General features: G+C 63.6%; 32 protein-coding genes and 1 pseudogene. 22 read left to right on the top strand and 11 right to left on the bottom strand.

From position 1 onward, the window contains the following. Positions 1 to 328 precede the first annotated feature (328 nt). The 12 genes and pseudogenes from BMX92_RS28460 to BMX92_RS22515 form a co-directional block, all read left to right on the top strand. Positions 329 to 1,765, top strand: a pseudogene (locus BMX92_RS28460) (calcium-binding protein); the annotation flags it as partial. 78 nt (positions 1,766 to 1,843) lie between these two features. After that, positions 1,844 to 5,101 (top strand): calcium-binding protein, encoded by a 3,258-nt coding sequence (locus BMX92_RS28135; RefSeq protein WP_305728193.1) that lies wholly within the window; start codon positions 1,844 to 1,846, stop codon positions 5,099 to 5,101. A 173-nt stretch (positions 5,102 to 5,274) separates the two neighbouring features. Further along, positions 5,275 to 8,163 carry a matrixin family metalloprotease gene (locus tag BMX92_RS22470; protein WP_093020705.1) on the top strand — a complete coding sequence of 963 codons (2,889 nt, stop codon included), beginning with the start codon at positions 5,275 to 5,277 and terminating at the stop codon, positions 8,161 to 8,163. Between the two features lie 117 nt (positions 8,164 to 8,280). Then, positions 8,281 to 9,921, top strand: coding sequence for a hypothetical protein (locus tag BMX92_RS28325; protein WP_143066848.1), 1,641 nt, complete (start codon positions 8,281 to 8,283; stop codon positions 9,919 to 9,921). Between the two features lie 77 nt (positions 9,922 to 9,998). Then, positions 9,999 to 10,814 carry a phosphotransferase family protein gene (locus tag BMX92_RS22480; RefSeq protein ID WP_093020709.1) on the top strand — a complete coding sequence of 272 codons (816 nt, stop codon included), beginning with the start codon at positions 9,999 to 10,001 and terminating at the stop codon, positions 10,812 to 10,814. Between the two features lie 691 nt (positions 10,815 to 11,505). Further along, complete coding sequence (locus BMX92_RS22485) at positions 11,506 to 11,856, top strand: UrcA family protein (protein WP_093020711.1); 351 nt, start codon at positions 11,506 to 11,508, stop codon at positions 11,854 to 11,856. A gap of 127 nt (positions 11,857 to 11,983) precedes the next feature. Next, entirely contained in the window at positions 11,984 to 12,490 is a 507-nt protein-coding gene (locus tag BMX92_RS22490; RefSeq protein WP_093020713.1) for an RNA polymerase sigma factor, read from the top strand. Positions 12,491 to 12,583: 93 nt separating this feature from the next. After that, on the top strand, positions 12,584 to 13,543 hold the full coding sequence (locus BMX92_RS22495) for a FecR family protein (protein WP_093020715.1): 960 nt from the start codon (positions 12,584 to 12,586) through the stop codon (positions 13,541 to 13,543). 333 nt (positions 13,544 to 13,876) lie between these two features. Beyond that, positions 13,877 to 16,411 carry a TonB-dependent receptor gene (locus tag BMX92_RS22500; protein ID WP_218145829.1) on the top strand — a complete coding sequence of 845 codons (2,535 nt, stop codon included), beginning with the start codon at positions 13,877 to 13,879 and terminating at the stop codon, positions 16,409 to 16,411. 62 nt (positions 16,412 to 16,473) lie between these two features. Continuing rightward, a complete protein-coding gene (locus BMX92_RS22505) occupies positions 16,474 to 17,073 on the top strand; it encodes a biliverdin-producing heme oxygenase (protein ID WP_093020719.1) in 600 nt (199 codons plus the stop codon). 16 nt (positions 17,074 to 17,089) lie between these two features. Beyond that, positions 17,090 to 18,100, top strand: coding sequence for a DUF6607 family protein (locus tag BMX92_RS22510; protein WP_093020750.1), 1,011 nt, complete (start codon positions 17,090 to 17,092; stop codon positions 18,098 to 18,100). A 114-nt stretch (positions 18,101 to 18,214) separates the two neighbouring features. Further along, on the top strand, positions 18,215 to 18,904 hold the full coding sequence (locus BMX92_RS22515; protein WP_093020721.1) for a pentapeptide repeat-containing protein: 690 nt from the start codon (positions 18,215 to 18,217) through the stop codon (positions 18,902 to 18,904). Here BMX92_RS22515 and BMX92_RS22520 read toward each other — a convergent pair whose 3' ends face one another. The 7 genes from BMX92_RS22520 to BMX92_RS22550 form a co-directional block, all read right to left on the bottom strand. Continuing rightward, the gene (locus BMX92_RS22520) at positions 18,905 to 20,161 is read right to left on the bottom strand and encodes an MFS transporter (RefSeq protein WP_093020723.1); all 1,257 of its coding nucleotides are present in this window, start codon (positions 20,159 to 20,161) and stop codon (positions 18,905 to 18,907) included. 131 nt (positions 20,162 to 20,292) lie between these two features. Continuing rightward, positions 20,293 to 21,936 (bottom strand): sulfatase family protein, encoded by a 1,644-nt coding sequence (locus BMX92_RS22525; RefSeq protein WP_093020725.1) that lies wholly within the window; start codon positions 21,934 to 21,936, stop codon positions 20,293 to 20,295. Further along, positions 21,933 to 22,865 carry a formylglycine-generating enzyme family protein gene (locus BMX92_RS22530; protein ID WP_093020752.1) on the bottom strand — a complete coding sequence of 311 codons (933 nt, stop codon included), beginning with the start codon at positions 22,863 to 22,865 and terminating at the stop codon, positions 21,933 to 21,935. Before BMX92_RS22530 ends, BMX92_RS22525 begins: the two co-directional genes overlap by 4 nt. An 8-nt stretch (positions 22,866 to 22,873) precedes the next feature. Next, a complete protein-coding gene (locus BMX92_RS22535; protein WP_093020727.1) occupies positions 22,874 to 24,799 on the bottom strand; it encodes a glycoside hydrolase family 3 protein in 1,926 nt (641 codons plus the stop codon). Then, positions 24,793 to 26,502, bottom strand: a complete 1,710-nt coding sequence (locus tag BMX92_RS22540) for a glycoside hydrolase family 3 protein (RefSeq protein WP_093020730.1) — start codon at positions 26,500 to 26,502, stop codon at positions 24,793 to 24,795. Before BMX92_RS22540 ends, BMX92_RS22535 begins: the two co-directional genes overlap by 7 nt. Then, positions 26,499 to 28,205 (bottom strand): arylsulfatase, encoded by a 1,707-nt coding sequence (locus BMX92_RS22545; protein ID WP_256213556.1) that lies wholly within the window; start codon positions 28,203 to 28,205, stop codon positions 26,499 to 26,501. The genes BMX92_RS22540 and BMX92_RS22545 overlap by 4 nt, the downstream gene beginning before the upstream one ends. A 63-nt stretch (positions 28,206 to 28,268) precedes the next feature. Beyond that, positions 28,269 to 30,650: a TonB-dependent receptor gene (locus BMX92_RS22550; protein WP_093020732.1), complete on the bottom strand. Its 2,382-nt coding sequence runs from the start codon at positions 30,648 to 30,650 to the stop codon at positions 28,269 to 28,271. Positions 30,651 to 30,958: 308 nt separating this feature from the next. On the opposite strand from BMX92_RS22550, the gene BMX92_RS22555 reads away from it, so the two are divergent. From BMX92_RS22555 to BMX92_RS22565, 3 genes are all read left to right on the top strand, one after another. Beyond that, complete coding sequence (locus tag BMX92_RS22555; RefSeq protein WP_093020734.1) at positions 30,959 to 32,023, top strand: LacI family DNA-binding transcriptional regulator; 1,065 nt, start codon at positions 30,959 to 30,961, stop codon at positions 32,021 to 32,023. Between the two features lie 400 nt (positions 32,024 to 32,423). Further along, entirely contained in the window at positions 32,424 to 34,838 is a 2,415-nt protein-coding gene (locus BMX92_RS22560) for a glucose/quinate/shikimate family membrane-bound PQQ-dependent dehydrogenase (protein ID WP_093020756.1), read from the top strand. A gap of 92 nt (positions 34,839 to 34,930) precedes the next feature. After that, positions 34,931 to 36,235, top strand: a complete 1,305-nt coding sequence (locus BMX92_RS22565; protein ID WP_093020736.1) for a carbohydrate porin — start codon at positions 34,931 to 34,933, stop codon at positions 36,233 to 36,235. A 26-nt stretch (positions 36,236 to 36,261) separates the two neighbouring features. On the opposite strand, the gene BMX92_RS22570 is transcribed toward BMX92_RS22565, so the two are convergent. Next, positions 36,262 to 36,882, bottom strand: coding sequence for a TetR/AcrR family transcriptional regulator (locus tag BMX92_RS22570; protein ID WP_093020738.1), 621 nt, complete (start codon positions 36,880 to 36,882; stop codon positions 36,262 to 36,264). A gap of 86 nt (positions 36,883 to 36,968) precedes the next feature. On the opposite strand from BMX92_RS22570, the gene BMX92_RS22575 reads away from it, so the two are divergent. The 5 genes from BMX92_RS22575 (at position 36,969) to BMX92_RS22595 (ending at position 44,080) form a co-directional block, all read left to right on the top strand. Next, positions 36,969 to 38,294: an NAD(P)/FAD-dependent oxidoreductase gene (locus tag BMX92_RS22575; protein ID WP_093020740.1), complete on the top strand. Its 1,326-nt coding sequence runs from the start codon at positions 36,969 to 36,971 to the stop codon at positions 38,292 to 38,294. Between the two features lie 204 nt (positions 38,295 to 38,498). Next, positions 38,499 to 39,029, top strand: a complete 531-nt coding sequence (locus tag BMX92_RS22580; RefSeq protein ID WP_256213558.1) for an RNA polymerase sigma factor — start codon at positions 38,499 to 38,501, stop codon at positions 39,027 to 39,029. A gap of 8 nt (positions 39,030 to 39,037) precedes the next feature. Further along, positions 39,038 to 39,961, top strand: a complete 924-nt coding sequence (locus BMX92_RS22585; protein ID WP_093020760.1) for a FecR family protein — start codon at positions 39,038 to 39,040, stop codon at positions 39,959 to 39,961. An 88-nt stretch (positions 39,962 to 40,049) separates the two neighbouring features. Then, entirely contained in the window at positions 40,050 to 42,935 is a 2,886-nt protein-coding gene (locus BMX92_RS22590) for a TonB-dependent receptor (protein WP_256213559.1), read from the top strand. A gap of 14 nt (positions 42,936 to 42,949) precedes the next feature. Further along, positions 42,950 to 44,080 (top strand): alkaline phosphatase, encoded by a 1,131-nt coding sequence (locus BMX92_RS22595; protein ID WP_093020744.1) that lies wholly within the window; start codon positions 42,950 to 42,952, stop codon positions 44,078 to 44,080. Positions 44,081 to 44,211: 131 nt separating this feature from the next. On the opposite strand, the gene BMX92_RS22600 is transcribed toward BMX92_RS22595, so the two are convergent. Both BMX92_RS22600 and BMX92_RS22605 read right to left on the bottom strand, forming a co-directional pair. Beyond that, complete coding sequence (locus tag BMX92_RS22600) at positions 44,212 to 44,937, bottom strand: anti-sigma factor family protein (protein WP_093020746.1); 726 nt, start codon at positions 44,935 to 44,937, stop codon at positions 44,212 to 44,214. Further along, entirely contained in the window at positions 44,934 to 45,398 is a 465-nt protein-coding gene (locus BMX92_RS22605) for a sigma-70 family RNA polymerase sigma factor (RefSeq protein ID WP_093020762.1), read from the bottom strand. The genes BMX92_RS22600 and BMX92_RS22605 overlap by 4 nt, the downstream gene beginning before the upstream one ends. 115 nt (positions 45,399 to 45,513) lie before the next feature. Between BMX92_RS22605 and BMX92_RS22610 the strand changes: the two genes are divergently transcribed. Both BMX92_RS22610 and BMX92_RS22615 read left to right on the top strand, forming a co-directional pair. Further along, the gene (locus BMX92_RS22610; protein WP_371262511.1) at positions 45,514 to 46,755 is read left to right on the top strand and encodes a S8 family serine peptidase; all 1,242 of its coding nucleotides are present in this window, start codon (positions 45,514 to 45,516) and stop codon (positions 46,753 to 46,755) included. 94 nt (positions 46,756 to 46,849) lie between these two features. Then, on the top strand, positions 46,850 to 47,719 hold the full coding sequence (locus BMX92_RS22615; protein ID WP_143066849.1) for a hypothetical protein: 870 nt from the start codon (positions 46,850 to 46,852) through the stop codon (positions 47,717 to 47,719). 93 nt (positions 47,720 to 47,812) lie between these two features. On the opposite strand, the gene BMX92_RS22620 is transcribed toward BMX92_RS22615, so the two are convergent. Continuing rightward, positions 47,813 to 48,037 (bottom strand): electron transfer flavoprotein subunit alpha/FixB family protein (locus BMX92_RS22620; RefSeq protein ID WP_218145830.1); only part of this gene is annotated, 225 nt, incomplete at its 5' end.

A 48,037-nucleotide genomic window follows, 5' to 3' on the forward strand; every position in this document is an offset into this window, starting at 1 on the left:
TCATACCGGCGACGTGCCATCCAACCCTCCAATGCTGGAGAGCCGTGAATCATCTCACTCGCCAAACCGCAATCTATTTATGAGTTTACGGCCTAGGCTGCCGGAAGATGTGTGTGCAAGTGATGGTGAAGCCCATCTCTTCGGCCGCCTCCGATATTTTAAGTGCGTGGGGCGGCTTCTGACACCAAATCTCGCCTAATATGCAATGCGACCAATTGCCTGTTGCTACGCTATTTTTTTCTTGCCGAATCCCCGCCGATATTTAGCATTCGGCATCGGATGGCCTGTGGGAGGCCTTTATTGGGCAGGGCGTGGTCTTTTGCCGCGCATGGGGGAAAGTGTGGCGATTTTTGACGGTGGTTTGGAAGACGATATTTATCTGGGTACAAAATCTTCCGATATAATTAGCGGCAACGGTGGAAATGATGCTCTGGTTGGGGATGAAGGAAGCGACCAGATCGATGGCGGTGATGGCAATGATTTCCTCTATGCCCAGACACTTTCCTTCGATTGGAAAGGGTATAATTTTAGGTGGTTGCCGCCAGTAACCGACGTCGATGCGGTAAAGGACACCCTAAACGGCGGAGATGGAAACGACCATATATCTGCGGGCTATGGCGATGATATCGACGGAGGCGAGGGGTCGGACTATCTGGTCATCAGCTTTCGAGGAGCGTCTTCCGGGATCATTGCTGATTTCAGCACGTTAGAAACCGGTGGCAGTGTCACCGTCGAAGGCGGCACCATCAAAAACGTCGAAATGCTTGAATGGGTGGATGGTAGCGAATTTTCTGACGTAATTACAGGGCAGATCGCGGCCAGCGATGCGCCGATTTACGGGCTGGGTGGAGATGATCACTTGATTGCCGGGGGAACTGGCACGGGCAGGCTATATGGAGGCGATGGAGATGACACGCTCGAATCCGCGTGGAGCATGTTATACGGCGGAAGCGGCAACGATCTGCTGATCGGAGGATATCCTTTCGCCTATGGGGAGGATGGAGACGACGTCATATGGGCGCTTAATGAAGCGTCTGGCGGTGCAGGCGACGATATTATCGGTTTTCTTCGCGATCTGGACGGTTCGGGAAGGCCAGGCATTCTATACGGCGACGATGGCAATGATCGATTAGAAGGTTCGGGCCACATCGATAAGCTTTCCGGCGGAAGCGGATCGGATATTCTCTATGGCAATGGCGGGGACGATATCCTTTACGCCGGTGCAAGTGGCAGCGGTACGGGCGCTTTCGATCCTTCCGATAGTTTGGCTGAGCACGACCAGCTTTTCGGCGGAGATGGCGATGACGTCATGATCATCGGCTATGGCGACGATGCAGACGGTGGTGATGGTACGGATTCCGTTACCGTATATGCGCTAGGGGCAAGTTCCGGCGTATTTATTGATATAGGTGATCCATCTAACGGTCGTATTGGGACCGGAATTATCAGGAATGTCGAAATCATAATCGGTGTTTATGCGAGTGATTTCGATGATGTGATCAAAGTGGACAACGTCGGATCGGATGCTTCCATAAATGGAAAGAAAGGTAACGATATAATCTCTGGACTGTCCCATAGCGTCACTTTTAACGGGAATGAAGGTAACGATATACTAATCGGCAGTGCGCAGGGTGACATGCTGGACGGTGGATCAGGGAATGACATCATATATGGAGGCGGAGGTATCGACCGCATCTCTGGTGGAGATGGTGACGATGTCATCGAAGGTGGATCCGGAACAAATTATATCGGTGGTGGGGCTGGAATAGACACGATATCCTATCGACACTCTACAGGAGCCGTTGTTGTCGATCTTACGCCGCCTGATGGTGCAACGGTAAAGGTGCAGACGCCAGACAGCATAGACTACTTCAGTACGATCGAAAATGTAGTCGGATCACAATATGGCGATAGCATAAAAGGTGATTCCGGAATTAACGTTATATCCGGCGAGGATGGGGATGACACGATCCTGGGCCAGGACGGCGCGGACATACTCTATGGCGACGCGGGTAACGACGTGCTGGGGGGTGGCGTCGGCATCGACACGCTCTATGGCGGGACCGGCAACGACCGTTTGGATGGCGGTGCGGGCGCGGACCGGCTGGTCGGGGGTGTCGGCGACGATATCTATATCGTCGACACGGCGGGCGACGTCATCGTCGAACTGGCGGGCGAAGGAGACGATCATGTCTATAGTTCCGTCAGCTATATATTGTCTTCCCATATCGAGCGGCTGTCCATGACCGGGACGGCGGCAGTCGACGGAACCGGCAATGAACTCGACAATGTCATTGTTGGCAATGCTGCTGCCAATAAACTGACTGGAGGTACTGGTAACGATTATCTGGACGGCCTGGATGGCGACGACCTGCTGGAAGGCGGCGCGGGTAATGACATTCTCATCGGTGGTCGTGGCGGAGACCAGATGATCGGCGGCGCGGGTGATGACCTGTATGTTGTCGATGATATCCGCGACACGGTGAGCGAAGATGCCGATGCGGGGATCGATACTGTGCAGTCGAGCGTCAGCTTCGTGCTGGGCGACAATGTCGAGAATCTGGCGCTGGGCGGCACGGCGGCACTGACCGGCACGGGCAATGCGCTGAACAATGTGATGACCGGCAATTCGGGCGTCAGCACCTTGCTGGGCGGAGATGGCGATGATCATCTGTCGTCGGGTGTCAATGGCAGGGGCATATTGGTCGGTGGTGCCGGATCGGACGTGTTGATCGGCAGCGCGGGTAATGATTCCCTGAACTCCGGACTATCAGGCGTCCGGGATATGGGCACGGAAAAGGATGTGCTGATCGCTGGCGCAGGGGATGACGGCGCTAGTGCGGGTTATGGGGACGATGTCGATGGCGGAGAAGGTTATGACAGCCTTTCCTATAGTTTCGGCGGCGCCAGCGCAGGCATCGATATCCGTAGCAGCGATCTGTTGGGAGCGGGGCCGCACGTCATTGGTGGCGGCACTGTCCAGAATTTCGAAAGGCTTTCGGGCCTGCGCGGCAGTGAATTTGATGATTATATCAATTATGACACCTTCTATATATCGCAACTGGTGATCGAAGCCGGAGCCGGGAACGACACCGTCATCATTACCGGCGATGCGCCCGTCAAGATGCTGGGCGGCGATGGCGATGACAGGCTGGTTGTCGGCTATCAACCGGGCAACCAGTTTGATGGCGGTGCCGGGTCCGACACGATCGATTTCAGACTTTATGGAGAGAAGGTGACTGTCGCCTTGGGCCTGAATGGCGCGAACGGGAATGGCGGCCCTTATCTGACCCAGCTGCTGAACGTGGAGAATGTGATCGGCTCGTCCTATGCGGACGGGATCGTGGGCAATGAACTGGCCAATGACCTGCGGGGCGGGGACGGGGATGACACGATCCTGGGCCAGGATGGCGCCGACAAACTTTATGGCGACGCGGGCAATGATGTGCTGGGCGGTGGCGCTGGCATCGATACGCTCTATGGCGGGACCGGCAACGACCGTCTGGATGGCGGCGCGGGCGCGGACCGGCTGGTCGGGGGTGTGGGCGACGATATCTATATCGTCGACACGGCCGGCGACGTGATCGTCGAACTGGCGGGTGAGGGGAATGACACGGTCGTCGCCAGCGGCAGCTATACGCTGTCGGACCATGTCGAGACGCTGAAGCTGAACGGCACGGTCGGCGCGGCGGACATGCGCGGCAACGGGCAGGACAATCTGATCACGGCGGAAGGGGCGAGCGGATCGTCGGCGCTGGGGATCCGGCTGTTCGGCCTGGGCGGCAATGACATGCTGCTGGGATCGGTTGCGGGCGATGTGCTGGATGGCGGTACGGGCAATGACGTGATGAAGGGCGGCCTGGGCAGCGACCTTTATTATGTCGACAGCGTGGGCGACCAGATCGTCGAAGGGCTGAATGCCGGTGTCGATCATGTGGCGTCGAGCATCAGCTATACGCTGGGCGCCAATGTGGAAGGGCTGACGCTGACCGGGAGCGCGAACCTGAACGGCATCGGCAACGCGCTGAGCAATGCGATCTTCGGCAATGACGGCAATAACTATCTGTCCGGCATGGGCGGGCGGGATACGCTGTACGGCTATGGCGGCAATGACGTGCTGGTGCCGGGCGACGGCAATAATGTGGTCGATGGTGGCGTGGGCTATGACCTGTTGCTGCTGACCGGGGCGAAGGGCAGCTACAGCTATTTGTCGGCGAACGGTTCCATCTATCTGGTGGGCGAAGAAGGCGCCACGAAGATGACCGGCGTGGAATCCGTGCGCTTTGCCGATGGGACGGTGGCGACGGGCGACCTGGCCAGCAGCCTGACGGCGTTCGACGGTCTGCGCTATATTGCGGGCTATAGCGACCTGATGGCGGTGTTCGGCACCAATGCGGCGGCGGGCGTCAGCCATTATGTGAGCAGCGGCTTTGCCGAGGGGCGCGATGCCAAGAGCTTCGATCCGCTCGATTATATTGCAGGCTATAGCGATCTGGCGAGCGCGTTCGGCACCGATGCGCAGGCGGCGACGCGCCATTATATCACGACAGGCGCGAAGGAAGGGCGCAATGACGACCGGTTCGATGCGCTCGACTATCTGGCCTCCTATGCGGACCTGTCAGCGACGCTGGGCGCCGACGAGGAAGCGGGTGCGCGGCATTATCTGACCATCGGCAAGGCGCAGGGACGCAGTGACGATGGCTTTGACGGGCTGCAATATGCGGCGGGCTATGCCGATCTGGCGGCATTGTTCGGCAGCAATGACGATGCGGCGGCACGGCATTATATCCAATATGGCCGGGCCGAAGGGCGCGTGGCGGACAAGTTCGACGGGCTGCGCTATATCGCTTCCAACGCGGACCTGATCGTGTCGATCGGCGACAATGACGACGCGGCGGCGAAACATTATCTGGATCATGGCTTTGCCGAGCACCGGTCGACGACCAGCTTCGACGCGCTGAAATATGCGGCGGCCAATCCGGACCTTGCCGCGGCGTTCGGCAGCGATGTCGAGGCGCTGACCGAACATTATATCGACTTTGGCTATTATGAGCATCGCGCGATCGCACCGGCCGCCGCGATGGTGGAAGTCATCGGGTGATGACAAGCGGGGTGGAAGCAACAGGTTTCCACCCCGTTTCGCTTGTGAAAGTGAATCGGCCTATTTGTTGCCGCTTTATGAAAAGCAATCTGATGCCGGTAAGATGTCAATCCATGAATTGACCGAAATATGAATGGCTTATAGTTTGCTTTCCGGGTCAGTCTGGGGGGTATATGGCGACGGTTTCCGATTATACGGCTATATTGTCCGGTTCATCGATCAACGGCACGACGGGCGTTGGCGCCTTTGTCAGCTATTCCTTTCCCGATGTGGTGCCGGATTATCTCTATACTCTCTATTCGGCTGAGGGACTGGCCACCTATCAGGTCTTCTCCGAGGCGGAAAAGGCGGCCGCACGGGCGGCGCTGGACCTGTGGGCCAAGGTTTCCGGCCTGACCTTTTTCGAGGTTGCGCCGGGCGAAGGCGACATCAAGTTCATGAATTACGACCTGTCGGCGCTGGACAGCAATGCGGCCGGTTTCGCTTATTATCCGATGAGCGGTTATGATGGGTTCGAAGCCGCCAGCGATGTCTTCATCCACAAGGGTGGGGCCAGCAACATGCATCTGTTGCTGCATGAAATCGGCCATGCGCTGGGCCTGAAACATTCGTTCGACGGCGATCCGGCGCTGGCGACGGCAGTAGATAATTATGCAAATACAGTAATGAGTTATACCAGTGGCGGCACCGCTGGTGACGTACTGGGCACGCTGGACATACCTGCGATCCGCTATCTCTATGGCAATGAAAGCAAGGATGGGTCGCAGGTTGCCAGCTGGAACTGGAATGCGGCGACGCGGACCCTGACGCAGACCGGTGCGGCCGGAGCGGATGCCATTTACGGTATTGGCGGCGCGGACATCATCAATGGTGGCGATGGCGACGACGAGATACTCGGTCGCGACGGCGCGGACCAGTTGAATGGCGGGGCGGGCAACGACACGCTGAGCGGCGGTCGTGGGACCGACATGCTTTATGGCGGCGCTGGCAACGACCAGATGTTCGACGGCACGGGCGATGACAGGCTGGACGGTGGCGACGGCGATGACCAGCTCTATCTGTCGGAGAGCAATCGCGGGAGCCTGTTGGGCGGAGCGGGCAATGACAGCCTGCATTTCGGCCTGTCCGGCACAATCGGGCTGGCGACCATCGATGGGGGTGAGGGCAGCGATTCGCTCGTCTACGACATCGGCGATATCAAGGTCGATCTGGCCGTTTCGGCGCTGAAGACAAGCGGGATCGAGACGCTGTATCTTTCCGCAGGCAGTGGCAATGACGTGTTGCGGAACGACAGCCAGATGGACTTCGTCAGTCTGCAGGGGATGGGCGGGGACGATATCCTCCATGCCGGATCGTCCAGAGGCAATCTGATGGGCGGAGACGGCAATGACTGGCTGATCGCGGGCAGCGGTTTCAGCTTCCTCTATGGCGGGGCGGGTGCCGACCGGTTCATTTTCAACAGCGCGGCGGATTCCGGTTCGACCTTCGACCAGATCGAGGATTTCCAGACGGGTGTCGACCTGATCGACATTGGCGCGATGGCGCCGACCAATGTGCGCATCGTCAATTATAGTTTCGGCAATTATATCTATGCCGACACCAGCGCGGGGCAGTTCACGCTGTTCGTGCGGGCGGCGGTATCCCTGTCCGATATCGATGCCGTGCAAAAGGATTTCGGCGGCACCAATGGCAATGACGTGCTGACGGGGAACAGCGCGAACAACAGCATGTACGGTTATGCCGGGAACGACCAGATGGCCGGGCTGGGCGGCAATGATTATCTGGATGGCGGTGCCGGGGCGGACTATATGGCCGGGGGGCTGGGCGACGATATCTATATCGTCGACAATGTCGGTGACCGGGTGGTGGAACTGGCCGGTGGCGGCACGGACCATGTGCAGGCCAGCCTGTCCTATGCGCTGGGCGCCAATGTCGAACGGCTGACCTTGCTGGGCACGGACAATATCGCGGGCACGGGCAACAGATTGTCGAACGTGATCACCGGCAATGGCGGCAACAATGTTCTGGCCGGGCAACTGGGCCATGACATACTGAACGGCATGGCCGGTAATGACGTGCTGATCCCGGATGCTGGCAACAATAGCGTCGATGGCGGTGCGGGGAACGACCTGCTGCTGCTGACGGGCGTGAAGAGCAGCTATAATGTTCTGGAAGCGAACGGCTTCCTCTATCTGGTGGGTGAGGAAGGCGCGACCCGGATGACCGGGGTGGAGACGGTGCGCTTTGCCGACGGGACGCTGACGACGGCGCAGTTGAAGACCAGCCTGGCCGGGTTTGACGGGCTGCGCTATGCGGCAAGCTATAGCGATCTGGCGGCGGCGTTCGGGACGAATGCGCAGGCCGCGACCAATCATTATATCAGCACCGGCTTTGCCGAGGGACGCGACGCCAAGGCGTTCGATCCTTATGACTATATTGCCGGATATACGGACCTGATGGCGGCCTTTGGCGCCAACGGCGCCGCGGCGACCCGCCATTATCTGACCACCGGACGGTTCGAGGGGCGGACCGACGAGCGGTTCAGCGGGCTGGATTATGCCGCGTCCTACAAGGATCTGGCTATATTCTACGGATCGGATGAGGAAGCGGCGGCGAAACATTATATTCGCACGGGTCGCTATGAAGGGCGGAATGACGACGGGTTCAATGCCCTGCAATATGCGGCGTCCTACAAGGATCTGGCCGGGTTGTTCGGGACGGACGTGGACGCGGCGACGCGCCATTATCTCCAGTTCGGGCGCGCCGAAGGGCGGGTGGCGGACAAGTTCGACAGTCTGCGCTATATCGCGTCCAACAGCGACCTGATCGTGGCGATCGGCAGCAATGATGATGGTGGGGCAGCGCATTATCTGCGGACGGGCTTTGCCGAAAATCGGCCGATGACCAGTTTCGATGCGCTGAAATATGCGGCGGCCAACCGGGATCTGGCGGCGGCCTTCGGTACGAATGTCGAGGCGCTGACCGAACATTATATCGACTATGGCTATTATGAGCATCGCCAGATCGCGCCGGCAGCGGCGATGATGGAGGTGATCGGCTAGGGCGCTTTTCTCCTTCTTTCCGTCCCTGACGGTCGCATGAACGATCTGGCCAAGGATCGTTCATGCCCGCTGGTGCATTGTGCCGGGGTGTTGGGGGATTGGTGAAGGAGACATGCCATGACCCGAATCCTTTTGCGCCGAACCTTTTTGCCCCGAACCTTTTCGCACGGTGCGCCCGGCATGGGCCTGTTGTCGCTGGCCCTGTTGCTGAGCGCGTGCGGCGAGGAGAAGCCGGACAAAAGCTTTTCCCTGACCGATCAGGCCTGGACCGATGCGCTGTCCAATCAGGGCGCGTTGCCGCCGCTGCCAGAGGCGCAGCCGATGGATGTCGCGGACGCAGGCGCACCGGCGGTTGCCCCTGCGGCGGACCGGCTGCCGGCGGCAGCGCCGATCCGCTATGCGCAGGCGCAGGGCGACGATTATGCCTGGATCGACCGGGCGGACCAGTTTTCCGACATGTTGGGCGATGCGCCGCCGGATTATGGCTTTGCCTATGATCAGGGGGTGACGCCCTGGGCCTGGGAAAGCGGCGATGACTATGTGCGCTATGCCGAGCCGGTCGATGGCGGATATCGCTATTATTATTATGAGCCGGGCGGGAGCAGCCCCTATCTGGTCCGTGATCCGTGGAACAGTTACGGCTATCGCGACGACCGTCTGGTGGCGGTCTATGATCGGGGCGGGCGGATAATCTCTGGCGCGGAGGCGCGTCGGCGGGATGCCTATGCGGCGCGCTATTATGCCAGGGCGACGGACATGCGCCGGGCGGCGCGGGCGCATGAGCGGCAGCGGATCGAGGCGCGACAATGGGCTGACCGGCGCGCGGCGATCCGGCAGGATCGGGAACGCTGGGCGCAGGCGCGGCAGGATCAGGCGCAATGGCGCGCCTATCGCGCGCGGCAGGATGATCGGGCGCGGTCGCATTGGGCCGCCGAGCGTAGGGCGCGCGAAGGGGCGGCGACACGCTTTGCCAGTTGGCAGCGGGATGATTTTCGGGGTGCGCCGCCGCGTTTCTATGAAGCGCAGCGCCAGGCGGCGGTCGCGCGCCAGCAGCGGGCGGAGCGAGCGCAACGCGCGGCATTGGTCCAGCGGGAGGCGGCGCAGCGGGCCGACATCCGGCGGGCGCAGGCGCAGCAGCAGCGGATCGCCGATCGCCGGATGGACGCGGTGGAGCGGCGGCAGGCGCAGGTCGAGCGGGCGCAGGCCGATCGGGTCCGGGCGGATCGCATGCGGGCAGAGCAGGCGCGTGCGTCGCAGCGTCGCGAACAGGTGCAGCAGCAGGCGCAACGCCAGCAGCAGGTGAGGGACCGTCGCGCGCAACAGCAGGCGGAACGGCAGCAACAGGCGCAACAGGTTCGCGCCCAGCGCGCGTCGGCGGAGCGGCAGCGTCAGGCGCAGGCGTCCCGACGTCAGGCGGCCGCGCAGCGAAACCAGCACCAAGCGCAGCGTCAACAACAGGCGCAGCGTCAACGGGAGGCCCGGCAACAACAGGCCGTCCGTCAGCAACAGGCACAGGCGCAACAGCAACAGCGGGCGCAGCAGCAGGCACAGGCACAAGCCGAACGCGCTCGCGCCCAGCAGGTCCAGCGCCAGCAACAGGCGCAACAGCAGCAGGTGCAACGTCAACAGCAGGCGCAGCAGCGGTCAGCGGAACGTCAGGCGCAGGCCCAGCAGCGCGCTGTGGCGCGACAGGCGGAGCGGGCGCAGCGCATGGCGCGGGCCGATGGCCCCGGTCGCCCACGGCGCGACGAAAATTGACCGCAACCGCGCTGTCCCGATGGGATCGGACGCAAAGAGGCTGGTCAATCGATCACGGGTCGGGCAGAGGCGCGGAGATGACGCTGCCCGATCCCGCCCATTTTGTTGCCGCCGGGCAGAGCGCCGAAGTCTTTCGCCTGGGACAGGGCCAGGTGCTCAAACTGTTCCATGAGGGCGTGGACGCGGGGATCGTGGAGCGCGAATATCGGCTGGTGCAGACCGTGCAGGCGACGGGCCTGCCGGTGGCCCATGCGCTGGAACTGCGCACGGTCGGCGGGCGGCGCGGGATCGTCTATACCGAAATGGAGGGGCCGGACCTGCTGGCCTATCTGAAGCGGCGACCCTATCGCTGGCGCTGGGCGCTGGCTGAAATGGCGCGCTTGCAGGAGGAGATACAGGCGCAGCATCTGCCCCTGTTGCGCAGTCGCAAGGCGTTGCTGGTCGAGGATATCGAAGGCGCGCCGATCGGCGAGACGCTGCGCATGGCGGCGATCGAACGGCTGGACCAGCTGGTGGAGGGCGATCGCCTTTCGCATGGCGACCTGCATCCCGCCAATCTGATCGTGACGCGGCAGGGGCTGGCGGTGATCGACTGGTCGCGGGCGGCGCGGGGGGCGACGCCGACCGATGTGGTGCGCAGCGAGATGCTGATGCGCTTCGGACCGGGACAGGCGGGCAGATGGTGGGAAGAGCGGGTGCGCGACGGCGCGGCGACCCGCTATGTCGATGCCTATTGCCAGCGGACCGACATGGCGCCGGAAGCGCTGGCGGCATGGCGGCCGCTGGTGGCGCTCGCGTGGATGCGGCACCGGGGTTCGGCGCGGGATGCGGCGTTCGAAACCTATGTGGAAGCGGCGCTGGGCGCTGCGGGATTACCGTCGCTGCGGGATTAGGGGCGGCTCCGTCTTCAATCTGTGCCATTCGGCTTCGCCTGCGGCTCTGCCGGGCCCTTCGACTTCGCTCAGGGCGAACGGGTGGAGAGGTGATCCCATCCCAATGTCGTTGGTGGATGGGGGAGCGCGGTTCGTCCCCCGGGGATGCCGCCCGGCGGAAGCGGGCGGTTGATCATCGAAGCGGTGCAGTGCTGGTCGGTCGTCGCGCTATGGTGAGGCCATGGAAGCGGAAGGCCAGGGGCCATCCGTTAAGGGACGGTTCACCGCCAATGGCGTCGTTTCTATCCTGACAGTTTATCCAGATCCGGAGTGCCCGACAGCGCCTGGATACGCCCCCGGCCTTCCCTTGCGCCGGGGGCGTTTTCGTTTTCTTGCCCCTCTGCACGATTCGATGCTTTCCGTTACGGAATATTGTGTTTGGTGCGCGCCGCATGTCGTTCGTGATGTCGTTCGTCGCGCTGTTCGTCCGTCCGGATTTGCGCTTCGTCGTCCGGTCGGTCGTTGGCCGAGCGGGATTGCCATCGGTCGAACCGGGCGGGCGCCGGGTGGGCGAGGGGCCTAAACAAAATGGGCGAACGGGACAGGCGCCGCTCCCTTGATGACCCAGGCTCCGCCCGTTCGCACCCGGCGCTTCGTGCAGCCCCCCTTTTGACGGGACGCCGGACCCCACAGGTTTTGAGGAGATAGGCCCATGTTCACATCCACCAAATTCGCCGCCGTCCTGATGTCCGCCACCCTGCTGGCCAGCGCCGGCGCGGCATCCGCTCAGGAATTCCAGTCCAATGGCCGCACCAGTGCCGTCTATCATGGCGATCTGGACCTGAGCCAGACGGACCAGCAGGCGCAACTGCGCAAGCGGATCGTCCGCGCCGCCAATCGGGTTTGCGCGTCCAATGATCTGTCGGCGCAGATGGCCTGCCGCGCCAAGGCGATCGCCCATGTCGAACCGCGCATGAGCGCCGCCATCGCGCGTGCCGACAGCAAGGAACGCTATGCCGATGCCGGCGCGACCAAGGAGGTCCGCCCGGTCGTGGGCAACTGACCGGCGGCGATGATGCAGAAAGTGCGACAAAGGCCCGGCGATCTGCCGGGCCTTTGCCGTGCGTGGGTTGGCGCGTAAATCTGAAAGCTGATATTGCGAATGGATCGCAATCTGCTAAGGGCGGATCATGTCGTCCAACGCTGCCGACCTGTCAGATATGCTGATCGTCGAACGGGCGTCGATCATCCGGCGCCTTGCGCGGATCGTGGGTAGCGAGCCGGCGGCCGAGGATGTGGCGCAGAGCCTGTATCTGCGCGTGCAGCGGATAGACGATAGCGTCGCGATCGCGAACAAGCGGTCTTTCCTGTTCAGGCTGGCGTCCAATCTGGCGATCGACCATGTTCGCACCGAAGGCACGCGGGCCAGAATACAGGCGGAGGCCGAAGCCTTTCTATGGGCCGATTTCGAGCAGCCCAGCCCCGAGGAGATCGTGGCGGCTGAGGCGGAGTTGCAGCAGGTACTGGCCGCCGCGCGTACGCTACCCGAACCCATGCGCAGCATCTTTCGTATGCACCGTTTCGATGGCTTGCGGCAAAGCGACGTTGCGGCACGGCTGGGCGTGTCGGTGACGACGGTCGAAAAACATGTCCGCCGCGCGCTCGACATATTGCGGGCGGCACGGGACAGGACATAGTTGCGATTTTTTGCGGAGGCGGGTTAGGGCGCGCCGGTCGACAAACGTCTCAAAGGCGATAGCGCCGTGGGACCGGGCCGAGGGGAAGCGCCGATGAACAGCAATCATGTCGATGCGTCGATCGACGAAGCGGCCGCCCTGTGGGTGGTCCGGCTGGCGTCCGGCGAGATGGACGCGGCGGAGATGGCGCGGTTCAGGGACTGGCATGGCCTGTCCGACGCGCATCGTGGCGTCTTCGATCGGGAACGGCGGTTGTGGCAGAGTCTGGACGGCCAGCGGGCGGCTTTTGTCAGCGCCACGCCTGCGCCACGGCGCAGGGGACGGCGCTGGACTATGGTGGCGCGGCCCCGTGTGTGGCTGGCGGCCGGGGCGGTGGCGGCGACTTTGGCCTTTCTGGCGCCGGGCATGATGATCCGCCTGCGGGCCGATGAAATGGCGGGCAGGGGCGAGGTGCGCACGGTCGCGTTGACGGATGGTTCGACGGCGATGCTGGATAGCGATGCGGCCATCGCCATCCATTATGACGGGCAGGAACGGCGCATCGACCTGTTGCAGGGGAAGGCCTGGTTCGATGTGAAACATGGCGACCAGCGGCCGTTCCGGGTGGCGGCATCGGGCGGCGTGACGCAGGATATCGGCACCGCCTTCGAGGTCGATCGGGGCGCGGCGGGCGTCAATGTGAATGTGACGCAGGGGGCGGTGCGCGTGCGGGGGACCGCTTCGGGACCGGGCATGTTGTTGGGCATGGCGGAGCGGGCGCGTTATGGCGATGACGGTAGGCTTGTCCGGCTGAAGCCCGGCATGGTGAGCAGCATGGCGGCCTGGCGTCGGGGGCTGATCGTGCTGGATGGCCGGTCGGTGGAGGAGGCGATAGAAGAGATCGGGCGCTATCGCCCCGGTTATACGCTGACCTTTGCCGACCTGTCGGCTGCGCCGCGGATCAGCGGTATCTTTCGCATCGACGCGCCGGATGAGGCGCTGCGCAGCGTAGCGCAGATGGCCGGATTGCAGGTCATGACGCTGCCGGGCGACATGATGGTGCTGCGGCGTTGAGCGTGAGTTGCGAACCTTAAGTGAAACCCGTTCGGGCTGAGCCTGTCGAAGCCCCTTGCTTGTCTCAAGAAAAGAACGGCGCCCTTCGACTGCCCGCCTGCGGCAGGCGCTCAGGACAGGCTTCGACAGGCTCAGGGCGAACGTAAACGGGACTGACTCCGATTTTTGCGCATGAATGCGCTTAAATGAGGGGCGCGCGCAAAAAAATTCGCGACAGGGGTTAGGGCAAGCCGATCCGCATCCGTCTTAAGACGACTTTTTGCTAATGCGAGCATTGTGCAACAAGCGTCGGGCGTGGCATGGTGCAGCGCCTTGGAGCGAATGGGGTTTGGCATGGCCAGCGCGGCACGACGTGGAATTTTGACCGGAGCAGCGCTGCGCGCGCTCCTTATGGCCGGCAGCGCCGGGCTATCGATCGCGGCGGTCGCGACGCCTGCTTTGGCGCAGGCGACACCGGCCGCGCGCAGCTTTCAGGTCGAGGCGCAGCCGCTGTTGAACGCGATGCTGCAATTTACCGAACAGTCGGGCATTCAGGTCGGCTATTCGGCATCGATCGGGGCGGGCATCCAGTCGCCGGGCGTGTCAGGCAAGCTGGCGCCGACGCAGGCGCTGTCGCGGCTGCTGTCCGGCACGGGCCTGACCTATCGCTTTACCGGACCCAATACGGTCACGCTGGAGCAGGGCGGCAATAGCGGCGGCACCGACACGCAGGGCGTCGGTGCTGCGGCCACGACCGGGCAGGGCAGCGGTGAGACGGCATCACGGGCGGTGCCGCTGGGGTCCGTGCGGGTCGAGGCGGATGCGATCGAGGTGCCCACCAATCTGGATCGCAACGCGGCCGGCAAGTCGCCGCTGCTGTCGACCAGCACCGGCGCGGCGACGCTGCGTGGGCGGATGGTCGACAGCATCGCCGACTATGCCCGCCGGGTCGACGCCGGGGTCAATTTCAACAGCAATAATTTCAGCATCAATATTCGCGGTCTGGATTCCAACCGGGTGCTGACGACGCTGGACGGCATTCGCCTGCCCTGGCTGTCCGATGGCGCGCGCGGTGTGCAGGGGGGCGTGGCGTCCTTCGACTTTAACTCCCTGTCGGTCATCGATGTGGTGAAGAGCAGCGACGCCAGCTATTTCGGGCAAGGTGCGCTGGGCGGGGTGTTCGCCGCGCGCACGCTGGACCCCGAAGACCTGCTGGTCGATGGCAAGACGCAGGCGGCGCTGGGCAAGGCGACCTATGACAGCGCGAGCGACAGCATCTACCTCAATCAGGCGGCGGCTTTCCGCACCGGCAATATGATGGTCCTGATTCAGGGCGGATATCAGAACGGCCATGAAACCGAAAATCAGGGCAAGACCTATGGCAGCGGTTCGACCCGCACCGCGCAGAACCCGGCCGATTATGATCAGGAAAATCTGCTGGTCAAAGTGCACCAATATCTGGGCGGCGGGCATCGCATCGGCCTGACCGGTGAAGTCTTCAAGCGCAGCTATGACGAGAATACGCTGACCAGCGTGACGTCGACCTATCCGAGCTATGGCACGCTGGAGCAGAATAAGCGCAAGCGGGTGGCCGGCACCTATGACTATATGTCCGAAGGCGACGGGTTCATCCGGGAGGCGCATCTGGTCGGTTACTGGCAGCGGCTGAACCTGCGCACCTATACGCAGGCGACCCGTACCACGGCGCCGATCGGTCAATATGACCGCGACAGCGATTTGCAGGATGAATCCTACGGCCTGAACGGGTCGATCGTCGCGGCCGCCACGACTGGCGCGCTGGAGCATGCGATCAGCCTGGGCGGCGAAGTCTATGCCACCAAGACCAGCCAATATGCATCCGGTGTCGATAACTGCACGGCCGCCATCTATAGTTGCAGCTTCCTGCATGTGAACCAGTCCGACATGCCCGATGTCGACGGCACGGACATCGGCCTGTTCGTGCAGGACCGGATCAGCTTTGGCGCGTTCCACCTGACGCCGGGCCTGCGGTTCGATTCCTACCGCCGCACGCCGCAGGAAACCGCGACCTATACCGTCAATGCCGCCTATGAAGGCCTGCCGGACAAGTCGCGCGATTCCAAATTCTCGCCCAAGCTGATGGCCGAATGGGATGTGCTGCCGAACCTGACGCTGTACGGCCAATGGTCGCAGGCTTTCCGGGCGCCATCGGCCACGGAACTCTATCTGACCTATGGTGGCCCCTCCAGCTATGTCAGCATCGGCAATCCCGATCTGAAGCCGGAAACCAGCAATGGCTATGAAGTCGGGCTGAAATTCGGCGACAAGGACAATGGCGCGAAGATCGCCGTCTACGACAATTATTATCGCAACTTCATCGACTCGATCACGACCACGGCGGCGGCGGTGGGCCTGACGGGTGCCTATCCGTTCGGCGTATTCCGTTATGTGAACCGCGCGCATGTCCGCATCTATGGGGCGGAAGCGAGCGCCCAATGGTCGCTGACGCCCAACTGGCGGATGTGGGGATCGGTCGCCTATGCCCATGGCAAGGATACGGACGAGGATACATATCTCAATTCCGTCCCGCCGCTGCGCGGCATAGTGGGCGTGGGCTATCGGCAGGAGCGCTTCGGCGCCGATCTGTCCGCCACCGTTGCCGCCAAGCGCGACAAGGTGGAGACTATGAGTTCCTCGCTCAACAAGACGCCGGGCTATGGCATTGTCGACTTTACCGGCTGGGTGAAGCCGGGCCTGTTCGAGGGGCTGCGGCTTCAGGGCGGCGTCTATAATATCCTCGACAAGACCTATTATAACGCGCTCGACATCCCCGACAGCGGCAGCATCTCGCAGCTTTATTACAGCCAGCCGGGCCGCACCTACAAGGCGTCGGTCATCCTGTCCTTCTGACAATTTTCCAAAGGGAGAAGGGCGGTCCGAGCCGCCCTCTTCCGCCATCTAGGGTATAGAGTATGAATCCAGTGCAGCCAGAACAGGGTGAACCGGGCCGGGCCAAAAGGCTGAAGGCGGCGACCCATGGGACGCATGACCGGCTCGACCGGTCGATCATGGAAGCGGCATCCTTCGCCACGATCGAGGGCTATCGGCGCTTTGCCGAGATCCAATATCATCTGCATCATGCGGTCGCGCCGCTCTATGCCGACGCGCGGTTGCAGGCGCTGTTGCCGGGGCTTGAAGGCCGGCAGCGGCTGGTGCTGATTTCGGCTGACCTTGCCGATGTGGGGATCGCCATTCCGGCAGTTGATGATGCGTCCGGGCCGGACGGGGATGTCGCGACGGGGCTTGGCTGGCTCTATGTCGTGGAAGGATCGAATATGGGGGCGGCGTTGCTGCGCAAGGAAGCGGCAAAGATCGGCCTGTCGGACGATTATGGCGCCCGCCACCTTGCTCCGGCCGAGGCCGGGCCGGCCCCGCACTGGCGCGCCTTTACCGCTGCGTTGGATGCCATCGTGCTGGACCCGGAGGAGGAGGCGCGCGTCGTGGCCGGCGCCAACGCTGCCTTCGCCCATGTTCAGGCGCTGGTCGATGCCCGCCTGTCTGCTGCTCTTTAAACGAATGGAATTTGCGATGAAGTCCCTGATCAAATCCATCCTGCTGGCCACCGCGATCAGTGCGGCCGTGCCTGTGCTGGCCGATGGCCCTGTTGCAGCCCCCTCCGCCGCAGCGAAGGCGCAGGCTTTCGACGCCGACCGGGCGTCGATCCTGGCGATGGCGGGCAATTTCAAGGTGAAGTTCGACATGCGCGAAACCACGCCATGGCGCGCCGACTATACGCCGATCCCGGACAAGGTTTCGGGCGGGCATGAAGCGGTGCGGGTGGTCGAGGACAGCGGTCGCCGCATCATCCTGCAACATCTGCTGGTCGTCGATGACGGCAGCGGCAAGCCGATGGTGATCAAGCATTGGCGGCAGGACTGGATCTATGAGCCCGAAACCGTGCTGGTCTATGCCGGCAAGGGACGCTGGAAGCTGGACCCGGTGCCCGCTGGCCTGCGCGCTGGCCGCTGGTCGCAGACGGTGTACCAGACCGACGATTCCCCGCGCTATGGCGGATGGGGCCAGTGGACCGAAGAGGGCGGCGTGCGCCGGTGGCGCAGCAACTGGACCTTGCGCCCGCTCGCCCGCCGGGATGCGGTGCGCCATCCGGCCTATGATCGCTATCTGTCGATCAACCGCCATTCGCCTTCGCCAGCGGGCTGGATCCACTGGCAGGATAATATCAAGATGGGACCGGAACCCGGTGCTGAACCGGGCAGCAGCGGCAAGGGTGAGAAGATCGTGCCGTTCGTGCAGGAATCGGTGCTGAACAGCTATAGCCGCGACACCGCATTCGATGCGGCGCCGGCCGATGCCTATTGGTCTGCGACGAAGGACTATTGGGCGGCGATCCGTGCGGGATGGGACGATGTCATCGCGCGTAACGGCGGCGTGGCCGTGACCGAGGTCGCCGAAACCGGATCGGCGGCGGCCGAGCGGCTGATGGGGCTGGCCGACGACATACAGGCGAAGAAGCTGAGCATCACGGACGCGAAGAAGCGCGGGTTGGCGGTGATCGCCGAGGTTGCCGGGAAGCCATGAAAAAGCTGTGGCGGGCGGCCTTTCATATGGGCCGCCCGCTGCGTGGATTAAGCCGAATCGGCGTGCCCTGATATTCATCATGGCCTTTCACCCCGATTGAGATAAGGCATTCCAATGGACGAAGTATCGGCAGGACATGCACTGACCGGGCAGAGCGTGACGCGGCAGATGGCGCAGGATCATCTGGCGCTGGGACCGGCGCTGTTTGTCGAATGCGATTTCGAGCAGGCAGACATGTCGCATCTCGATTTTTCAGGGGCGCGGTTCGAGCGGTGCAATTTGCGGCAGGCGGATTTTGCCTCCGCAAACCTGACCGGGGCGTCCTGGCATGGCTGTCGTGGTGCGTTCGCATCGTTCCGGGGCGCGGCGTTGCAGGAAAGCATGCTGGTCAGTTGCGATTTCAACAACGCCAATTTGCGGCAGGCGAAGATGACGTCGGCGCGCTTTACGGGTTGCAAGCTGACGGGCGCGGACTTTTCCGGCGCGAGCGCGATCGAATTTCATCTGGAAGAAACGCTGCTGATCAACAGCAAGATGCCCGGCCTGTCGTTTCGAAAGGCGACGCTGCGTAAGGTCGATCTGGCGTCGGCCGATTTGCGCAATTGCGATTTCCGGATGGCAGTATTCGAGGAGTCCAGCCTGCGGGACGCCTATCTTCAGGGTGCGCGTTTTGATGGCGCGGACCTGCGTGGGGCCGATCTGGGCGGCATAAGGCTGGAGGATGCCCGGCCGTTTCGCGGCGCGACGATCTCGCGCGAGCAGGCCGGGCAGTTGCTGAGCGGGTTGGGCCTGAAGGTCCGGTGACTATCTGGACCGGCGTACCGGGCAGATAGCGATCGCGCCGAGCAGGGCGAACAGGCAGCCGACGAAATAGATGGCGGCATAATCATTGCCCTGCGCGCTGCCGATGGCGAGGATGATCGGTGCGATCGCGGGGGCGAGCGACTGGGGCAGGCTGTTGGCGATCTGGAACACGCCCATATCCTTGGCGCTGTCCTCCGGCCGGGGCAGGATGGCGGCGAGCAGGGCGAGATCGACCGCGAAATAAAGGCCCTTGCCGATCCCCGCCATGGCCACGCCGACCAGGAATTGCGGCACGGACGGGGCCAGCGCGATCGTCAGGAAACCGGCCCCCTCCAGCGCGGCGGCGAGGAAGACGAGCGGCTTGCGCCGGCCGGTCCAGTCGGTGATGAAGCCGCCGACCAGCGATATGGCGATGGTGGCGGTGGCGATGATCGCCATCGATTTCACCATCACCTGCGTTGCGTCGGACTTGGGCAAGGCCAACTGATCGGTCAGGAAGAAGAGCTGGTAAGTCAGCAGGAACGACCAGGCCATCATGATGAGGAAGCGGCTGCCGAAAGCCCAGCTAAAGTCCCAGTCGCGGAAGGGGGCGCCGATCGCGCGCAGCATCGCGATGGGGCCGAGGCGGCGGTCATCGCTGCTGTCGGCCGGGCGATCGGGCAGGATCAGGCAGAGGATGGTGATGCTGACCACGGTGATCGCGAAGGGGGCGAGGAACATCAGCAGCGACGACCCCTGCGTATATTGGGTGATCCAGCTGCCCGCGAAGGTGCCCATGGTCGATGTCATGCCCAGCATGCCGGCAACACGCCCCTGCCAGCGGACGGGGATGATGTCGGGCAGGATCGGCAGGCAACCGGCCTGCATGGCATTGAAGCCGGCCTGACAGATGATCCAGCCCACACCCAGCAGCGGCAGGTTGGGGGCCAGGCCGAGCAGCAGCAGGCCCGCGCCCGCGACGACCAATCCGCCCAGTAGCCAGGGCCGGCGGCGGCCGAAGCGGCTGCGCGTCCGATCCGACAGGGCGCCGCAGACCGGCGTCGCGACCAGCGCGACGAAACCGCCGATCGCCAGGATGACGCCCAGCCATCGTCCCTTTTCCGCCTCGCTCGCAATCTCGCCGACGCGCAGCGCCAGCGTCATCACCACCGGCGTCAGCAGCGCGACCCAGATGCCGAACTGCGCCAGCACATAGATGGCGACGAAGCCCAGCGACACGGCGGGGCGAGTGGTTTCCGGCGAAGGAGATGCGGTCATCGACGCGAACTTTCAAAGCGGGACGAGAAAGAGGGTATCAGCCCTTTTTCCGTCATTGCGAGCGTAGCGAAGCAATCCATGTTGCGCTGCGTGGATTGCCGCGCTTCGCTCGCAATGACGTGGGAGGCATATTACGGGTGGTAGGTCTTGCCTTCGGCGTCGGCCTTCGCCTTGGCCGGGCTGTCGGCGAACAGGTCGTTCATCTTGGTCGGCAGATTGGGCTGGACATACCAGTCGGCCGGGAAGTCGGCGGCATGCGGGCCGTCGATATTGCGGTGGACGAGGCCGGAGCTGGTCTTGCGCGTATAGGGAACGACATGCGCGCCCTTATTGTTGGCCAGTTGCTCGAACAGCGCCTTGCGCAGGGTGATCTTGGTATCCAGCCATTTGGGATCCTCGATCAGATTGTGCATCTCGTCCGGATCGCTCTTGAGGTCGTACAGTTCCTCCAGATCCCAGACGCCATGATATTGGATATATTTTACCCGATCGCGCTCGATCGCGAAGGTGGTGGGCGTCTGCGGGAAGCTCCATTCCCAATAATATTCATAGACGAAATCGCCGGGGTTCCAGGTCTTTTCGTCGATCTTGCCCTCGGCCACGGGCAGGAAGCTCTTGCCCTCCATCTGCGCGGGCTTTGCGACATGGGCGATGTCGAGGAAGGTCGGCGCGAGGTCGAGATTGCGCACGACGGCGGGGTTGGTCACGCCCTTGGGCACCATGCCGGGCGCCCAGACGATCATCGGCACCCGGACGGAGGGCTCATAGGCGTTGCGTTTGTCGATCAGCCCATGTTCCCCGATCAGGAAGCCGTTGTCGGAATAGAAGACGACCATCGTATTTTTATCGAGATGGTTCTTCTTGAGGTAAGCCAGGATGCGACCCAGGCTCTCATCCACGGGGGACAGGGTGCGATAATAGTCGCGGACCTGCTCCGTCATGGGGTTGTTGGTGTGATAGGGGAAGTCAGCGCCGTGCCAGCTATTGCGCTGATTGCGGACCCAGAGCGGCTTGCCGGCATTATTTTCCGGCGTGTCCGCCATGCTGGCGGGCAGGTTGATCTTGAGGTCGCTATATTGCGCCTTGTACCGGTCGGGCGGCAGCGGGTCGCTATGGACCGCCTTGTGGCTGAGATAGAGGAAGAAGGGCTTGGACGGATCGCGGCCCTTTTCCAGCCAGTTCATGGCATAATCGGTCAGCTCGTCGGTGATATAGCCGGTGCGCTTCACATGCGCGCCATCGACGTTCAGCATCTGCCGATCGCCCGCCGCGATCTTGTCGGGGCTGAGCTGTTCGGTCGGGAAATAGGTGCCCTGGCCCTTGAAGCTGACCCATTTGTCGAAGCCGGGGCGGGGGGCGTCGGTGTCGAAGCCCATATGCCATTTGCCGAAGAAGCCGGTCTGATAGCCCGCTGCCTGAAGATATTTGGGGAAGAAGGTCAGCCCTTCCTCCGAACTATTATTATTGTCCACCACGCCATGGTTGCGCGCGGTCTGGCCGGTCAGGATGGTCGCGCGGCTGGGCGAGCAGAGCGAGGAGGTGACGACGGCATTGGGGAAATAGACGCCGTCCCTGGCCAGCCGGTCGATATTGGGGGTCTGAAGGCCCGGCGTCAGGAAGCCCATCGCATCATAGCGCAGATCGTCCACCAGCACGAAGATCATGTTGGTCGGCTTGGGCTGCGGCGCGTTCACCGGCTTGGCGAAGGCGCCCGGCCCCAGCAGGGTGCAGGCGGCGATCGCGGCGGCGCGCAGCGCGCGACGGGCGTGGGTCATGGACGGGTTTCCTTCTTGTCCCGGATGATGCAGCGAAAGCCGATATGGCTGGTCGCGCTGTCCACCGCCTGCGGATGGCGGGCGGCGGGGCGATAGCGCTGGCAATAATTGGCGGCGCACAGATGCGATCCGCCCTTCAGCACCTTGCGCGGAATGGCGATGTCGGGCGTGGCGGGATCGAAACTCTCCCGCTTCGTGCCGCCGCGCGGGTTGGCGGGGATGCAGCAGCTACCCTTCGTCTTGCGTTCGATCCGGGGTTGGGCGAACCAGTCGGTCGTCCATTCCCAGACATTGCCGATCATGTCGTACAGGCCATGGCCGTTGGGGGTGTAGGTGCGCACCGGGGATGTGCGCTCATAGCCATCCTCCAGCGTGTTGCCGTATGGGAAGGCGCCCTGCCAGTAATTGGCCATCATCGCGCCGTCCGGCGCCAGTGCGTCGCCCCAGGCATAGTCCGCGCCGTCCAGGCCGCCGCGCGCTGCATATTCCCATTCCGCCTCGGTCGGCAGCGCCTTGCCCGCCCATTTGGCATAGGCTTCCGCATCGGCATAGGCGACATGGACGACGGGGTGATCCTCCAGCCCCTCGATCCGGCTGTCCGGGCCATGGGGATGGCGCCAGTCGGTGCCGAAGCTGAACTGCCACCACTGGCTATAGTCTTCCAGCGATACCGGGCCACCCGTGCGCTGGAACAGCAGCGATCCCGCCCGCGCCATCGCCGGGTCCATGCCGGGATAGTCCTTGGGGTCGGGCGCGATTTCCGCCAGCGTGACATGGCCGGTGGCTTCCACGAAGCGGGCAAAGTCACGGTTGGTGACGGGCGTTTCGTCGATGCGAAAGCCATCCACCTGCACCCGGCGCACCGGCGCTTCTTCCGGGTAGAAACGGTCCGACCCCATCAGGAAGGGGCCGCCGGGCAGGTGGATCATGCCGTCCGTCACCGGGCAGCCCTCAGGACGATCCCGGCGCCGCGCGAATAAGCGGGGGCGGGGCCATCATCGGGCAGATCAGGGCTTTGCGCCTCGACATCGGCCATGGAGCGGGGGAGCGAGAAGGGCATATGGCCCTTTGCCACGGCGCGGCCGGTGACGACATCCAGTATGGCGGCATCGCTGGCGCCGAAGGTGACGAGCATGGCCTTGGCCATCGGCTCGATCGCGGTCAGGATGGCGGGGCGATCCATCTCCACCGCGACGATGGTGGGAACATGGGCGGATGCGCGCGCGATCGCCTGCACATCCTTGTCATCGGCGCGGAAATCCAGCCGCCCCTCATGCTGGCGCGCGCCGAAGAAATGATGCGGGTGCAGCGTTTCGAACGGGGTGGCGGTGCGGACCAGCGCGACGTCGGCCTGCGCCGGGTCTTCGACCACGGTGAAGCCAGCGGCGCGGGCGGCGGCGGCATCGACATTGTGGAGCCAGATGCGCTTGCCCGGCGCGACCGGCAGGGTGGCGCCGTCGTTGCGCAGCAGCACCTGACTGGCGCGCTGGACGGCGTCCGCTTCGGCCTGGGCCTGCGGGTTGCCGACGATGCGGGCGGCGGCGGCTTCATCGACATAGGGATTGTCGAACAGCCCCTGTTCGAACTTCAGGCGCAGCACGCGGCGGACGGATTCATCGATGCGCTTTTCGCTGACGAGACCCTTGGCGACCGCGTCCAGAATGGGGGCGGGATCGTTCGCGCCGCCGAACTGGTCGATGCCGGCATTCAGCCCCTTGGCGAAGCGGGTCGTCTTGTCGGCCGCCTCCATGCCCCAGGGCGTGCCGATCGACGCGGGCGTCTGCGGGTTCTGCGCGTTTGGGGCCATGCAGGCCTGCGGGCAATCATTGGTGATCGACCAGTCGGAGACGATCAGGCCGCGATATCCCTTTTCCCCTCGCAGCAGGCCGGTCAGCATCTGCTTGTTGAAGCCGGCGGCGACCGGTTCGATCGGCTCGCCCGCGATCTTCGGGCCATGGACGATGACATAGGTGGGCATGACGCCCGCGCTATGGGCGGCCAGGCTATCGTCGAAGGCGCGGATATGCTGGGCGAAGGCGGCGTCGGTCAGCGGCGCGTTGCGGCCATAATAGTTATGGCCGTCGAAACCTTCGGGTTCGGCGCCATAGCCGACCCAATGTTTGACCACGGTGGCGACGCCATCGGGGCGGATGCCGGTGCGGCCATGCTGGAAGCCGTCGACATAGGCGCCGGCGAGCCGGGACACTTCGACCGGATCGGAGCCGAAGGTTGCGGCGAAGCGCGGCCAGCGTGGTTCGGTGGCGAGGTCGGCCTGCGGCGAGAGCGCCATATGGATGCCGACGGCGCGATATTCCTGCCGCGCGATGTCGCCGAAGCGGCGCACGGTTTCGGTGTCGCCCAGCGCGGCGAAGCCCAGCGTGTCGGGCCAGAGCGAGAAGCCGCCGCCGGTGGTGCTGGCGCCCAATGTCGCCTGAAAATGGTGGCGCGGGTCAGTGCTGATCGTGGCGGGAATGCCGAGGCGGCTGGCCTCCGCCAGTTTCTGTACGGCGTTGTTCTGCGCGGCGAGGTCCGATGGGGACACGACGAGGCGGGTGATGAAGCTGTTGATGTGGCGATCGTTCAGCAGCTTTACGGTGGCGTCGGCATCATAGGTCTTGCCGGCGAAACCGATCGAGGAGCCGGGCGTGGGCAGGGTGCCGTGCACCAGCATGCCGGCCTTTTCCGCCAGCGTCATCTGCTTGAGCAAATCCTCGACGCGGGCGTGGATGGGGGCGCGGCTGTCCTCATAGCGGTCGAGCCGGCCATTATGGTTGAGGTCGCGCCAGCCTTTCGGCGGCGATGCAGCACCGCTCAGTGCGAGGACGAAAAGCGATGCCGCTGCGATCCTGCGAGGGCTTACCATGACAATTGTTCCTTCCCGCAAAAGGCATCGACCGGGCTTTTTCCGGTGAAGGGCGCATCGCCCGTCAGCCGCTCCACCAATGCCGTCTGCACATCGGGCAACGAAGCATAGGCATTGATATAGGTCGCGAAATTCGGCGCGTCATACAGATAATAGGGCTGGCCGAAGGAGATAAGCAGGGTCGGGATTTCGCGGTTGAACTGAATCATGCCGTTGCGCGGGCTGGCATGCAGCCGGGCGAAATCGAGGAAGATATGGCTGAGCGCGGGCGTGGCTTCCTGTCCGATCAGATAGAGGATGAGGTCTGTGTCTTCGGGCGTCGGCATCGCTTCGGGATCGAAATGGCGGACGGCGAAGCCACGATTTTGGAGACCTGCGATCAGCGGGGTGAAATCGCGTTCGGGCGCGCCGGAGAAGAAGCTGGCGCCTTCGTCGGAAATGATGAGCACGCGCTTGTGCTGGCCCGGCGTGATCGGGATCAGGGCTTCGCGATCCTTGACCAAAGTGATGCTGGCGGCGGCGGCGCGGGCGGCCTGATCGAGATGGGCGGGCTGGCGCAGCAGGGCGCGGGTTTGCTCGACCGGGGCGATGCGCTCGTCCGGGGTCATGCGGTGCAGGCCGAGCTTCGCCTTCAGCGACAGGAAGCGGGTGACGGCGTCATGCAGGCGCTGTTCCGACAGGCGGCCGTCGCGCAGGCCCTGTAGCATGAAGCCCATGTCGGCGACCGGATCGCGGCTGAACAGGAAGACGTCGCAGCCGCCTTCGATTACGGCGGGGACGGCTTCGGCACGAGCCATCCAGCTGGTGAGGCCGCCCATGACGGTGGCGTCGGACACGATCAGGCCGTCAAAGCCGAGTTCGCCGCGCAGCAAATCCTGATTCAGCAGGCGGGATACGGACGCGGGTTCGAAGGCCTGCGCGCCGGCCTGCGGCAGTCTGTCGCGGATATAGGCGGGCAGGGCGATATGGGCCGACATGATCGTCATCACGCCATCATCGACCAGCGTGCCGAAGATGCGGCCGAAGGTCGCGCGCCATTCGTCCATGTCCATGTCGTTGACGCTGGTGACGAGATGCTGATCGCGATCGTCCAGCCCGTCGCCGGGCCAATGCTTGGCGCAGGCGGCCACGCCCTGTGCCTGTAGCGCACGCACATAGGCGCGCGCCTGAGCGAGAATGCGGTCGGGATCGGAACCGTAGGAGCGGGTGCCGACCACCGCGTTGCGGAAGGCGCGGTTGATGTCGACCACGGGAGTGAAGGACCAGTTATAGCCCAGCGCCCGGCTTTCCTGTCCGACGATGCGGGCCAGGTCGGCGCTCAGGTCCAGATCGTCGCAGGCGGCGATGCCCATCTGGTTGGGGATGGCGGTGGTGAAGGGCGCGCTGACCGTGCCGCCCTCGATATCGCCGGACAGGATCAGCGGCACTTCGGACCGCTCGACCGCATGGCGCGTCGCAGCCCAGGCGGCGTCCAGATCATGGGTCGGGAAGCGGTGGATGCCGCCCGGCGCATGGCCGAGCAGCCCGTCGGTTTCCGCGATGCTGTCATGGCGCGCGGACAGGACGAACAGCTGCGCGATCTGCGCCTCGACACTCATGGCGTCGCGGGTATTTTCCACCCAGGCCATGTCCTCCGGGGAGAGGAACAGAGGACCGGCACCGGGTGAAAGGGGGGAAGTCAAAGTGGAGATGGCGTTACTCATTTCGGATCGGTGAAGGCGTCGTCATAGCGGGCGCGCCTGGCGAAGATTTCGGGCGGCTCGGCGAGCGGCGGCGTGCTGTATTTGCGGGCTTCCCGCCACCAGAGCGCCTTCATCTCCGCCAGCTTGGCGGGGTGACTGGCGGCAAGGTCGGTGCTTTCGGAAAAGTCCTTCGACAGGTCGAACAATTCCCACCGGTCCTTCGCGAAGTCGGTGCCATATTGGTGCATGGCGACCGCGCGCCAGTGGCCCGCCGTGATCGCGCGCTGGCCGCGCAGCTCGAAATACTGGACCGGGCGGGTGGCGGCTTGCGCATTGTTGAAGGTGGCGCGGATGGAGCGCCCAGCCACGGGCACCTGCACCACGCCATCGACGCTGCGGGCAAAGCCGGTGCCGGCCGCATCCAGCAAGGTGGGGGCCAGGTCGATCGGGTCGACCAGTTGCGTGCGCACCGCGCCCTTGTCCCGAATGACCGCCGGCCAGGAGAGGATCATCGGCGTGCGCACGCCCCCGGCATAGGGCCACACCTTGTAGCGGCGGAACGGCGTGTCGCCGGCCCAGGCCCAGGGGCGGGGATATTCGGGTTGCAGTCTGTCGGTGCCGATATCGTCGATGCGCGCGCGCTGCTCGGCGAAGCTCAGCTTGTTGGGTCGGTACATCTTTTCGAAGCTGCCCTCCTGCCCCGCTTCGGACGCGGCGCCATTGTCGGAGATCAGCAGGATGATGCTGTTGTCATATTGGCCGCTGTCCTTGAGCCGCTGGACGACCCGGCCGATCTGCGCGTCGGCATGTTCCAGGAAACCGGCATAGGTCGCCATATAGCGGGCGAAGACGGCCTGTTCGTCGGCGCCGAGTTGATCCCAGGGGCGATCGCCGGCGGCGCGGATCGTGTTGACGGCACTGGAGGGGATGATGCCAGCCTTTTGCATCCGCTCGAAGCGCTCGGCGCGCAGCGCGTCCCAGCCCTTTTCATAGGTGCCGCGATAGCGGTCGATATAGGCGCGGGGGGCCTGCAACGGGGCATGGCCCGCGCCCATGGCGAAATAGAGGAAGAAGGGCTTGCCCGCCGCATCGTCAATATCGGCGATCGCATGGTCCGCCATGTCGGTGGAGAAATGATAGCCCGGCTTGTCGGGCTTGGGCAGGGTGGCGTTCCCGTCGATCAGGTCGGGATGATATTGATCGGTCCAGCCGAGATAGAAGCCATAGAAACGGTCGAAGCCGCGCTGGATCGGCCAGGACGCATTATTGCCAGCCTTGCCATCCTCATATTCCGGGCCAAGATGCCATTTGCCCACGCCATAGGTGCGATAGCCTGCGGCCTTCAGCGCCTGCGGCAGCATCTGCGCGTTGGTGGGCAGTTCGCCGCGATCGCGGCTCATGTCGGTGGTGCGTGTGTTGGTCGGCAGGTCCGCCATCCGCACCGTCTGGTGATTGCGCCCGGTCAGCAGCGCCGCGCGGGTGGCGGTGCAGATCGCCTTGCTGTCGAACCGGTTGTAGCGCAGCCCGCCGGCGGCCAGAGCGTCGATATTGGGGGTGCGGATTTCCGAGCCGAAGGCGCCAAGGTCCGAAAAGCCGACATCGTCGAGGACGATGAGGACGATATTGGGTTTGGCCGGTGCCGCAGGCTTGGGCGCGGCCTGTGCCCCGGACAGGCCGATCGCCGCCGTCAGCATGGTTGCCGCCATCAGGATGCGCTTGCCCATTCGTCCTGCTCCGTACCGAGAGAAGAGGGGGCGCGGCGGCAGGAGACCGCCGCGCCCGACCGATCAGAACTTCACGCCGAGCGTGGCGCCGAAATAGCGGTCCGCATCCTTGTTGAAGGTGCCGACCAGATCATAATTGCCGCCCAGGAAGGAGGTGTGGCCGATGCTGGTCAGGTAGTTTTCGTCGAACAGATTCTTGACGAACAGGGTCAGGCTGTAGCGGCCGTCCAACTGCTTCACGCCGATGCTGGCATCGACCAGCGCATAGGCGGGCTGTTCCAGCAGCGGGTCCTGTTCGACCGAGAAGTTCATCGCGCTCTGGAAGTTGACGCCCACCTGCGCGAAGCCGGCAAAGTCGGTGCCCGGAATGTCCGCTTCATAGCGCGGGGCGATGCTGATCTTCCATTTCGGGCTGACCGGCAGGGTGGCGCCGCGCAGATTCTGCGTCGGGGTGACGCCAGCGGCGGTGCGGTAGCAGACGTTGATCGGCGTGCCGGTCATGACCGGCGCGGTGGCGGCGATCTGCTGCGGACAGTTCAGGCCGTCGATATCGATCTTCGCGTCCGAATAGGTGACGGCACCGGTCAGGCTGAAATGATCGTCGGGGCGCACGGTGGCTTCGATTTCGAAGCCCTTGGTGCGCGACTTGCCGGCATTGGTGGACACGAACTGGACGACGCCCGATGCGATGTCCGACCGGTTCGCCTGTACCTGAAGATTGGTGTAGTCGGCCAGGAACAAGGCGGTGCTGATGCTCAGCACGCCATCGGCGGTGCGGCCCTTGAAGCCCAGTTCATAGGCGTTGACATGTTCGGGCTCCAGCACGCGCTGGTTGGCGAGGTCGGCGGAGATTTCCATCTCGTACCCCAGCCCCTTATAGCCGCGGGTATAGCTGCCATAGACCTGCGCATTGCGGCTGAATTCATATTGCAGGCCCGCCTTGCCGGTGACGGCGGTGTCGCTGGCGGTGATGGAGCCGCTGGTCGAGGCATTGCCGGGGAAAATCACGTCGCCCGCCACGATCGGGGCGGTGCGGGTGCCGCTGTTGGTGCCCTTTTCATATTGCACGCGCAGGCCGCCGATCGCCTTCAGGCCGCCGATGATGCGATAATCGACCTGACCGAAGGCGGCGATGCTGTCCTGCTTCAGGCGGATGTCGCTCTTGGCCGATTGCCAGATGATGTTGCTGGCGGCGCAGGGTTCGCCGAAGGTGCCGGCGGTGCAGCGGGCGCGGCGGCGGTCGAACGGGCGTTCGATGTCGGAATGCATGTAGAAGACGCCGGCGACATAGTTGAGGTCGCTATTGCCATTATTGGCGATGCGCAGTTCCTGGCTGAAGGCGCTGAGGTCCACGATGCCATGGTTCTGGCTGAAATAGGCGTAGGTCGCCCCCGTGCCGACGAACAGCGGCACATCGCTGTTGATGCGCTCGATCGGCTGGTTCACGTCCAGATAATATTTCTGATAGGCGGAGATGGAGGTGATGGTCGCCCCGCCCAGATCCCAGTCGGCCTGGAGCGAATAGGTCTGCTGCTTGCTGTTGGAACGGGTGACCGTCTCGTCGTTCAGCGTGCGGTTGTTGCGGGTGGCGTCGATCGGTCCGACCAGCGTTTGCAGGTTCGGGTTGGTGATCGCGATCCAGGTGGAAGCGCAGCAATCGGCATCCGTCTTGCGATACTCAGCCGCGAACAGCAGGTTCAGATTGTCGGTCGCATCCCATTCCAGCTTGCCGCGTACGCCCCAGCTCTTCGAGCCATTGTCCCAGCCATTGGTGGCGATGTTGCGGGCGACGCCGCGCACGTCGTTATAGAAGCCGGTGACGCGGGCGCGCAGCGTGTCGCTGATCGGGCCGGACACAGTGCCACGGACGCGATATTCGCCATGTTCGGCGATGGTGGCTTCGGCCTTGCCCTCAAACTCGCGAGAGGGGCGGGCGGTGGTGACATTGACGACGCCGGCGGTGGCATTCTTGCCGAACAAGGTGCCCTGCGGGCCGCGCAGCACTTCGACGCGCTCGATATCCGCGAGGTCGGTGAAGCCCTGCGTCTGGCGCACGGCGACGACGCCGTCGACCACGGTAGAGACGGAAGATTCGACGCCCTGACCGAACAGGGCAGTGCCGATGCCGCGGATGCGGAAGCTGCTGTTGGTGGGGGTGGCGCCCTGCTGGAAAGTCAGCGAGGGGACGGCCTGCACCAGCGAGCTGCTGTCGTTGATCTGGCGGTTGGCGAGCGTGTCGGCGCCCACGGCGGTCACGGCCAGCGGCACGTCCTGAAGGCGTTCTGCGCGCTTCTGGGCGGTGACGACGATGTCGGTGCCATCCAGCGGCGCCTGCGGTGCGGCGCCCTGATCCTGGGCGAAGACGAGCGCGGGCGAGAACAGCACGCCCAGCGCGATCGCCGATACGCCGGCATGGCACAGGAAATTCTTGGAAATACGCATCATTTTACCTCCCCTATATCGCCCGGACGACTGCGGTCCGGCACGATCGTTCAAACCCTGATCCCTGATCGGCCCTGCCGACAGGCTCACGCTATTCGCTTGCGCAATTGTAGCGCTAAATGTTCCCAACCAGCGGGTGAGTCAAGCGTAAATTTTAGCGCTATAATCATGTCTGACAAAAGGCTGTTAAAAGAGGCGGAAAAGGCTTTGCAACATTTGCCTTTCGCTGAATTTTAGCGATAAATGAATCGTGAGGGCGTGAAGGTCGATGCGGGTGCGTCCTTCGCCGCAGGGGAAACAGGAGCATCATCATGGCCCGTCCGGGGCGTCGCGCCAGTCAGGCCATCACTATCCAGACCGTCGCGGATCGGGCCGGCGTATCGACCATGACGGTGTCGAACGTGCTGAACAACAGCCACAAGGTGAAGGAAAGCACGCGCGACCTGGTGATGGCGGCGGTGCGTGAACTCAATTATGTGCCCAATCTGGCGGCGCGATCGCTGGCCAGCGCCGCGACGATGCGGATCGGCCTGCTCCATCGCAATATCGAAAATGCGTTCCTCAGTGCGATTCTGGTCGGTGCGCTCGACGCCACTAGCCAGTTGGGTGCGCAACTGCTGCTGCGGCGGCTGGATAGTGCGGAACCGACCGAGATCGCGCAGCAGATGCAGGCGCTGGTCGATAGCGGCGCCAATGCCATATTGATCGTGCCGCCTTATTGCGAGGTGGCCAGCCGGTTCGGGCTGACGCGCGATTTTCCGGTGCCGGTCGTCGCCATGTCGCCGGGCGACGATCTGCCGGGCGAGCATTGCGTGCGGATCGACGATCGGGAAGCGGCGCGGGAAATGACCGCCTATCTGATCGGACTGGGGCATCGCGACATCGGCTTCATTCGCGGCGGGACCGGGCATCTCATCCATCGCACGCGCTGTGAAGGCTATATTGCTGCGCTGGAGGAGGCGGGGATCGCGGTGCGGCCCGAACTGATCTTTGCGGGCGACATGAGTTTTGAATCCGGGCTGGCGGCGGGCGAGGCGCTGTTCGCCTGCGATCCCCGGCCGACAGCGATCTTTGCCAGCAATGATGACATGGCGGCGGCGATCGTGTCGCTGGCGCATCGCCGGGGGCTGGACGTGCCGCGCGACCTGTCGGTGGTCGGGTTCGACGATACGCCGGTGGCGGTGAAAATCTGGCCGCCGTTGACGACGGTGCGGCATCCGGGTGCCCAGATTTCGGCTGAGGCCGCGACCCAAGCGGTGGCGCTTGCCAAGAGCGCCAAGTCGGAGGCTGACCCGGCGACCATCTATATGCACCATGAACTGGTGATCCGGGAATCGACGGCTGCGCCGGGCGGTGCGATCATTGTCGGCTCTTAGTTTGGGCTTAGAGTCTGTTTGGGAATGCGCCAAAGGCGTTCTTTCGCGCATTTTTCAAACGGTCTCTGAGCCTTCCCGATAAGGGCAAGATTTCAACATAATAGAAGCGCCTTCGGTTCGCGACGCCCGCTCGCGTCGATCGAAGAGGAGGGCGTTTGGCCAGATTTGCCAGCCATCTATTCCCTGCATGTCCCCGGTAAGGCGGTCGTCAGACGGGCAGAGAAGCAGCAACTTTCCCCGAAAAACGCTGAGCGAACTTGCGACTCAGGTCGGTGTGTACTAAATAGTACATTGCGTCGTTATAGCGACGATCCGGTGATTGGGCGTTCTTGTCGACTCCAGAGCGGCACTCTCCGACGATTATAAGAGATGAAGGAGGTGCCGCGTGACGGGCACGAAAATGCACGGCCAGCCGCTGATCCGCGGTTGGCTGCTTCTGTTGGGGGCCGTGATTCTGGCCGCCGGACTTTTCTTTGCCATTGGCGGGGTCAAACTCGTCAGCCTGGGCGGCAGTTTCTATTTTCTGATCGCCGGCGTCGCGCTGATCGGCGCGGGCGGGCTGATCGCGCTGCGCAGGGCGAGCGGTGGCTTGCTGTTCGGCGCCGTCTTCCTGCTCACCATTTTCTGGGCCTTGTGGGAAGTGGGCTTCAGTTTCTGGCCGCTGATCTCCCGGCTGCTGGCCATTGGCGTCGGCGCGACGGTGGTGGCGCTGTCCTATCCGCTGCTGCGGCGCCGGGATGGTTCGGCGCCTGCCTGGCGGCCGGCCTTGCTGGTTGCTGCGCTGGTCGGCCTGGGGTCGATCGTCGGGGCGGCCGGCATGTTCGTGCCGCACCCGACTGTGCCGTTCGCCGGTCAGGCCGAAGCGCTGGTGCCGGTCGATCCGGCGCAGGCGCAGAAGGACTGGACCGCCTATGGCAATAGTCCGGGTGGCAGCCGTTTCGTCGCGCTCGACCAGATTACCCGCGACAATGTCGACAAGCTGAAGGTTGCCTGGACCTATCGCACCGGTGACATCGCATTGAGCGATGGCAATGGCGCAGAGGACCAGAATACGCCGTTGCAGGTTGGCGACACGTTGTTCGTCTGTACGCCGCATAACAATGTCATCGCGCTTGACGCCGATACCGGCCGCGAAAAGTGGAAGACGCTGGTCAACGCCAAGGCGTCTGTCTGGATGCGCTGCCGGGGCCTCGCCTATTTCGATGCGCATGCGCCGATCCAGCAGCCCAGCCTGCCCGGCGCGACGCCGGTGACGGCGGTGACCGTGCCGACCGGCGCTGCCTGCCAGCGCCGCATTCTGATGAACACCATCAATGCCGAACTGATCGCGCTGGATGCCGACACCGGCAAGTTCTGCTCTGACTTCGGCACCAACGGCCGGGTCGATCTGAAGGTCGGCCTCGGCAATGCGCCCGATCCCCAATATCAGCTGACCTCCGCGCCGACGCTGGCGGGCACGACCGTCGTGGTCGGTGGCCGCGTTGCCGACAATGTGCAGGTCGATATGCCCGGCGGCGTGATGCGTGGCTTCGACGTCATCAGCGGCAAGCTGCGCTGGGCCTTCGATCCGGGCAATCCGGCGATCACCGGCGCGCCCGCAGCGGGCAAGACCTATGCCCGGTCGACCCCGAACGTCTGGGCCGCCATGTCCTATGATTCGGCGTCGAACACCGTGTTCATGCCGGTCGGCAGCGCCTCGGTCGATCTCTATGGCGTCACCCGTAGTGCGCTCGATCATAGATATGGCGCGTCGATGCTGGCGCTCGACGCCACGACCGGCCGAGAGAAATGGCATTTCCAGACGGTTCATAACGATTTGTGGGACTTCGACCTGCCGATGCAGCCGAGCTTCGTCGACTTCCCCGTCGATGCGGCCCGCAAGGTGTCCGCGCTCGTCTTCGGCACCAAGGCGGGGCAGGTCTATGTGCTCGACCGCGCCACCGGCAAGCCGCTGACGCAGGTCAAGGAAGTGCCGGTGAAGCCTGCGAATATAGTGGGTGAACCCTATTCGCTGACACAGCCCAAGTCGCTGGGCATGCCGCAGATCGGCGTCGGTCCGCTGACCGAGGCGGATATGTGGGGCGCGACCCCGTTCGACCAGCTGCTCTGCCGCATCGCCTTCAAGGGTATGCGCTATGAGGGGCTGTATACGGCGCCGGGCACCGACAAGTCGCTCAGCTTCCCCGGATCGCTGGGTGGCATGAACTGGGGCGGCATTTCGACCGATCCGACCAGCGGCACCATCTTCATCAACGACATGCGCCTTGGCCTGTGGGTCCAGATGTTCCCGCAGACGGCGGCGCAGAAGGGGCAATCGGGCAGCGCTGGCGAAGCGGTGAACACCGGCATGGGCAGCGTTCCGCTGAAGGGCACGCCCTATTCGGTGGTGAAGGATCGCTTCCTGTCGGCGCTGGGCATTCCCTGTCAGGCGCCGCCCTATGGCACGCTGACCGCGATCGACCTCAAGAGCCGGGCCATCAAGTGGCAGGTGCCGGTGGGTACGGTGCGCGACACCGGGCCGATGGGCATCCGCATGGGCCTGCCGATCCCGATCGGCATGCCGACGCTGGGCGGGACGCTGGCGACGCAGGGCGGGCTGGTCTTCATCGCCGGTACGCAGGACTTCTACCTGCGCGCCTTCAACGCGGCGACCGGTGCGGAGGTCTGGAAAGCCCGTCTGCCGGTCGGCAGCCAGGGCGGTCCGATGAGCTACAAGTCGCCCAAAAGCGGCAAGCAATATGTGGTGGTGACGGCGGGCGGTGCGCGCCAGTCGCCTGACCGCGGCGATTATGTGATCGCCTATACGCTGCGCTGAACCCGTGGCGGAGCGGCCCGGCGCCGCTCCGCCCGCCTATTGTCATCATTCATGTTGCCGCGCGCTGTGTTGCCGTGCGGGAGGGAGGGGCTTTGGCCCAGATCATTCATCCGCTGGCCCGCCTGACTGTGGCGGGGCTGTTGTCGCTCCTGCCGGTGGCGGGCGCTTTTGCGCAGGACGCCGCGCCTGCGCCGGACAAGACGGCCGCGCCGCCGCGCGAGACTTTGACGGGCGACTGGGGCGGTTTGCGTACCCGCCTGAAGCAGGCGGGGATCACGGTCCGCGCCGATTATGTGTCGGAAACCTTCTCGGCCGTGGATGGCGGCCAGCGGCGCGGCACGGCCTATACCCAGCAATTGCGCGGCGGATTCGATTTCGACATGGACCGGATTGCCGGCCTGACCGGCGGGACCGTGCATGTCACCTTCAACGACCGGCGGGGCGTGGGCATATCGTCCGATTTCGTGGGCAACCGGTTGCCGATTCAGGAGGCCGCCGGCGCCTATAATACGCGCCTGTCCGAACTCAGCTATGAACAGAATCTGGCGGATGGCCGGCTCAATCTGCGGCTGGGTTTCTTTGCCATGGGCAATGATCTGGGCGGGATGCCGCTGGGCTGCAATTTCGTCAATGCCGCCTTCTGCGCGCATCCGCTGTCGGAATCGGGCAATAGCGGCTGGTATAATTATCCCAATGCGCGCTGGGGTGCGGCCGTGCGCTATCGCTTGCGGCCGGACCTGGCGTTGCGGACGGGCCTGTATCAGGTCAATCCGCGCCTTAACGATCTGGACAATGGCTTCCGGCCCTTTGTCGGCGGCACGACCGGCATCCTGCTGCCGCTGGAAGTGGAATATGATCCGGGTGTCGCGCCGGGCAGCCGGGTGTTGCCCGGCCATTACAAGCTGGGCGTCTATTATGACAGTTCGCGCGCCGCCCGGCGGGGCGAGGATGGCACGCTGCGCGGCCGCTATGGCTTTTATGCGCTGGCCGACCAGATGATCCTGCGCGAAGGCAATGCCGGCCGGGGCCTGTCGATCTTCGGGCAGTTTACCGCCAATCCGGCGGCGTCGGCGCAAATTACCCATTGGTATGCGGCGGGTCTGGTCAAGATCGGCACCTTCTCAGGTCGCGATGCGGACAGCATCTCGCTGGGTATCGTGCATGCGCAGGTCAATCCGCGTTTGCGGCGCGTAGCGGCCGAGGCGCAGGATCTTCCCGGCGGCTATGCCGCACTGCCTATGGGGGAGACGGCGATTGAACTCAGCTATGGCATCCAGTTGCGGCGCTGGCTCAGCATCCGGCCGGATTTGCAATATATTCTCGATCCCGGCGCCTTCTCCTACCGGCGGACCAATGATGCGCTGGCGCTGGGCGGCCAGGTCAAGATGCAATTCTGACGCCCGGCATGCTTCACTCCCAGCCCTCAGGGATCAGCCCGGCAATAGCGCACTATATTGTCGATGACCTGCGCCCGGCGCCGGTCGGCAGCGGCCTGACTGGTCATGTCGACGCCGAAGATGGCGTGGAAGCTGTGGCGGTTGGATATGAAGTAGAAGGCAAGCGCGCTGATCGTCATGTGCAGATCGACGGCGTCCAGTCCGGGCCGGAAGCTGCCGTCGGCGATGCCGCGATCGATCAGTGCCTGCGTCTTGGGCAGGACGATCTCATTATGCCCTTCGGAAATTTCGCCGACATGCGGGCCGCCGCGAATATTTTCGTCCATCACCAGCCGCACCAGTTCGGGATGATGGAAATGATAGTCGAAGGTGAGGGCGGTCAGCCGTTCGAGCGCGGCGAGCGGGGGCAGGTCGCCCAGTTCGGCATCCAGTTCGGCCGATCGGATGCCGCGATAGGCTTCGGTCAGGACCGCGCGATACAGCCCGTCCTTGCTGCCGAAATGATAATAGATCATCCGCTTGGACGTCGCGGTCGCGGCCGCGATCTCATCCACGCGCGCGCCGGCAAACCCTTTTTCCGAGAAATGGCGGGTCGCGATGGCGACGATATCGCGCCGGTTCCGTTCGGTGAAATTCTGCTTGTCCACGCCTCGCTTTGCGACGGCGGGCGGCCTATTGCAATGCACAACCGGTGCGTCGGCGATCGATGCGCCGGCCCGTCGATCGAGGAGGAATGTGCGTGATCCCCGACAAGAAAACCCAGATCGTCATCGTCGGTGGCGGTGCAGCAGGGCTGGAACTCGCACGCAAGCTGGGCGCCCGCTATGGGCGCAAGCGGCATGACATCATCCTGATCGATCGCAACCGCACCCATATCTGGAAGCCGCTGCTGCATGAGGTGGCGACCGGATCGCTGGACGCCAGCCTGGACGAGGTCGGCTATCGCAGCCACTGCCACCGCTGGGGCTATCGCTATCTGTACGGCACGCTGCAAAGCATCGATCGTGGTGCGCAGCGCGTGCATATTGCGCCGGTGTTCGATCCCAAGGGGCGTGAAGTGGTGCGCGCCCATTCGGTGCGCTATGATTATCTGGTGCTGGCCTATGGCTCCGTCACCAATGATTTCGGTACGCCCGGCGTGGCCGACAATTGCCTGTTTCTTGACAGCCGGGCGCAGGCGGACGGTTTCCGCGACCAGTTGCTCGACCACTGCCTGCGCGTGTCGCGCGCCATGTCGGCTGACCCGGCATCGGATGCGCGGGTGCGGATCGCCATCGTCGGCGGTGGCGCGACGGGGGTCGAGCTGGCGGCGGAACTCTATAATGCGGCGGACGCGCTGGGCTATTATGGGCTGGAGGTGTTCGATCGCAAGCGGCTGGATGTGACGCTGCTGGAAGCGGGGCCGCGCATCCTGCCCGCCTTGCCCGATCGACTGGCCGACGCCGCGCGCGAGGAACTGGAAGTGCTGGGCGTCAAGGTGCGCGCCGGTGTGGCCGTGACCGCTTCCACGCCGGAGGGTATGGAGACGAAGGATGGCGGTTTCGTTGCCGCCGATCTTCAGGTCTGGGCCGCGGGCGTCAAGGCCGCGCCGATCCGGGACGGGCTGGACGGTCTGGAACTGTCCCGCGCCGGTCAGGTGATCGTGCGGCCGACGCTTCAGAGTCTGGCGGACGACCGGGTTTTCGCGATGGGCGATTGCGCGTCCTACACGCCCGAAGAGGCGGAGCGGCCGATCCCGCCGCGTGCGCAGGCCGCGCATCAGATGGCGGACACTGTGTTCGCCAATCTCGGCCGACTGATGGCGGGCCGGTCGCTACAGGGCTTCGCCTACAAGGATCATGGGTCGCTGGTGTCGCTCAGCCGCTATTCGACGGTGGGATCGCTGATGGGCAAGCTGGTCGGCGGCCGCATGGCGGTGGAAGGGCGGCTGGCCCGCTTCGTCTATATGTCGCTCTATCGCATGCACCTGCTCGCCGTGCATGGCTGGGTGCGTGGGCCGGCGCTGATCGTGGTCAGCCATATCAATCGCATCGTGCGGCCGCGCCTGAAACTGCATTGAGGGTTTTGCGAAACGGTTCCGTCAACGCCCCGTGCGATGGTGCCGGATCGACCTGTGCCGTGGCGGTGGCAGGACCGAAAATATAGCATGTCGGCGCTCTGACCGGGGGCGGGCGCATCCTGCCACGACCCGTCGATCTGGCCTGCGATATCGAAATCGGTTTGTTGTCATTCGATTGCAATGACCTGGTCATGAAACTGACCATTGCGGCGCATAATCGCCCTGTTCATGGGCGATCATTCCATCGAACAGACGCATATGCCATCGCGGGGCCTGTGGGCGGGCTGGAGCAGCCTGCTGGCGCAGGTCGAGCGGTTGACCCGTCGCACCGACAGCGAGGATATGTTGCACGATGCTTATGTGCGTATGGCAGCCCGCGTCGATCGTCCGGATAATGAGGAAGCCTTTCTGGTTCGCGCCGCCGTCAATCGGGCGCGCGACAGCTATCGGCGGGAAAAGGTGCGGGGCGTATCGGCCGGGGACGATGCGATTGGCATGCTGCGCGACGGCGCGCCTTTGCAGGATGAAGCGCTGATGGCGCAGGCCCGGCTCCGGCGGGTATCGGAAGGGATCGACCGCCTGCCGCCGCGGACCCGCGAGGTGTTCCTGCTCCAGCGGATCGACAATCTCAAATATCGCGAGATTGCCGAGCGGCTTGAAATAAGCCAGAGCGCGGTGGAGAAGCATATGGCCAGGGCAATGACCTTCCTTGGCGAATGGACGAAGGATTGGTGAGCCCCGACATGTCCGGTGAGCGCCCTTTACCCCGGACCGCTGCCGAGTGGATTGCAAGGCTGAATGCGGACGGACGGACGACGGAAGACGAGCGGGCCTTTCGCGCCTGGATCGCCGCCGACGCTGCGCATGCGGCCGATTTCGAACGCGCGACCGATATCTGGGCGATGGTGCCCGGCACCGACGCGCTGACGCGCCCAGCAACCGTGCCGCCCAAGCAGCTACTGTCGCGGCGCCGGGTGCTGGTCGCTTGCGCCGGCACGCTGGTCGTGGGCGGCGGCGGCATGGCGATGATGCAGACGGCCATGGCTGGCACCCGCTATCGCACGGATGTCGGCGAGCAGCGCCGGGTTGCGCTGGCTGAAGGGTCTTTGCTGTTCCTGGATACCGATACGGACGTGCGCGTGCTGGCAAGTGCCCGGCGTCGGCGCCTGTGGCTGGATCGGGGGCGCGTGGCGCTGACCGTCAAACGCGCGGAGACGCCCTTTTCGATCGATGCTGGTAAGGGGCAGTTTGTCGCTGATACGGGTCTGTTCGATTTGCGTCGCGATAGCGATGATGCGCTGGCGATGATGGCGGTGGCCGGGCGAGCGGAAGTAGCGATGGCGGGCGCACCGCACAGCCTTTCCGCCGGCCAGCGTATCCGCGCCGATATCGCCCAGACCGTGCAGATCGATCGCCCCGATGTGGAGGCGACGCAGGCCTGGCAGAGCGGCCGGGCCGCCTTTCATGACGACCGGCTGGATGAAGTGGCGGCGGAGGCCAATCGCTATAGCCTGACCCGGCTGGTCATTGCCGATCCCCACACGGCCACCCTGCGGGTCAGCGGCATGTATCGCATGGGTGATAATGTCGCGCTCGGTCAGGCGCTGTCGCAATTGCTGTCTGTGCCGGTTCGGCAAGTCGGGGACCGGGTGTTGCTGGGCGGCTGAAAAAAATTCGTGATGCCGGGGTGGGGTAATAGCCCGCCAGCGCGTCGGGGAGGCGCGGCGCCACTGCCGCTGTCCACGGGGGATTATCGTGACCGTTTCTGCTTCGCGCAATTTGCGCCGTTCACTGGTGCTGGGCGCCGCTCTTGCCGCCTTCTGCGCTGTCCCGGCGCAGGCGCAGCAGCGCCAGGCTGCCGTTCAGATCGCTGCGCAGCCGCTGGGTCAGGCGCTGGAGGCGCTGGCCCATCAGACCGGTACGGACATATTGTTCGCGCCGCAGCTGGTCGCCGGCATGAGCGGCCCGTCGCTGAGCGGCCGGATGGACGCGATGGCGGCGGTCGAGCGCCTCATTCAGGGTAAGCCGCTGGCGGTGCGGCGTCAGGGCAATGGTGCCTTGCTGATCGTCGCGGCGACGGCGCAGCCGCAGGACATGGTGGCGACAGGTGCGACAGAGGCAGCGCCGGAGATCATCGTCACCGGCTATGCCGCCAGCCTGTCCGGTGCGCTGGCCGAAAAGCGCAAGGCGACCAATGTCGTCGACGTGGTGAAGGCCGAGGATATCGGCAAATTCCCGGCCCAGAATATCGCCGAAGCGTTGCAGCGCGTTCCCGGTGTGTCGATCGTGCGCGATCGCGGCGAGGGCGTGTTCGTTCGCATTCGCGGGCTGGGCGCCAATTTCCAGGTCGTGACTCTCAATGGCCGGTCGGCCGCAGTGAACGAAAATGTGCGCGACAGCGGCCAGAGCGGTCGCCAGTTCCGCTTCGATACGTTGCCCTCCGAACTCATGTCGGCGGTCGAGGTGATCAAGAGCCCCCGTGCGGACCTCGCTGAAGGCGGGATCGGTGGCATCGTCAATTTGCAGACCTTCCGGCCGATCGACCTCAAAAAGCCGGTGCTGGCCCTGTCCGCCACCGCCAGTTCGCCGCGCCTGGCCGATGCGGTCGATCCGCGCCTGTCCGGCATGGCCAGCTGGGTCAACGACGAGGGAACGTTCGGCGCGCTGATCGCGGCGGTCTATGACGAGCGCACCACGCGGCAGGACCGTGTTACCGGTGTCGGCTGGACGGAAGGACGGATCGATACCGACGGCGACGGGGCTCTGGACAGCGACACCATATTGGTGCCGACCAGCACGCGCCCGACGCTGGAGCGCGAAAACCGCAACCGCATCGGCCTTAGCGGCGCGATCCAGTGGAAGCCCGATGACCGGTTCGAGCTGAATATCGACGGCCTGTGGAGCCGGCTCAATATAGATTATGACGAGCTGACCTACTCGACCGATTTCTCGGCGACCACGCCGGGCGCGATCGTGCCGGGGACGGCGGTGATCGAAAATGGCGTGCTGACCGCCGCCACCGTCAATACATCGACCCAGATCGGTCGTGAGACGTCGCGGCTGCAATATGAGAATTGGCTGATTGGTGCCAACGCCAGATGGTCCGTCAATGGCTGGACGCTGGTCGCCGATGCGAGCCTGGGCCGCGCTTATTCCAACACGCCCACGCCCATCTATCGCACCCGGCTGCTCGGCAGCGTCGGCCAGGTCGCCTTCGACTATGGCAAGGTGGGTGAGCGCTTGCCCAATCTCAGCTTCCTGACGGCAGACCTGACGAAATCGACCACATTGCCGGGCCGCCGGATCGAATATCGCGTCAATGATTCGCTCGATCGCCAGCGGGCTGCGACCTTCGACGTGACGCGCGAACTGAACGGCGTGGTGCAGGCGCTGCGCTTCGGCGCGAAATATGAGAAGCGGGACCGCACCTATAACCGCCGTGACATTAATTTCACCAGCGGCATATCCGGGCAGCGTTTCGACGAGAGCTATTTCGAGGCCTTCCCGGTCGATGATTTTCTCAGCGGCGTCGGCGGGACCCTGCCGACCAGCTGGGTCATGCCCGATCCCGATCGCTTCTGGGACGCGGCGACCGGCAAGGAGGCGCTGCTCGCTGCCGATCTGACCCGCAGCGATCACCGCAACAGCTATGCCATCGATGAACGGATCATTGGTGGCTATGGCATGGCGGAATTCAGCTTTCCTCTGGGCGGCGTGACTATTCGCGGTGACACCGGCCTGCGCTATGCCCATACCCGCCAGACATCGGCGGGCTATGCCGACAATGGCACGGCGGCGCTGCCGGTCAGCTATGCGCGCGACTATGGCAATCTGCTTCCCTCGCTCAATCTGGTCGCGGAATTCACGTCGAACCTGCAAATGCATCTGGCCGCATCGAAGGTCATCACCCGGCCGTCACTGGCCGATCTGGCGCCGCGCCTGACGATCAATTCCAATCCCACGGTGCTGACGGCGGTGGGCGGCAATCCGGAACTGCGGCCGTTCGAGGCATGGCAATATGACGGCACGGTCGAATGGTATTTCGCATCGGGCAGCGCGTTGATCGGTGGGGCCTTTTACAAGGATATCACCACCTTCGTCTTCCAGCAGACCCGTAATTTCGATCTGGATGGCCAGATATATCGCCTGACCGCGCCGCAAAATGGCGGCAATGCCTATGTCGCGGGCATCGAGATCGCCTATCAGCAACTGTTCAGGATGCTGCCGGCACCGTTCGATGGCCTCGGCTTTCAGGCCAACTACACCCATACGAAGAGCAAGGGCACCTATGCCCTGTCCGACGGCACCACCTTCCGTGACGACCTGACCGACGTGGCGGGCGACAGCTTCAACCTGACTGCCTTCTATGAAAAGGGGGCGATCGGCGCGCGGGCCAGCTATAGCTGGCGCGGCAAGGTGCTGCGCGACGTTGGCGGCGCGGGTCTGGCGGCCAATAATGAATCGCCGTTCGGCAGCCTTGATTTCGATATTTCCTACAAGGTTACGCCCAATGTCACATTCGTCGTGCAGGGCATCAACGTGGCCGGCGGCGTCCAGTGGCAATATGTCCGCGACGATCGCTTCGCAGGCTATACCGATTATGGCACCACGTTGATGGCCGGCGTGCGGGCCCGTTTCTGAACGGAAGGACGGCGATGATATTTCGATCGATCAGGATCATGCTGGCGGCGGGCGCAATGCTCGCCACCGTTCCGGCCATGGCGCAGGGAAATGCCGGGGCGAAGCCCCCACGGGCGCGCAACATCATCCTGCTTCTGGGGGATGCAGGCGGGGTTCCGACGCTGAATGCCGCCGGCATCATGGCGCATGACCGGCCGCAATCGCTGTTCATCCAGTCCATGCCCCATGTCGGCCTGTCCGACACGTCTGCGCTCGACAATTGGGTGACGGACTCGGCGGCGGGGATGACTGCGATCATGACCGGGCAGAAGACCAACAGCGGCATGGTTTCTGCTTTGCCGATGGCGGATGGGAAGATCACGCCGGTCAAGAGCTTCCTGGAATATGCCGAGCAGCGCGGGCTTTCCACGGGCGTCGTCACCAATATGCCGATCTGGGATGCGACCCCGGCCGTTTGCTTTGCGCATGTCGCGACCCGCAAGGACAAGGACCAGATTTTCCGTCAGATGCTGGCGCCCCGCTTCGGCAATGGCGTCGACATAGTGATCGGCAAGGGACAGGCCGATGCGGTCTCTTCCTTCGCCAAGGATGGCACCACCCCGCAACAGGCCTTTGCCAAGGCGGGCTACCGGTTCGGTGACGATCCGGCACTGGTGCGGGAAGCCGGTCGTGCAGCGGTGCTGCGCGATGCCGACTATGCGCCGATCCCGGCGGTCGAGGCCACGATCGGCCAGCTTGCGCGCAATCCCAAGGGCTATTTCCTGATGGTCGAATGGGACATGCATACAGACAAGCCGGAAAAGGGCCTGAAGCATGTGATCGAGATGGACGAGATGATCCGTCGCATCAGTGCGATCGCGGGGAAGGATACGCTGATCCTGTTCACCGCCGATCATAGTTTTGCCTTGCGCATGACGGGGGGCAAACGCAATGCGCCGATGGCGCAGCAATATGCGGTTGAAGCCGCCAAGCCGGACGCGACGATCGCCAATAATGCGATTATCGGTGTCCAGGATGATCATAGCGGCGAGGAAGTGATTGCCGCCGCCGTCGGGCCGGGCGCCGACCAGGTCCATGGCTTCTTCCCCAATACCCGCCTGTTCGACGTCATGCTGAAGGCGATGGGCTGGAAAAAGGAAGAGTGATCGTAGGCGCCAAGCCTATTCCGCCGTGACGGCCTTGGACGAAAGCTGGAGTGTCGGGGCGTGCAGCAGATGTTCGTCCCGATAATCTGTCCCGCTGCATGGATGTCACGGCAGCGGGTGACTGATCTTGGTTAGCGCCACCCCTTGTCCATCGCGGCTTTTTCCTGATCGCTGGTCAGGGCGCCTTCTGGCGCCATGGACTGCGCTGCCGCCATGATTTCGCTGAGTGCGCTGCCTGCCTGGCGATACTGTCCTGTCGCTGCGGCTGCGCCGCCGGATTGCATACGGTCGATAGCCCAGCGGTCCGCATCGCGGCAGGCCAGGCCAGCCATGGTTGTGGCATCAAAGACCCGGCAGTAGCGGCCTCCACTGTCCTTGAAAGACAGGAGAATATGCACTGGTTGCATGTCAGCGGAGGCGAGTTGCCCGGTCAGAGCCGTGTTGAGTGCGGCTTGCGCTACCAGCTTGCCATCGACTTGTCCCACAAGGTTCTTCGGTGCTATCTGCGTGCCGAGCAACAGGCCCACAGCCAGCGAGGCAGCGATGGCACCGCCGGTGATCCAGCGGGTGAAGAGGGGGCCGCGTTTCTCTGCCCGTGTTGCTCGCGCAGCGTCCAGACTCACGATTTTTGCCGTCGATGCCGTGTTTTCGCGTACTGCATCCAGCAGCCGATCTGGCACCGGACTGTCGAGCACGGGCGCGAAATGGGCTTGCAGGCGCGCTTTAAGTGCTTGATGGCTGGCGACTTCCTCCGCCAGTATGGGGTCGGTGGCGATGGCGGCCTCCACGACCGCACGGTCTGGGTCGGCAAGCTGCCCTTCGGCATAAGCGGCGAGCATTTCTCGGTCGATCGTCATGACGTGCCCTCCAGCAATTTATGTAGGGCATCGCGGCCACGCACGAACCGTGAACTGAGTGTGCCCATCGGACAGCCGATGATGTCAGCCGCTTCCTGATAGCCATAGCCTTCCACCATGACCAGCAGCACGGCTTCGCGCTGTTCGTCGGGAAGGCTGGAGAGGGCGCGGTCTACAAAGCCGAGTTCGGTGCGGGCTTCCTGATCGCCCGCTGCGCCGACCGACAGGCCTGCCTCCTCCTCTTTGAAAGTTTGGTTGCGACGATTGGTCGCGCGGATTTCATCGATCCAAAGATTGCGCATGATACGGTACATCCAACTGTCGAGGCGCGTGCCTTCCGCCCAAAGATGGCGGGATTTCAGCGCGCGCTCGATCGTCATCTGGCAAAGGTCGTCACATTGCTCGAGGTTGCGCGTCAACCCCGCCGCGAACCGGCGAAGCCGGGGCAGCAGTGCCACCATTTCATCCTCAAAACGCGTGCTCAGAACCACTTACCTCTTATGTCACAGGATGAAACGGCCGGGATTATCCGTTTCATCCATTGCATAACGTATTTTCCGAGTGGCAGGATGATGAATGATGAGACTGCGTCCGATCCTCCTCCTATTGTTGATCACGGCTGCGCCTGCGGTGGCACAGATCGGCCTGCCGGACGTGGGTGGCGCAGTGACGTCCGTGTTGGATAGAACCAAGGGTTCGCTGGACCTGTTCGCGCCGATCAATGAGGGCCTGGCGCCTGTACGGTCCGTTGCAGACATGGCTCGCGATCGCATCGGCCGCGTGCAAAAGTTCCTGAACGCCAATCGTGCGGCGGCAGAGATGGATGATCAGGGGCAGCCCGCGCGGCGCGGCGTCATCTTGATGATGGGCGGTGATGCGGCCGCCATCGACAAGATACGGGCGATGGGTTTCACGGCACGATCTGTGGAGGCCTTCGACCATCTGGATCTGTCTGCCACCGAGTTGGTCGTGCCGGAGGGTGTCGCTCTATCTTCGGCGATTTCGGCTTTGCGCAAGGCCGTGCCAGATGGCGATTTTACCGCCGATCACCTTTATTTCCCGAGCGGCGGTGCAGCCACGTCTGCCGCCAAGGGAGAAAGTGCAAAGCGCGGCAGCGTCGACACGCCGGTCGGGATTATCGACGGGGGCGTGAGTGCGGCCGTGCCGATCAGCGCGGTTCGCGGGTTTGCGGCAGGCGCACCGAATGCCAGCTTCCATGGTACGGCGGTTGCCTCCCTGCTGCGCCATGCCGGAGTGGGGAGCATCGTGTCGGCCGATGTTTTTGGGCGTGATCCCGCAGGCGGCAGCGCACTGGCGATCGTGCGTGCACTCGACTGGATGCAGGGGCAGCGGATTCCCGTAGTCTCGATCAGCCTGACCGGGCCGGGCAATCCATTGCTCGCGCGCGCGGTCGCAGCCTGTATGGGCAGGGGTATGGTGATTGTTGCAGCCGTGGGCAATGATGGGCCTGCCGCTCCGATCGCCTATCCGGCATCCTATCCCGCCGTGCTAGCGGTGACAGGTGTCGATGGGCGCAATCGTGCGTTGATCGAGGCAGGGCGTGCAACGCATCTGGATTATGCCGCGCCGGGGGCTGACATGAAGGCGATGGATGCGGACGGGCACTGGCGGATGGTGCGGGGGACCTCCTTCGCAGTGCCGCTGGTTGCTGCCCGTGCGGCCTTCATGCGGGATGCAGGCAAGGCAGGCGCCGCGCTTCCTGCGGCGCTTGATCGGGAAGCGCGCGACCTGAGGCCTAAAGGCCCTGATCGCCAGTTCGGACGCGGCCTTTTATGTGGAGACTGCCGCCCACGATAAAAATTTTGCGGTCGTGGATGAAAAGCAAAACGGGTTCCGTTGCTGTGATGAGGGCGCTGTCCATGCGCTCCCTGAACAAGGAAAGGAATTCGTCATGAAGAAGATTCTGATCGCGACCGGCATGCTCATTCTGGCGGCGGCCTCGCCTGCTTCGGCACAACTGCTGGGCGGAGGTGGTGGTGTTGGCGGTCTTGGTGGTATCGGGGGGAGCCTGGGCGGCGGATTTGGCGGCATGATGGACAGCACCCTGGGCAGCGTCCGCGGTACGAATGGCAGCACGGTGTCCGGCGCGGCCAGTTCCACGGGTCGTAGCAAGGTGGATCGCCGTAGCGGCAGCGTTGCTGTCGACCGTAGGGTCAATGCGAATGCCGGTGGCACGGTGGGGCAGACCCTCGATACGCCTGCCCGCAGCGCAACCAGCACGATATCTGGCAATGCATCGGGCAGTGCTACCGCGTCGGGTAATGCGCAGCTTGTCGGTACGGACGCAGTGCGCGATGCGGCTTCTTCGGCGCGTTCCAATGTCGGTTCAACCGTCGGAGCGGTGCGTAACGGCGCAGCCAATGTGGCTCAGGGTGCACGCGATACGATCGGCACGGCCGCGAACAGCAGCTCCGCCGCTGTCAATGGGACAGCCAATAGTGGGTCGAGCGCTGCTGGCGGTCAACTGGCCCTTGCCAGCAGCGTGGCGGCCAGTGCGAGCGATGCTGTGGCCGTGCAGCCTGGTATGATGATCCAGTCCGCCAAAGGTAAGGCCATCGGTCAGGTGAGTCAGGTCATCGCCGACAGCAGTGGCCATGTGCAATCGCTTCTGGTCGATGTGAAGGGGCGCATGGTCAATCTGCCTGCCGGCAACTTCACGGGTCAGGGCGATGCCCTCGTCTCCGCCATGAGCGCGGGCCAGATCGACAAGGTTAGCAAATCGGCACGGGGTTCCGGCAACGCAATGGCCAGCATACGCTGATCTGCTTGCGTCGATAAGGACAAGAATCCGCCGGATAATGGCCGGCGGATTCTTTCTGATGTTGCCCACTTCAGTATTGGGGGCATGGAGCCGCTACAGCTTGCCGGTGAGTTCCGGCACAATCTTGAAGAGATCGCCGACCAGGCCGATGTCGGCGACCTGGAAGATCGGCGCATCCTCATCCTTGTTGATGGCGATGATGGTCTTGCTGTCCTTCATCCCCGCCAGATGCTGAATAGCCCCGGAAATACCGACCGCGACATAGATTTCGGGCGCCACGATCTTGCCGGTCTGCCCGACCTGATAGTCGTTGGGCAC

The organism is Sphingobium sp. YR768, assembly GCF_900111125.1.
GTDB lineage: Bacteria > Pseudomonadota > Alphaproteobacteria > Sphingomonadales > Sphingomonadaceae > Sphingobium.

Excerpts from the sequence above, each read along its gene's own strand:
- BMX92_RS22550 (WP_093020732.1), bottom strand. The coding sequence starts at position 30,650 with ATGATGCGTATTTCCAAGAATTTCCTGTGCCATGCCGGCGTATCGGCG.
- BMX92_RS22585 (WP_093020760.1), top strand. The coding sequence starts at position 39,038 with ATGTCCGGTGAGCGCCCTTTACCCCGGACCGCTGCCGAGTGGATTGCA.
- BMX92_RS22595 (WP_093020744.1), top strand. The coding sequence starts at position 42,950 with ATGATATTTCGATCGATCAGGATCATGCTGGCGGCGGGCGCAATGCTC.
- BMX92_RS28325 (WP_143066848.1), top strand. The coding sequence starts at position 8,281 with ATGACCCGAATCCTTTTGCGCCGAACCTTTTTGCCCCGAACCTTTTCG.
- BMX92_RS22525 (WP_093020725.1), bottom strand. The coding sequence starts at position 21,936 with ATGACCCACGCCCGTCGCGCGCTGCGCGCCGCCGCGATCGCCGCCTGC.
- BMX92_RS22575 (WP_093020740.1), top strand. The coding sequence starts at position 36,969 with ATGTGCGTGATCCCCGACAAGAAAACCCAGATCGTCATCGTCGGTGGC.
- BMX92_RS22600 (WP_093020746.1), bottom strand. The coding sequence starts at position 44,937 with ATGACGATCGACCGAGAAATGCTCGCCGCTTATGCCGAAGGGCAGCTT.
- BMX92_RS22495 (WP_093020715.1), top strand. The coding sequence starts at position 12,584 with ATGAACAGCAATCATGTCGATGCGTCGATCGACGAAGCGGCCGCCCTG.
- BMX92_RS22530 (WP_093020752.1), bottom strand. The coding sequence starts at position 22,865 with ATGATCCACCTGCCCGGCGGCCCCTTCCTGATGGGGTCGGACCGTTTC.
- BMX92_RS22555 (WP_093020734.1), top strand. The coding sequence starts at position 30,959 with ATGGCCCGTCCGGGGCGTCGCGCCAGTCAGGCCATCACTATCCAGACC.
- BMX92_RS22535 (WP_093020727.1), bottom strand. The coding sequence starts at position 24,799 with ATGGTAAGCCCTCGCAGGATCGCAGCGGCATCGCTTTTCGTCCTCGCA.
- BMX92_RS22610 (WP_371262511.1), top strand. The coding sequence starts at position 45,514 with ATGATGAGACTGCGTCCGATCCTCCTCCTATTGTTGATCACGGCTGCG.
- BMX92_RS22560 (WP_093020756.1), top strand. The coding sequence starts at position 32,424 with ATGCACGGCCAGCCGCTGATCCGCGGTTGGCTGCTTCTGTTGGGGGCC.
- BMX92_RS22490 (WP_093020713.1), top strand. The coding sequence starts at position 11,984 with ATGTCGTCCAACGCTGCCGACCTGTCAGATATGCTGATCGTCGAACGG.
- BMX92_RS22615 (WP_143066849.1), top strand. The coding sequence starts at position 46,850 with ATGAAGAAGATTCTGATCGCGACCGGCATGCTCATTCTGGCGGCGGCC.
- BMX92_RS22485 (WP_093020711.1), top strand. The coding sequence starts at position 11,506 with ATGTTCACATCCACCAAATTCGCCGCCGTCCTGATGTCCGCCACCCTG.
- BMX92_RS22480 (WP_093020709.1), top strand. The coding sequence starts at position 9,999 with ATGACGCTGCCCGATCCCGCCCATTTTGTTGCCGCCGGGCAGAGCGCC.
- BMX92_RS22470 (WP_093020705.1), top strand. The coding sequence starts at position 5,275 with ATGGCGACGGTTTCCGATTATACGGCTATATTGTCCGGTTCATCGATC.
- BMX92_RS22540 (WP_093020730.1), bottom strand. The coding sequence starts at position 26,502 with ATGAGTAACGCCATCTCCACTTTGACTTCCCCCCTTTCACCCGGTGCC.
- BMX92_RS22510 (WP_093020750.1), top strand. The coding sequence starts at position 17,090 with ATGAAGTCCCTGATCAAATCCATCCTGCTGGCCACCGCGATCAGTGCG.
- BMX92_RS22605 (WP_093020762.1), bottom strand. The coding sequence starts at position 45,398 with ATGGTGGCACTGCTGCCCCGGCTTCGCCGGTTCGCGGCGGGGTTGACG.
- BMX92_RS22520 (WP_093020723.1), bottom strand. The coding sequence starts at position 20,161 with ATGACCGCATCTCCTTCGCCGGAAACCACTCGCCCCGCCGTGTCGCTG.
- BMX92_RS22515 (WP_093020721.1), top strand. The coding sequence starts at position 18,215 with ATGGACGAAGTATCGGCAGGACATGCACTGACCGGGCAGAGCGTGACG.
- BMX92_RS22505 (WP_093020719.1), top strand. The coding sequence starts at position 16,474 with ATGAATCCAGTGCAGCCAGAACAGGGTGAACCGGGCCGGGCCAAAAGG.
- BMX92_RS22500 (WP_218145829.1), top strand. The coding sequence starts at position 13,877 with ATGGCCAGCGCGGCACGACGTGGAATTTTGACCGGAGCAGCGCTGCGC.
- BMX92_RS22545 (WP_256213556.1), bottom strand. The coding sequence starts at position 28,205 with ATGGGCAAGCGCATCCTGATGGCGGCAACCATGCTGACGGCGGCGATC.